This window comes from Bifidobacterium hapali (genome assembly GCF_002259755.1).
GTDB classification, from domain to species: Bacteria; Actinomycetota; Actinomycetes; order Actinomycetales; family Bifidobacteriaceae; genus Bifidobacterium; species Bifidobacterium hapali.
Genome location: NZ_MWWY01000010.1, coordinates 1 through 42,935, shown reverse-complemented (window position 1 = coordinate 42,935; position 42,935 = coordinate 1). Strand labels below are relative to the sequence as shown.

Below are 42,935 nucleotides of genomic sequence, written 5' to 3'. Positions count from 1 at the left end.
GTTCAAGGCCATCGGTGAACAGACCGTTACCGTACCCGGCACCGACATGGCCGAGACCATCATCCCCTCGATCGCCCGCGACATCAAACAGATCAAGGACCGGCGCCGCAACCTCGCCTCGCAGGTCGAGGAGCTCCTCAACGATCACCCTCTTCTCACGGTCCTGACGTCGATGCCCGGGATAGGCGCCAGGACCGCAAGCAACATCCTCCTCGCAATCGGCGGGAACATCTCGAACTTCAAAAACGCGGCCCACCTCGCCGCGTACGCCGGCATCGCGCCCATCACCAGCCAATCCGGCACCAGCATCAAAGGCGAACACCCCGCCCGGGGCGGCAACAAACGCCTCAAGAACGCACTATGGCAGTCTGCGTTTGTCGCCTCCACTAAACACCCGCCATCCATCGCCTACTACAAACGCAAACGAGGACAAGGCAAACACCACAACGCCGCCATCATCTGCCTCGCCCGACGCCGCTGCGACGTGATCTACAGCATGCTCAAGAACGGCACCCTCTACCAGGAACAAACCCTCGCCGCCTGAACAAAACACAAACACCGGCTACGGCAACGAATCGCCAAGGCCAAAGCGAAGCACGCCCACCACAACCAACCAGAATGCGACACGTCAACCCCTCACACGGTTGACAAAAACATAGGAACACCCCCTGAAAACCTCAACTATTCAAGCTGTTCAGACAGCTCCATCCATTCGGCAGTCAGGTCGTCAGATTCGTCGTTCACAGCTTTAAGCTGCTCGTTGAGCGCGTTGAGCCCTGCATAATCGCTTGGATTATGCTGAGCCATTTGCGCTTCGAGATCAGCTTTTTGCTCTTCAAGTTTGGCGAGTTTACGGTCAATAGCAGCCACACGCTTGCTCGCATCATGGAATGCTTTACCAGTGAGCTTGGGCCGACTGATCTCATCGCTCTCACTCTGCGTAGCAGCATCCGCCGTTGCCTCAGCCGTTGAAGACACTCCAGTATCACCCGACGCCGTAGTGTCAGCACCAGCACTCACTCCCTTGCGCTTCTTCCCATACGCCGGTTCGAGCACAGGCAGCGGCTTGCCATTCTTCAAATCTTCGACCATGTCGAGATAATCCTGCACACCACCGGGCAAATGACGCACTTTACCGCCGATCAACGCGAACTGTTCATCAGTCACACGTTCGAGCAGATACCGGTCGTGAGAAACCACGATAAGAGTGCCCGGCCACGTATCGAGCAAGTCCTCCATTACGGCGAGCATGTCCGTATCCAAATCGTTGCCAGGCTCATCCATAATGAGCACATTCGGCTCATCCAGCAAGATCAGCAGCAACTGCATACGACGTTTCTGACCACCGGACAGGTCAGCGATCGGCGTCATCAATTGCGCCGACTCAAAGCCGAGCCGTTCCATAAGCTGACCGGGAGTCACTTCCTTGCCGTCCACGATATAACTTGGCTTATAACGGCTCAATACTTCCTTAATCTTGTATTTGCCGAGCTTCTCCAGCTCATCAAGTCGCTGAGAAAGTACTGCGAAACGAACTGTTTTGCCGATGTTTACATGACCAGCAGTCGGCGTCAACGAACCGTCAAGTAATTTCAACAGCGTGGACTTGCCAGCACCGTTCGCACCAACGATACCAAATCGATCGCCAGGACCGATCAGCCACGTCACATCGTCAAGAATCTTACGGCCTGTAACCGTAACGTGACGCGCAGCCGTCGTCGTATCAACAACGGATTCATCCACGCCAATGGTTTCGCCGCCAGTCAAGCGACGGCGAGTCGCACGTTCCTCGTCACTCATCGCAGCTTCAGCTGCTCGCGCAGCCGCAGCTGCCTCAACCGCCTCAGGCACGCCAGCATCTACCAGTCGCGGATCGTCCATATCTGTCACCGCAACTTCAATCGAACCGTGCACTTGAGGCTCGGCATACATGGGATTGACCACGTCGACACGCGACGCAGAATCAGCCATCGCCGCAACATCAGGGTCAATCGCATCACTCGCCGATACCGTACCAGCTACATGCTCGAAAATCTGAGTCACATCAATCAGATCGACAACCTGCTTGCCGAGGCGCGATGTTGCCATTTGCTTCAATTCCAACGTGTTGCGCATCGGCGGCACATCAGCGATCAGTTCGCGCGCAGCCTTGACATGGAACTTCTGTTTCGTTGAACGCGCACGCGCACCGCGAGACAACCACGCAAGCTCCTTGCGAGCGAGATTGCGCCGTTTTGTCTCTCGCACGTCGGCTTGCCGATCACGTTCGACACGCTGCAGCATGTACGCAGAATAACCACCTTCGAATGGATCAATCACCCCGTCGTGAACTTCCCACATCGATTCGCACACTTCGTCCAAAAACCAGCGATCGTGGGTCACCAGTAGCAGTGCACCTTCACCGCGCGACCAACGATTTTTCAGATGCTCAGCCAGCCAGTGAATCGTGACCACGTCCAGATGGTTGGTCGGCTCGTCCAGCGCGAGAATATCCCAATCATGAAGCAGCAGACGAGCCAAATCAGCACGACGACGCTGACCGCCAGAAAGTGAGCCGATCTTCGCATCCAAACTCATCCCGCCGAGCAACGCTTCGACGATTTCACGCGACCGCGTTTCCGCAGCCCACTCGTAATCCGCGCGTCCTTCCAGCGCAGCTTCACGAATGGTTGCGTTATCATCAAGCGGATCACGCTGATCAAGCATGCCGAACGTCAGACCATTGCGCTTGGTCACACGGCCTGAATCCGGCTCTTGCGTGCCCTTAAACAGGTGAAGCAGCGTGGATTTGCCGTCACCATTGCGACCAACAATACCGATGCGATCGCCCTCAAAAACACCTTGCGTCACATCAGTGAAGATGGTTTTGGTAGCGAAAGCGAGTGAAACGTGTTCCAATCCAATATCGTAAGTCGGCATAATGCACCAATGTAGCCGAAGACGGCAACTTTTTGAGTTGCCGTCTTACATCACGCCAACGTTTGCGCATACGTGTTGCACCGCGCCGCGAATCCAGAAAACACTTGCTCAGCAAGCGGCAAAATCTGCGGATCGTATTGCGCAAAATCTTCCCGCAACTGTGACTTCGACCCACCAGCAGCCTTGAGATCCTTGACCATTGACGGCTCGTCAAGCCACTCTTCAAGCAGCGGAGCACTCACTTCGAGATGGAATTGCAGTCCCAAAGCCGTGCCGAAGCGGAACGCTTGCACTTTAGTAGTCACAGAACGCGCAAGCAGCCGACTATCCGCGGGCAGTCCAACCACGTCGTTGTGCCAGTGCAGCACGTCGACTTGCTTGTCCCACATGGAGAAATAGTCGTCCTTATCCACGCGCTTAAGCGGGCCAAAGCCAATCTCCGGCGCCTCTCCCCGACTCAACTTCGCACCCAACGCGGTGGCAATAATCTGATGGCCGAGACACACGCCGAGCACCGGCTTGCCGACACTAATCGCCGCTTTAGCGAGTTTCGTTTCGACTTTAAGCCCGGGATACTTGTCATAATCGGTCGCGCCCATCGGCCCACCCATAATCACCACGCCAGCGATCTCATCGAAATCAGGAAGATCCGGCTTCTTCTTGTCAACGATGGTCAGCACTTGTGACGGCATACCTAACTCATCGAGATAGGTCTGGATACGTCCCGGCTTTTCCCACGGGACATGCTGCAAAATCAACACTTGCGGTCGAGTCATACTCTCTATTGTGACATCACCTACGTAAACAAAACGTTCACGTTTCGCACACAATCGTCAGTAATTCTCAGTAATCGCTCAGCAATTACCTAGTATTCACCCAGCAATAACCCAATACTCGCCCGCTCTACGGCCAGTAACACTCCCCAAACAACCGATCCCTCGCTCCTCGCACGATGTCGGCCAACGCGAATACGCTCAAGACTATGACTGAAGCTCAAGAACCGCTGAATTCCAACACTTGCGGACAGACCATCGCCAAGTCCGCATCCGCGTTGCGACTTTACGACACCGCAACACACACCGTCTCCCCATTCAAGCCGATCAAACCCGGGCAAGTAGGCATCTACGTGTGTGGCGCAACGGTACAGTCGTCCCCGCACATCGGACACATTCGCGCGGCTGTCGCGTTCGACGTGGTGCGTCGCTGGTTCCTGCGACTCGGCTATCAGGTCACGTTTGTGCGCAACGTAACTGATATCGACGACAAGATTCTCGATAAAGCTGCGGCTGCAGGTCAGCGTTGGTGGGCGCGCGCATATTATTACGAGCGCGAGTTTACGCAGGCATACGATACGCTCGGCGTGTTGCCGCCGACTTACGAGCCGCGCGCGACCGGTCACATGATTGACATGATTGATCTGATCCAGCGCATTATTGACAACGGTCACGGTTACGTTGTACGCGATGCCGACGGCAAGCCGACTGGCAACGTGTATTTTGACGTGGCAAGTTGGCCGCACTACGGCGAGTTGACGCATCAAAAGCAGAGTGCAGACGGCTCGACTGCGGCTGAAGTCGACGAGGCTGCGGCTGTTGCGGACCGTATGGGTCCGAGTGTGGATTCAGCAGGTAACGACAAGTACAATCCGGTTGATCCGGCTGATTTATCACCTGACAAGCATGACCCGCGCGATTTCGCGCTGTGGAAAGCACCTAAAGATACAGATCCGATGGACGCGCGCTGGGCGACGCCGTTCGGCGTGGGCCGACCTGGCTGGCATATCGAATGCTCGGCGATGAGTCACCGTTACTTGGACGGCATGTTTGACATTCACGGCGGCGGACTCGACTTGCGTTTTCCCCATCACGAAAATGAGATGGCGCAGACGCGCGCGGCCGGTTACGATTCTGCAGCTCGTTGGATGCACTCGGCGTGGGTGACTGCGAAGGGCGAGAAGATGTCGAAGTCGCTGGGCACTGGATTGTCGGTGCCGAGCGTGCTTGCTGAGCATTCGGCGTGGGTAGTGCGTTACGCTTTGGGTTCAGTGCAGTATCGGTCGATGCTTGAATGGTCTGATCAGGCGCTGGTTGAGGCGCAGGCTGCGTATGATCGCGTATCGAACTTTATCGAACGCGCAGGCGTAGCGTTGGGCGGTCAGCCTGAGCGTGAAGAGATTGAGTCCGTAGGCGCGGACGCACTGCCGACTGATTTCGTGACTGCGATGAACGACGATGTGAACGTGTCGGGAGCTACTGCGGCGATTTTCACTGCGATTCGTAACGGCAACACGTTGCTCAGTCAGCTGGCTGATCGTGCGGATTCTGACGCTGCTCGCGATGAAATACGTGCTGCATTGGTTGCGGTGCGCGCGATGCTCGATACGCTGGGACTCGATCCGCTAGCCGAACCGTGGGTAGGTGGTACTGCAGCGGCCGGTGCTGACAGTGAGAACCGTGAGCATGAGGTGCTTGATACGTTGATTAACGAACAGCTCACCGCTCGTGCGCAAGCTCGCAAGGCGCGTGATTTTGCTAAGGCTGATCAGATTCGTGACGCGCTCGGCGCAGCCGGCATCGCCATCGAAGATGGCCCGCAAGGGTCCACTTGGAGCCTGAAGTAAGCGTTGTCCAAAGGCCGTAACTGAGCACTATCTCGTGCTTCTCATTGAGTTACGGCCTTTTTCATCCCTCCAAACGACCGTAACTCAGCACTATCACGCACCTAACATTGAGTTACGGCCGTTTGACGGTACAAAAACGGCCGTAACTGAGCACCATCTCGTGCTTCTCATTGAGTTACGGCCTTCTTCATCCCTCCAAACGACCGTAAGTCAGCACTATCACGCACCTAACATTGAGTTACGGCCGTTTGACGGTATAAAAACGGCCGTAACTCAGCAGTAGCGTGTGCTTCTTGCTGAGTTACGGCCGTCCCAATAGCGTCACGTCAGTCGAACACAAAATCGACATCGACAATGTGCAGTCGATGCCTCAACTCCGCTTCCAGCGAGCGCTTGCAGTCAACGAGATTAGCCACGTCGATCGTCTCGCCTGTACCAGCCAAATAAATGTCAACCGTATAATTCATGCCAGTCTTGAAAATCAGCGTCTGTTCATATTCCGTATTCGCCGGCAAATGACGCTGAGCTGTAGCTTCAACAAACGCATTCGTCTCGTCGTCATCGTGCACGCCACCAACCAGCTCAACGAATGCTTCTTTGAGCACGCTAAACGGCTCTTTAATCGTAAACAATACGAGCGCAACGGTAATAAAGAAGTCACCTGTGTAATGCAAGAAGTCAAGACTTCCGCCGGTCGGCAGGAAGAGCAGAATCAGAGCAACCACACCGATGCCAAACGACATCGTGCCATCCACAAGCGTGCTCTTGCATTCAGCGGTCAGCATTGTGCTGGAGTTTCGAATCGTATGGTTTTCGCGGCGATAATATAGATACAAACCGAAACAGATCAGTACCATCGCGATTTCGTAGATCACTACAGGGCCAGTTTCAATACGCTCGCCTTGCCCGAGGACGAAATAATCGTATGCCACTCGCGACACGTCCACGAACGAAAACAGCAACAGCGACATCGTTAGAATGGCTTTGCAGATTGCGTAAATCGGTTCGAGCGCGAACAATCCATTCGGGAAACGCTCAGTAGTGCGCACAGTGCGCGACGATAAATATACTGCAATAACACCGGACAGTACTGAAATCGCAGTAAAAGAAGCATCAAGGAACAGCGCTTTAAGTCCAGTCATGAAAAACACGGCCATACCAGCCGCGACTTGGATCATGTTGACCACGTTGCCGACGATCAGTGCTTTGCGTTCTATGTGTTTATTGGTCATAGGGCGGGCCTTCCATATTGCACGGCATGTCTGCGTTGGCCCGCTACTTCACTGGCCACCCGTTCCGTTACGGGCGCTCGATTCGCGAGGGCGCACGGCAGTCTGCGTATAGGTGGTGTCCGAAGGAATTTGAGAACAGCGTGAGTATTCCAAAAATCCACGGATTTATTTGTCCCTACAAGGATACTGAAGACCCGCGATTTGACTTCTGTTCTGAGCAGAATTTCGACAGTCGTCGTCCGGTTGTGTACGTTGCAAAGAACGAACCTCACAAGCGTCATCCACATCAGGCATCACGCCCGCTCATCAACTCATTCATCAACTCATTCATCAACTCACGCATAAGCGCTCGCCCGATGTCACCTAAGCCGCATAAAATCGCGCGTATGAGCGAAACCATCAACGCAAATTTGACTCCATTGCCCGACAAAGTCGGCGTGGACGGTCTAGAAGATAAGTGGCGTGCCGTCTGGGATGAGCAGGGCACGTATAAGTTCAACGATACTCGCGACCGCAAGGCTGTCTATTCCATCGATACCCCGCCGCCTACGGTATCCGGTCACTTGCACGTCGGTCACGTGTTCTCATACACGCACACTGACGTGATCGCGCGTTACAAGCGCATGAAGGGCTTTGACGTGTTCTACCCGATGGGCTGGGACGACAACGGTCTGCCAACCGAGCGCCGCGTGCAGAACTATTACGGTGTGCGCGTGGACGTGAATCTGCCCTACGACCCGAATTTCAAGCCGCCGTTTGAAGGTACTGACGGCAAGAAAATCGAAGCCAAAGATCAGGTGCCGATTTCGCGTAAGAACTTCATCGAATTGTGCGAGCAGCTCACTGCCCGCGATGAGAAGCAGTTCGAGGCACTGTGGCGCTCGCTGGGCCTGTCGATCGACTGGTCGCAAACGTATCACACAATCGGCGAACATCCGCAGCGCGTGGCACAGAAGGCATTCCTGCGCAATCTCGCGCGCGGCGAAGCGTACCAGCAGGATGCACCCGGTCTGTGGGATGTGACATTCCAGACTGCGGTTGCGCAAGCTGAGCTGGAATCCCGCGAATATCCGGGCTTCTATCATAAGGTCGCGTTCCGTTTTGAGGACGGTACGCCGATTTACATTGAAACCACCCGTCCTGAGCTGCTCGCAGCCTGCACGTCGCTGATTGCGAACCCGGACGATGATCGTTACAAGAAGTACTTCGGTCAGTACGTTTACTCTCCGCTGTTCAAGGTGAAGGTGCCGATTCTGGCTCACCCGGCTGCCGAAATGGACAAGGGTGCCGGTATCGCGATGTGCTGTACGTTCGGTGATGTAACCGACGTCGAGTGGTGGCGTGATTTGAAGCTGCCGACCCGTCCGATTATTCAGCGCAACGGTCGTATTGTTATGACCGTGCCGGATTGGATTACCGACGAGGGCGGCAAGGCAGTCTTCGAGGAGACGGCTGGCAAGACTACGTTCTCCGCACGCAAGATTATCGTCGACAAACTGCGTGAATCCGGTGATCTGGACGGTGAGCCGACGCCGACCAAGCGTATGACGAACTTCTACGAGAAGGGCGACAAGCCACTGGAAATCGTCACGTCTCGTCAGTGGTATCTGAAGAACGGCGGCACCGACACGGCTCTGAACGCGCAGCTGATCGAACGCGGCAAGGAACTCAACTTCCACCCGGACTTTATGCGCGTACGTTACGAAAACTGGGTGCACGGCCTGAACGGCGACTGGCTGATCTCCCGTCAGCGTTTCTTCGGCGTGCCATTCCCGCTGTGGTACCCGGTGAAGGAGGATGGTTCGGCCGATTACGATCATCCGATCACGCCGAGCGAGGATATTCTGCCGATTGACCCGACGATCGACGTGCCGGCTGGCTTTACAGCTGAGCAACGTGATGTGCCGGGCGGTTTCACGGCGGAGAAGGACATCATGGATACGTGGGCGACGTCTTCGCTCACTCCGCAGATCGTGACGCACTGGGCTGAGCCGGGCGAGGAGAACGAGGCGCTGTTCAAGGCGACGTTCCCGATGGATTTGCGCCCGCAGGGTCAGGACATTATTCGTACGTGGCTGTTCTCGACTGTTGATCGCGCGCATCTTGAAAATCACTGCTTGCCGTGGGCACACGCGACCTTGTCGGGTTGGATTCTCGACCCGGATCACAAGAAGATGTCGAAGTCGAAGGGCAACGTTGTCGTACCGAACAAGCCGATCGAACAGTTCGGCGCAGACGCGGTGCGTTACTGGGCTGCTTCCGCTCGCCTCGGTTTGGACGCAACGTATGACGAAGGTCAGATGAAGATCGGCCGCCGTCTGGCGATTAAGCTGCTTAACGCGACGAAGTTTGCGCTGGCGATTGGCCGCGAGGACGAGAATCATCATGTTGGCACTGCTGCGACTGCATCGTGGGACCCGGCTGATGTAACCGAGCCACTCGATCGTGCAGCGATGGCGAAGATGGCGCTCGTGGTGCGTCAGGCCACCGATGCGCTTGAATCGTATGAGCATTCGAAGGCGCTTGAGGTGATCGAAAGCTACTTCTGGCAGTTCTGCGACGATTATATTGAGCTCGTCAAGAACCGCGCGTATGGTACGCCGGATGTTGCTGGTCATGTGCCGAGCGAGGCTGCCGTGAAGTCTGCACGCACGACGTTGGGTCTGGGATTGGACGCGTTCGCACGTCTGCTCGCCCCGTATCTGCCGTATGCGACGGAAGAAGTGTGGAGCTGGATGCACGCGGATGACGGTTCGGTGCATCGTGCAGCATGGCCGACGCCGAACGTGTACGAGCAGGCTGCGTTTAAGGTGTCACCGGAACTGCTTGCTCACGCTGGTGAGGCTCTGGCTGCACTGCGCGGTATTAAGTCGAAGGCTAAGGTCTCGATGAAGACGCCGATTCTGTCCGTCAAGCTCGGTGTGGCTGATGACGTGCGCGAATCGTTGCAGAGTGCGATGGGTGATATTGCTGAGGCTGGTCGCGTGGTCGGTCGCATCTCCTTCGCGAGCGCGGCCGCCGCGATCAAGGCTGCACACGAAACCGCCGAAGCTGCAGTCGATGCTGCTGCTAGGGCAAAGGCCGAAGCCGAAGCCGCGATCGACGTCATCGTCGAAGAAAGCGAGCTCGGAGAGCCGCCTGTTAAGAAGAAGTAAGACTTCTTCTTAACAGGCGGCCTTCGCGGCTGCTTATAGCGCAGCCGCTCACTGAGCCTACGGGCAGTCCACAGGACTGCCCGTAGGCTCAGCCTGTGAAGAAGAAGTAGTAATTCCGGTCTCGGCTCCCCTTGTCAGGACAGCACTGCGAAGCGGTCTGAGGGGTAGCACACCCAAGAACGCAAACCCGTGTATCCGTCTGGCGTGGCGGAAATCTCTCGCTGAGCACCCGCTCAGCGAGAGATTTCCGCCACGCCATACTGATACACGTGATGAGACAATGAGCATTGTTCCATTTTGTATGCCATAACCTTGCGGTACGATGTCGTTAACGATAATCGCAACGAGGTGAACGGCATGAGCAATGTAAATAACACAGATATCAACGATCAAATAGACGATCTGCCCGAAGATGAGCTGATCAACGACAAGCCACTCAAACGTATTGTTCTTATCGGTCTTGCGCTGATTGCTGTATCCATTTTCCTGCCGGGTGCGCAACATACTGCACGTATCCCGGTGCAAGCGACTGTCACCGCAATCGGCGCATGGATGATGACCCTGCCATTGTTGATAGTCTCGTGGCACCAATTCCGTACCAAACGCCACTTCCCTGTGGTTACGCATGTGATTCTACCGATTATCGGTCTTGTCATGGTTGCCGCACGTATCATTCTTGTGCCAATGGGCGCGTCCACGATTTTTCTTAATCTATGGTCGATCGGCGGCACATTTCTCGTATTTCCTCTTGTGCAGCAGTTAATCGAACTGATCTCCGGTAGCGTCGACATGGAAACCGGTGGCCGACAAGTCCACTATCAGTGAGACTACTGTACGGTTTGAGACTACTGTACGGTTTGATAGACCAACAGGAATCGCGACATCGCGTCATTCGTCGCCGGCAATGTCAACGTTGTACGTTGTGACAAATCATTCAACGCACCCGCATCACGCAACGCTGGTACCGCGACAGACAGTATGTCAGCACCGTCACTCAACGTCGTAGTTGCGTTCACCGTAGTAGCATTGCTCGCCGTAAGTAACGTCCCCGGATGCATCCCCTGCATACCAAACGCTACGGATGGCGTGTCGATTACGCTAACCGTACCAGTTTTCGACTTGCCACCACCTTGCGCATCCGTATCACCATCACTATTGCTGTTAGCATTGTCTGAGTTATCCGAGCCAGCCGCACCATCCGATCCGCCGCTCGACTCACCTCCGCTGATCGATCCCACCGCCCCAGCAAAACTCATCACATCATCCTTGCTCATCGCAATCTGATCGTCAACCAAGCTCGCCGATTGACCATCATGTGACGTCTGCTGTTGCGCCCGCGCAGCCGCCTGCTCACGCGCCGCACGCAACTGCTTGAGTCGTGCCGCCTCGACCACAGCCGCGATGCCGTTACCACCAACTCCCAGCGTCGGAGACGACGATTCAGACAGCGAGCGCAACGGATTCGCAACACTCTTGCGTGAGGCAGAAGACGCATCAGACGACGACTCCCCCGCTTCAAACTGGTCTTCAAACCGCAGCAGCAACTGCTCAATCGCCTGTGCACGTCCCGTATGCTCACTGGCAGTAGCGAGCGCGGCCATTGCCGCATCAACTTTCGCTTGATCGGCTTTGAGATCGTCACTCGACTGGAACGATGCGTTCGTCTGCTCAATCGCCTGCGCTTGATATGCCGCCGCACCGGACGATGTGCCGCCAGTCAGCTCACTCAAGTGCTCGGTGTATGTGTCCGTGTACGCCATCGAATATGGGATCATGGCTTGCGACAGTTGCGCTTGCCCAGCACTATATCCCGACGAGCCGAGCTGCGACTCATGACCAGCGGCCTGTTTGAGCTCGTCTATTAAACCGTTTGTTCCCTGCTGTCGGATGCGCCGGATAATCGTATCAACTTCGTCAGCTGCTCCCGTATGCCGGTGCGCGGCACTCACCGCGTTCACTGCATTTGCGAGATCAACTACAGCTTGCGCGAGCGGCGTGTCGCCACTCAATTCGCCGGCCGTACCGATCAGCGCAGACATCTGCGTTTTCGTACTGATCGAACCGCGCAAATGCGTTGTATACGAGCCCACGTATGCGGCCATATACGCGTCGAATGCTCGCTTGTGTGCGGCACTACGTTCGCTGATCGTCGATTCGGCGAGCGCACGTTCACTCTCGCGCAATGCAGTCAGCTGTGCGATGAGATCGTCATACTGATGATTGCCGGCGCCGGACATATCGTTTGCGAGCGAAGTCGCTCCAGCTGTCAGATCGCTGAGCTGCGTATTGAGCGAGTCCGCATCGCTGGCTGGTACTGCAGCGAACACAATCGGACTCATTGAAAAGTGCGTGGCGTTCAGATAAACGCCGAAATCGAGTACCGTTGCTAAGTCCGAGGTAAACGCGTTCGTAGCGTTTGCAACAGCTTTATCGCGCGTAGCATGCGCATTGTCTGTGCTGTCCGCAACGTCCGTGTGTGCAGCACCGCTGCCGTCTACTGTGTCACCCCTAGCGTTGCCGACTGCTGCGATCACCGTATCCGAACCGTGCTGTGTTATCGTGACACCGTCGCTCGCAGTCAGATCACTGCCTGCGTCGGTCGGGATGGTAAACGCGAGTACTGGCACGAGATTATCAGCGATGTTTGCGATATCAGTAGATGTAAGTTCGTCGCGTGTAACAGTAACGTGGACGCCGACTAGCCCGTGGGCGCCGTTGATCGTCGCCGCGTCCGTCTGCGGACCGTCTAACGAATACGTGACTTGTACATGCCACGGTAGTGCTTCCGTATCGGCTGACATGTGACTGATCGCGGCCGACTTGCTGTTATTACCGTCGATGCCGGTCAAGTACACGATCGACTGCGTCGTGTCGTTTGCAATAGTATGAGCGTTCAACGCCGCGTATACATCACGATTGAGGTATCGGCTTGCGGCCCGTGCAGTTCCGCTGTCAGTACCGACGCCGGAACCAGCTGGCGTCAGCAATGTCAGCGTAAGCGCGAGCGATACGGACGCCGCGGCAACCCGCGTCAGAAATACACCGACACAACCCATACCGCCCTCCGCCTATCCGTTACCGTTCGTCAACGTCAGTGCATCTTACCCGCCACTCATCCCATCTATGTTGCCGGCGAACACATCGAGCAGCATCCAATCAGGTGCCTAGTATCTGGCGTCAGAAGTGCGTTAATGATGTTCGCGGCTCTCCCTGGCAAGGGGAGCCGTCCTAGGGTAGTGAATTCATTAACAAATTAATGACGCAGAATACTAGACAGGTTATGCAAATACGTCGAGCACTCCCGGATCTCCACCGGCCGCCGCGATCCGCGCGTGACGTTTTTTCGCTTCGGTCACTACGAACTCACGGTACATTTCGGCGATGTCCGGATCAAGACCAGCGGCCACGGCGATGCGATGTAACCGCTCGATCTGATAGTCCTCGCGCTTGTAGTCAGCCGGCGCGAATCCGGCGCGCGCTTTGAGCACGCCCACTTGCGACGTGTATTTGAACCGCTCGGCGAGCAGCGAGACGATGGCCGTGTCCACGTTATCGATGGACTGACGCAGGGCCTTGATTTTCGCCACAGTTTCAGCGATTTCTGGATGCTCGGCTGCGGCTGCCGAGTCGATCACCGTTTCTGATTCGGGCGTATGCGTTGCGTCGGTTGCCGGCAGCCAGTCACCGCCGTCGGACTGTGATTCTTGCGTTTCGCTCATGATTGAAGCCTATCACTGCCCCCCGCATCCGTCATGCATGTCATCAGCCAATGCGCATGCAAATGCCACATATGAGAGAAAAACGCCACTCCCCCAACCTAGTGGCAGAAAACGCTCGCTCAGACCATCGTCAGTGAGAGAAAACCGCCACGCACCGATGTGAGTGGCAGAAAACGCTCGCTTAAGCATGTCTCAGTGAGAGAAAACCACCACTCGATATGCCGCGTGGCAGAAAACGCTCACTAAGGGGACGCTCAGTGAGAGAAAACCACCACGCTGAACGTGAACCGATCCGCCACGCTGAACGGAGGGGGCTACCTGCCGCCAGCATGAGAGCCGACGAACCAGCCATCGTCGATGATTCCTTTGCAGTTTCCACTCACATGAGCCTATTTACACCGCGTTCGCCCGACGCGCGCGTATTCTTGACTTAGCATATGGCACATTGTATTGCAATACCGCTCGTACGAGGGACGGCATGATGAGAGAACATATTGATACAACACTGAGGGAATGCCGGATGTTGCTGACGATGTTGCGCACTCCAAAACTGAGGCAAATGCTCGTGCGCGTATTGGCCGCGCAGGACGATCAGGATACGCGCAATAACACAGCGAATGCTGCAAATGCTGCGGCAAGTACCATCATCCCAACCACCATCACGGTAGAAGAACCGCTACGTCAACTGAGTTGGCTTCACGATGATGGAACATTGTCTAATGAAGATCTAACTGCAGCCGCAGACGACATCAAGCTACTGCTCGGCGACACGGCGATTCTGGAAATGCCACGCATCACGCAACTGCCTTCAGATAACGCGTCTCGTATCCGTATTCTCACTACCATCATCGAACGAGTCTTCACTAACCTCGGACCACGACCGCAGTTGAGCGAGCCAGAGCTCAACGCGCGACTAGCCATGCTGGTCGATGAAGTAGCCGTCATTCGTCGCTACGCAGTCGATTACGGTATTCTCAAGCGTTCACCAGATGGTTCGGTGTACTGGTATTCCGCCACCGCTAAAAATACGTTTTGAGAATAACAGTACTTTCGGTACTCACTGGCACAGTGCGGTGGATCAAGTTCAGTAATTCCTCAAGTTTGCTAGGCGAGGCGACGCGCACGAGCAGTACGAAACTCGGCGCACCAGCGACTGAATAGCACGAGATAATGCCATCTATATCGTGCAATTTATTCGGAATTTCCGATTCTCGCGTGTAATCGAGCGGCGTTACCGAAACGAACGCACTAATCGGCAGTCCGCTGCGCTCATAATCGATAACCGCCGCATATCCGCGAATAATGCCGCGTTTCTCAAGTTTTTGTACGCGTGACTGTGCAGCCGAAACAGACAGTCCGGTAGCTTTCGCAAGTTGAGACAACGTGGCTCGCCCATCCGCTTCCAGCAGATTGAGAATCGCGACATCCTTGGCATCGATGCCAGCGGACGACGTTACCGGTTCATCCGCGCGGTCTTTATCATCCCGATTATTCTGCACGCTCATGACCAACCATCATAGCCTCGCATCGATTAACCGTCACTTTCGCGCGGCACCATCTCTCACCCAGTCGACTTCGCACATCGACCACGTTATCTCAGTCACGTAATTCATCAGGCACGCACTCACAGCTGCAGCTGACGTCACCAAATATTTTTTACTTATTAACATACTCATTTTCGTAATATTTACTGTTTACGATATTGTTTATAGTAGTTTTAACGAAAGGTGACAGTATGATGACTCCACGACTCGCGCAACAGGCACTCAACATCCCCCGTTCCGGTATTCGCGACGTGTTTGATCGCGTTGAACAAGCTCCCGACGCGATTTCACTGTGCGTCGGCGAGCCGAACGCGACTGCTGCACCGCATATCGTCGAAGCCGCCTGCCGTTCGATTCGTGAAGGTCACACTAAGTACACCAATGTGCTGGGTATCGAATCATTCCGTGCGGCCGTCGCTGAGTATTCACGCAATATCAAAGGACTGGAATACGACCCGAATTGCGAAATTCAGGCGATTGACGGCGCAACGATCGGCTTGTTCCTCGCGTTGAAAGCGGTGATCGACCCCGGCGACGAGGTGATTATTCCCTCCCCGTTCTTCACGTCGTACGATGCGGAAGTCATGATGTGCGGCGGCGTGCCGGTCACGGTCGCGCTCACGCCGGAACATCACATGCAGCTCAATGCTGACGATATTGAGGCTGCGATCACGCCGCGCACGCGCGCAATTATCATCAACTCCCCCGGAAATCCGACTGGCGCGGTGACACCGGCTGACGAGTTGGCACGTATCGCCGACGTGTGCAAGTGGCACGATCTGTGGGCGATTTCCGATGAAGTATATCATCCGTTTGTGTTTGAGGATGGTGCAACGGCGACGGACTCTGCAGCCGATAAAGCTGACAGCGATGACAGCGCTGACTGCGATATCAACGCAGCACCGTTCCCCGCCGCTCCATCGATCGCCGCGGTACCGGGCATGCACGAACGCACTGTCGTCGTCGAAAGCCTGTCGAAAACATTCGCGATGACCGGCTGGCGTATCGGATACCTACTCGGTCCATCCGCGTTGATCGAACAGACCAGCAAAATCGCCGAACTCATGCATTCATCAGTCAATTCAACCGCACAGTATGCAGCCGTCGCTGCGCTCACCGGCCCAATGGACCATGTGATTGCGATGCGCGAAGAATACCGTACGAAACGGCAGATCGTACTTGATAAGCTTGCTGATTGCACTGCCGTGAGACTGATCGAACCGCAAGGTGCATTCTATGCGTTCGTTGATATTCGAGCCACGCGCATGGATGCGGACACGTTCAGTCGACGACTGCTAGATGAGATGCGTGTTGCAGTAGTGCCGGGCGAGGCGTTCGGCGCGGCCGGTGCCGGATTCGTGCGATTGTCGTATGCCGGTGATGCCAACGAATTGCGTGAGGGTGTGCAGCGATTGCGCCGATTCGCCGAAGCGCACGCGGACCCGTTACTCGGACGGCATACACCCGAATTCCATCATTTAACGGTTATGGCGTGAGTTCAAACAGGCCCAAACAGGTCAAACAGACCGTAAGTCAGCACCATGACGATACACATGCTGACTTACGGTCGTTTTGCATGTGTGAAACGACCGTAAGTCAACAGTAGCGACGTCGAACTGCGGACTTACGGCCGGTTTCATCCTGAAAACAGACCGTAAGCCCGCGCAATTCCGTTACTCAGTTGCCGTTAGTGGCCGCTGTCGAACCGGCCTGCTGACTAATCGCGGCGAGAAAATCGCGGTTGGTTGGCGCCTTCTTGAGTCGCGGCACGAGCGTCTGATACGCCTGTTCCGGCTCAAGTCCACCGAGCAAACGACGCAGGCGGTAAATAATCGGCAGCTCGTTCGGAGCCGTGAGCAGCTCCTCGCGACGTGTGCCAGACGCGTTAATATCGATCGCCGGGAACATACGCTTATCCGCCAAATCACGCGACAGACGCAACTCCATATTGCCGGTACCCTTGAATTCCTCGAAGATCACTTCATCCATCTTCGAGCCGGTCTCCACCAGCGCAGAGCTGATAATCGTCAGCGAGCCACCGTTTTCGATGTTACGCGCCGCACCGAAGAACTTCTTCGGCGGATACAGTGCCTGCGCATCCACACCGCCGGAGAGAATACGGCCCGAAGCCGGAGCGGCAATGTTATACGCACGAGCGAGTCGCGTCATCGAATCAAGCAGCACGACCACGTCTTGTCCAAGCTCCACGAGACGCTTCGCACGCTCGATCGCAAGCTCAGCAACGGTAGTGTGATCAGTCGCCGGACGGTCAAAGGTCGACGCAATCACTTCGCCAGCCACCGTACGCTCCATATCGGTGACTTCCTCCGGACGTTCGTCCACAAGCACGACCATCAGGTGGACTTCTGGATTGTTCGTAGCGATTGCGTTGGCAATATTCTGCAACGTGATCGTCTTACCAGCCTTCGGCGGGGAAACGATCAGACCACGCTGACCCTTACCAATCGGCGCAACAATGTCCATAATACGGCCGGTGAGCTTGTTCGGCGTAGTTTCCTGCTTGAGCCGCTCCTGCGGATACAGCGGGGTGAGCTTGGAGAACTGCGGACGATTGGCCGCATCCTCAACGCTCATGCCGTTAATCGAATCAATCGACTGCAGTGGCACGAACTTTTGACGCTGGTTACGACGGTCATTGTCGCGCGGCGCGCGGATTGAACCGTGTACAGCATCGCCCTTGCGCAGACCGTACTTCTTGACTTGTCCCATCGACACGTACACGTCGTTCGGGCCGGGCAGGTATCCGGATGTGCGCACGAACGCATACGATTCGAGCACGTCGACGATGCCAGCAACTGGCACGAGATCTTCCTGTGGCTCCTCACGACGCACTTCGCGGTCGTTCGCGCGCACGTCACCGCGATCTGTGACGCGATCGTTGGCGCGCTCACCTGTACGCTCATCGAAGTCGCGGCCGCGCAGACGACGCTGATGACGGTCTGCAGTACGGTCGGCGTTGCGATCAATACGCGATACTGCCGAACGATCGGCGCCCCGGTCGGTGTTGCGATCGGTGGCACGTTCTGCACGATCGCGATTGCGACGCACAAATTCGCGCTCAGTCGGCTCGTTATCGGACTGCTCGCCGCGGTCCGAACGGTCCGAACGGTCCGATGCAGCAGCGGTCGTAGTCGGCAACGTTGCGAGAATATCGTCGAGATCGCGCACGTCACTGTCTTCAGTTTCCGCAACAGCTGGCTCTTCAACGCGGCGACGACGAGGACGCTCAGCATCCGTCGTGAAGTCACGGCGACGACGATTCTGCTGACGGTCGTCGTTAAACGAGCGACGGTGTTCGGCACGATCGCCAGTCGGTTCGAGTCCGAGATCGTCGAGCAGTAATGCGGACGCTTCTTCTTCACGGCGACGACGGCGCGCAGCGGTCGGCGTGTCGCTCTTCGCAACTTCTGGCAGTTCGATAATCGGCTGTGCTGCTGACTGAGCGGACGATTGGTCTGCGTTATCGTCGTGTGATTCGACAGTTTCAGACGATTCAGCGGTCTTACGAATGCGCGTACGACGTGTCGGCTCGCCGGCCTGACGAGTCACGCGACCGGAATGAGTGGAACGCTTGACTGGTTCCGTTGCAGCAGGTGCAGTGTCGGTTGACGATACTGGACTATCGATGACCGGCGCAGCTGCGGCTGGTTCGTCGACAGATATGGTAGGTGCGACGACCGGCACAGCAGGCTGCACAGTAGGTTCGGAAGGCTCGGTGATCGGCGCAGATTCAGCCGACTGTGCAGGAGCTTGTTCAGATTCCGCAGTCTTGTCAACGTGATTGGCACGTTTTTCAGTCTTGCTGTTCTGCTCGGTACGTGGCGTACGCACGGTGACGCCGGCGGGAGCTTGACCTCCAGAGCGGGCGGCCTGCAATGTGGCCAGTAGTTCGGGCTTACGCATCGTTGACGTGCCTCGAAGTCCCATCTGCTTGGCGAGTTCTTTCAGCTCGGGCAGCTTCATATCTTCAAGATTCTGGCTGGTTGCCACTCGTATTACCTTTCCTTGAGCAACGCCGACATAATGCCGAACTCTGCACTAAGAGAATGATGTGCGGCCAATGCCGCTATCGAATGTTCGCCGCACTCCACGCGTTACGAACTGGTACATACCATACAACTGTGCCCCGACGAATGCAAAAACGGCCCGTCGCACCCGCGACGAGCCGCCCAAAAACTAACTCCCCTTGTCAGACCGTTGTCTACAAACTGCGCGTAGCGCATCCATAATTGCAGGACGAGCTGTCAGCACAGCTGACTGAGGGGTAGTTACATCTTTGGTACGTTCCAAGGGTGTTGACTACCCCTCAGTCGACTTCGTCGACAGCTCCCCTGACAAGGGGAGCCGAGAAAACTCCCTGAGGAAAGGCCGTTAACGCTCCGCCAACTACTTTTCCTCGTGGTAGGACTTTTCGGTGTTGACAGACCACACGTTCTTTTTCGACGTTTTACCGGTTTTAATATTGTTCACGGCTTCAATAGCGGTGGCCATTGAATGGTCCATGTTGTTGTAATGATGCTGACCGTTGCGGCCGACGCAATAGAGGTTGCCGAAGTGGTCGAGATACTCAACGAGCTCATCCATGTGCGAGTAGGTGTCGAAGTAAGCAGGATATGCTTTCTTCACTTTTTCACGATGTGTGTCGAGTACGTCGGCTGGGCTAGCGATGACCTTCATGCGCACCATCTCGTTGATGGCGAACTTGACGCAGTCTTCTTCGCTCATGTTCCAGAACGAGTCACCTTCGTCGCAGAAGTATTCGAGACCGATCCAGACGGTGTCGTCAACATCTTTGACAAGGTATGGGCTCCAGTTGTTGAAGATTTGGATGCGGCCGACGGTGTAGCCGGGGTCCTGCACGTAAATCCAGCAGTCCGGTACGATCGGCGGATTGCCGAGCGTCGGGATAGTGGTCGTGTTCTTGAGTCGCAGTCGCTTGACGAGCAAGCCGACGGTAACGAAATCGCGATATGGCAAGCCGTTCGCAATAGTCGTAATATCCGTAGGCGCAGGCTTGTCGGTACGGTCGATCGCGTTGACGAGATCCTTGATCGGCATTGACGAGATGAACTGATCAGCAGTCAATTCGGTACGGTTACTGTTGGAATCTTCGTAGACGACAGCACTGATATGGCCGCTTTCCTGTCGAATTTCGACGACGTTCGCGTCGGTGATTACCTTGGCACCGTGCGCTTCGCAACGTTTTTCAACGGTTTCCCACAGCTGACCGGGGCCGTACTTGGGGTACCAGAATTCTTCGATCAGGGACGTTTCAACTTCTGAATTGGAACGTTTACGCGGGCTGAGTTTAGCAAACGCGTTTTTGAGCACGCCGAGTACACTCAATCCTTTCACACGCTGCGCGCCCCAATCGGCGGAAATCTGCGAGGGATGACGTCCCCACAGCTTTTCAGTGTAGCCTTCAAAGAACATCGAATACAGTTTGCGACCGAATCGATTGATGTAGAAGTTTTCGAGATTGGTTTCCGGTAGCTTGTGGAACATGGACGCGAGATAGCTGAAACCTGCTTGCATGGTCATGGCAAATCCCATTGCTTTGAACGTGGCTGGTTTCAACGAAATCGGATAGTCAAAGAATCGACCACCGTAGAAAATACGCGACACGCGGTGACGTTTAAGCATCACTTCATCGCTCACTTCAGGATCTGGGCCGCCCGGTTCCATCTCATGCTCACGACCAAGTTTTTTATCATCATAGCTAGGCGCGCCCTGCAACGGCAGCACATCTTTCCACCAGTCCATGATGCGGTTGTCTTTAGAGAAGAATCGATGTCCACCGATATCCATGCGGTTGCCATTGTGTCTGACAGTGCGTGAAATACCGCCGAATACGTGGCTTGCTTCGAGCACAGTCACGTCATACTGTTCAGCGCCGCCGTCCTTGACAAATTCCCAAGCTGCAGTCAAACCTGCAGGGCCGCCGCCGATAATCACCACGGATTGTTTCTGCGTCACGTAAATCTCCTTATAACAAAATCAGCGACAGTTTACCCCACGCCCAAGAAACGCACACCACCCCTGTGCATTTCCTTACATTTCCTCTGAGCTTTCGTACTAGCGGTGACCGGTGAGAGTTGGTACGTATAGTACTGGACACACTCCAGGCCGTTCGGCCAAGTCTTACGGTCCAGTACTATACCTACCAACTCTCACCTCAACTGATATCGAACACTATGCAAGTCATACTACGCACAATGGTACAACTAGCAAGATGGAGGGTGGGATATACGATGCTGGACACACTCAAGGCCGTTCGGCCAAGCCTACGGTCCAGCATCGTATATCCCACCTTCCATCGGCTCACGACTCACGCTGGAACGTAACATTCGCAGCCGTCAGTCAATGTCAATCAGTCAGTGTCAGTGAATGTCGTCAGGAATATCGATGTCAGTTTTCTGTACTTCCTCAACATTGACATCCTTAAACGTTACAATACGTACGTTTTTCACGAATCGGCTAGGACGGTACACATCCCAAACCCACGCGTCAGTAAGCTGCACGTCAAAATACACATCTTGTCCGGCCGAACGTACGTTGAAATCAACTTTGTTTGCCAGATAAAATCGACGTTCAGTTTCGACTACGTACGTGAACAGTTTGATAACGTCGCGGTACTCCTTGTATAACGCAAGTTCCGCATCCGTTTCGTAATTGTCAAGATCTTCCGCACTCATCAGCTCTCCTCAGTATCGCGCTTGCGACTCAATCCGAGATTGCGCCACCACGCGTTTTTTGAAGGCTTACGCTCGGATTGGCCGTAAGGCCAAGTGGAATCCCCGTCGACGGTATCGGACGGCTCGGACGCACGGACAGTTCCGTTCACAGGAGTTTCGTGAGTTGCAGACTCGTGGTTAGTGTCTGTTGCTGGGTCGACATCAGTTCGTGACATATGTTTGTCGTTCGTGCTGACTCGCGTATGATCTTCAGCAGATTCGTTACGACGCTGCTGAATTGCAATGGAATGTTCACGCGCGGCGAGCGCCTCACGCATGCCAGGATTATCTTCGATCACGTGCATGCCGAACGCGTCGAGCGAGCGAATCGGATCGTATTCGTCAGACAGCGTATCAAGTACGATAAGGTCTTGATAGCGGCCGTTTTCCGCATCCCACAATGCATCGCGCGACGAACCAGACTTGACAAAACCGAGCGACTGATACACGGACAGCGATCGTGTGTTCTTTTCAGGCACCGCAACCCAAATACGATGCATGCCCAGCCCGGCTGTTTCCGGCGCGAAACCGTAAGTCATTACGCGCGGCATCATATCGCGCGAGTATCCGCGGCCGCGATAATCCTTGCCAAGCACGACTTGAATACGCGCTGATCGCGCCCAACCGTCAACATCGATCAGGAAGATCATGCCGATCACATTGTCGGTTTCTTGCGCATCAATGTGACCGTCATCATCGTGATCGGAATCGGTGAGCACCGCCCATGCGATCGTGCGGCGAGATTCCGGGTCACCTACGCCGGACTCGGATGCGGCAAGACCTTGCGTCCATGCGACGGAGCGGCGCACCCACGCGTGGACGACAGCGCGTTCAGCTTGCTCATCTTTGCCGGTGATTTTTGAAGCGTTGTAGTAGGCGTCCAGCTCATCCAATCGAGGTAGATCCTCGATGGTCGCCGGGCGCAGGTGCACCATTTCGCCTTTGATCTCGGGAATGGTGATCTGCGGTGGCAATTCGCGCGAGATTTCCTGATACAACGGCGTTTCGGCGGTTTCAGACATTCGTTCTTTCCTCAACATACGCTGGCAGAAGTCGGTACAGAAGATATCCTACCTGCCTGATCGTTTGCTGGGAAGATTGACGTCACATATACACCAACCGCTCATAAACGCACCCATACTAATTGCGGCTCCCCTTGTCAGGGGAGCTGTCGTTGCAGACGACTGAGGGGTAGTCACACTCTTGGAACGTTCCGCAAGTGTGCTACCCCTCAGTCAGCTGCGCTGGCAGCTCCCCTACATGCGCGTATCCGCGCTTACTTGAGCTTGGCGCGCACGATCGCGGTGACAGCCTTCGCGTCAGCCTGACCGCGCGTAGCCTTCATCACCGCGCCGATGATCACGCCCATCGGCTTCATGTTGCCGCTCTTGAGCTTCTCGACAACATCCGGGTTAGCTGCGAACGCCGCGTCCACGGCCGACTCGATAGCGCCCGTATCTTCGACGATCTTATAACCGTGCTTGGCAACAACCTCATCCGGCGTGCCTTCACCAGCAAGTACGCCAGCGATGGTCTGCTTGGCGAGCTTATCGTTGAGCTTGCCGTCAGCGATCAGCTTCTCAACCTCAGCCACGTCAGCCGGCGTCACCGGTAGTTCTTCGAGCGAAACACCCTTAGCATTAGCTTCGCGGCTCAGCTCGCCCAGCCACCACTTGCGAGCGCCAGCCGCAGACGCACCAGCTTTGACCGTGTCTTCGATCAGGTCGAGTGCATCCGCGTTGAGAATGTCGCGCAGCTGTAGATCGGTGAGGTTCCATTCAGCCTTGAGTCGGTTGCGACGTTCGCGCGGCATCTCCGGCATCTGGGCTTCAATCTCAGCGATGTGTTCCTTGGTGATGTGCAGCATCACGAGATCTGGGTCCGGGAAGTAACGGTAATCGTCCGCATCAGACTTGACACGGCCACCAGCTGTGGTCTGCGTTGCCTCATCCCAGTGGCGAGTTTCCTGCAGGATTTCCTTGCCTTCGTCGAGACGCGCGGCCTGACGGCGAATCTCATACTGGATAGTCTTTTCGATGCCGCGGAACGAGTTCACGTTCTTGGTTTCCGAACGCGTGCCGTACGGCGCATCAGTAGACGGTCGCAGCGACACGTTCACATCAGCGCGCATGTTGCCCTGCTCCATACGAGCGTGGGAAATGCCGAGTGCACGCACGATATCGCGGATCGCGCGCATGTACGCGCCGGCGATTTCCGGAGCACGCTCGCCCGCGCCTTCGATCGGCTTGGTGACGATTTCGATCAGCGGTACGCCAGCACGGTTGTAGTCGACGAGCGAGTGATCCGCGCCTTCGATGCGACCGTCAGCACCACCGACGTGCGTGTTCTTACCGGCGTCGTCTTCGATGTGTGCACGTTCGATCGGCACGCGGAAAACAGTACCGTCTTCGAGCTCGACGTCGAGGTAACCGTTGCCGTTGGTCGGCTTGTCATACTGCGAGATCTGATAATCGCGCGGCATGTCCGGATAGAAATAGTTCTTACGAGCGAACTGGCTCCACTCTGCGATTTCGCAGTGCAGTGCAAGACCGAGCTTGATCGCGTAGTCGACAGCCGTCTTGTTGACGACTGGCAGGCTTCCCGGCAGGCCGAGACTTACCGGAGTCAGCTGCGTGTTCGGTTCGCCGCCGAATTCGATGTGTGCTGGGCAGAACAGTTTCGTGTTCGTGCACAGTTCGACGTGGGTTTCGAGGCCGAACACCACATCGTATTTCTTCGTGGCATCGGCGTACTTCATCAGTTTTTCAGCCATAGTGCTTATTCTCTTTCTTCCGATGCCTTATTCGGCGGCGTTCAGCCACGGGGTCTTCATGGACTGCCAGATCGGGCCGCCCCACGCTTCGTCGAGTGCTGCTTCGAGTGCGGCAGCCGGCTTGTACATGACTTCATCACGCTGTTGCGGTGCGATGAACTGGAAACCAACCGGCAGACCATCGTCTGACAGGCCAGCCGGAATCGACATAGCAGGCACGCCGGCAAGGTTTGCCGGGATGGTTGCGATATCGTTCATGTACATGGCAAGCGGGTCGTTCATCTTCTCACCGAACTTGAACGCGGTGGACGGGCTGGTCGGAGAGACGAGCACGTCGGCCTTTTCAAACGCGTTGTGGAAGTCCTGAATGATGAGCGTGCGGACCTTCTGCGCAGAGCCGTACCATGCATCGTAGTAACCGGCGGACAGTGCGTAGGTGCCGAGGATAATACGACGCTTGACCTCGTCGCCGAAACCGGCTTCACGAGTGTAGGCCATCATGTTAGCCGCAGTCTGTGGGACGTCTGCCGGCGGCATAACGCGCAGACCGTAACGCATACCATCGTAACGAGCGAGGTTCGAGCTGACTTCGGACGGCATGATGATGTAATACGCGCCGAGCGAGTACTCAAAGTGCGGGCAGGAAACCTCAACGATTTCGGCGCCCATCTCCTCAAGCTTCTTCACCGCATCGTTAAAGCGTGCTTCAACGCCGGGCTGGTAGCCGTCGCCACCAAGTTCCTTGATAAGGCCGACTTTCATGCCCTTCAAGTCGCGCTTGGCGCCTTCGCGTGCGGCAGCGACCATCGGACGCGGACCTTCAGGAATTGACGTTGAGTCGCGGCGATCATGACCGCCGATGATCTCCTGCAGCAGTGCGGAATCAAGCACAGTACGCGACACCGGACCGATCTGGTCGAGCGAAGAAGCCATAGCGATTGCGCCGAAACGGGAAACGCCACCGTACGTCGGCTTGACGCCGACAGTACCGGTTAATGCGCCAGGCTGACGAATCGAGCCACCAGTATCAGTACCGAGGGCCAGCGGAGCCTCGAATGCGGCGACTGCGGAGGCAGAACCGCCACCGGAACCGCCTGGGACACGCTCAGTATCCCACGGATTATGAGTGGTCTGGTAGGCAGAATGCTCAGTGGACGAGCCTTGTGCAAACTCGTCGAGGTTGGTCTTGCCGAGGATTGGCATGCCAGCTGCCTTGAGCTTTTCAATGACGGTTGCATCGTACGGCGGCACCCAGCCTTCGAGAATCTTCGAGGCTGCGGTTGTTTCAATGCCCTTGGTGACGATCATGTCCTTAATAGCGATCGGCACACCAGCCAGTTCAGGCAGTTGGGCTTTTTCTTCAGCTGTTTTCGCGTCGAACGCGTCAGCCTGCTCGCGTGCCACGTCACCAGACACCTTCAGGAATGCCTTGATGCTTGGCTCAGCGGATTCGATCACTTCAAGATGGGCGTCAACCAGTTCACGGCTGGAGACTTCGCCGGCCTTGATCTTGGCGGCCATATCGGCAGCGGACAGTTTGACAAGTTCGTTAGTTGCTTCGTTGGTCATGTTTGTCACTCCTCGCTTCCTAGAATGCGCGGCGCGACAAACATGCCGACCTCAGTCTTCGGAGCGCCAGACAGGGCTTCAGCCTGCGTGAGCGGCGTTTCAGCCACGTCCGGACGCAGGTAGGCTTCCAGCGGAATCGGATTAGCAGTCGGTGGCACGTCGTCAGAAGCGACTTCCTGTACCTTATTAATAGAGTCAGCGATGACGTTCAGCTCGCCCTGCAGACGGGTGATTTCCTCATCGGTGAGCGCGATTCGGGCGAGATCGCCCAAATGCTCAATTTCTTCACGTGTGAATGTAGGCATGCGCCCCACTATACGAGCCGTTTGTGACACGCCACCCACATTGTCTCACTCCACTGCACACCAGACGTGCCACGCCCGGGTCACATAGTGTCATCGTATGCTGGCACCTTCCGTCTGCCTGATCTCACAGATGCTGAGCGATGTAGCTGTGCATGGCTACGGCAGCTGCGGCTCCTGCATTGATGGAGCGCACGGAACCGAACTGGGAGATGTAGACGACATCATCGGCTAACTCGAGTGCTTTATCACTTAAACCTGGGCCTTCAGCACCGAAGAGCATGAGGCAACGCTTCGGGAACTGGTAGCCTTCAATTGGTACTGCGCCGGGAATGATGTCAAGCGCAATGACTCGTGCTGCTTTGAGAGAGTCGATGCGCGCATCAATGGCAGCAATCTGTTCAAATGAAGCATGATGAGCAACAGCCGCTTGTGCATCCGCTTGAGCTGATGCGATTTCGCCTGCGATACGATGACGCCAGCATGTGACCAGCTCGTCAATAGACGGATGATTTTCGACGTGCTGATACAGCTCGGTCATCAGTGCGCCTTTGCGGTTCCATTTATGTGGGCCGACAATATGAACGCGTCTTGCGGTAAACGCGTTAGCAGTTCGCACCATTGAGCCGATATTGAAGTCGTGTGTCCAGTTCTCGACAGCAACTTCAAAATCATGACGACCACGCGCATCGAGATCGGCTTTGATGGCTGCAATCGACCAGTATCGATACCGATCAAGCACGTTACGTTGATCACCATCATCAAGCAGTTGCGAATCAAACCGTGGGTCAAAGTTAGGAGACGAGGGGTCGTCCGGACGCAGCTCTCCCGGATGCTCGTCAGTCCAAGGACCGACACCAATCTGCCGGAATGTTGGTTCACCTGACATCTTTGCCGCAAGCGATACAGGGTTAGGGGTATGCATACAACTCGTTTCTACGATTACCGTAGGCAGTCATCTCGTTATTACATCTATACAGAAGAGCGGGTGAACTGAGGTATCGTGCTATCGCAACTCGGATTCGTGGTAAACCTCAACGAATGGCAGTTCTCGAGTCTCATCGTCAACTGGGTTGATGACTGTAATGGTTGGCTTTTCCATATCAACGCCACCGATCAGTGATGCCACCGCTACGACTTGAGCGCCTTCATGTTCCACAATGCCGAAGTCAAGGCTCAACTCGTTGCCATTGCGTAAGGTCACCAATGAAGACGTTTGCACATACGACTTCTCAGACAACCATGAATCAGCCAGAATGACACGCTTGCCCTTAATGGACGGCCCTTTAATAGACGGATACACGAAATCCATCACAAAACCATCAAGATCTTCGCCGCGTGAAGCTGCCGCGAGAATCATTGAGGTAACCAACGGCACGGCAGCTGCAGTAAGTGCGCCTACTGCATCAAAATCATCCACCGAATAGCCTTGCTCCTCTAATGTATCGAGCAAAATATGACCAGCGATAGCAGCACCACGATGGTCAAACGTCACTGCTGATAGTTCACAGAACGGTTTACCGTCCAGTTCGGTTTTAAGCAGCGTTTTCAGTTGGTCACGAGGGTCAAGCAGTGCGAACGGCGTCTGATCAGCAGAGGCATCTACCTTCGCTGATGAGGAGGATGCAGTACCGGTTTTGCGGAAAGTATGCTCTTCGGTCATGGTTGTAGCCTATCGTCTCGGGCCGTCAATCAGTGTCGGCGTCAGTTTGTGTTTCAGGTGCGGTAAGTTCACGAATATCAGCTTTACCAGAATCGATAATGTCAACCGGTTCAATAATCCGATTCGCATCAATCTTCTGGAGCTTACGTGCAGTCACCAGCACGCGTGATTCCAACGATGTGGCAAATTGATTGTATGCTCCAACGGTTTTTGTAATAGCAACACCGAGTTTGGTGGCACGCTCACCGAGCACCGCAAACCGCTCATACAATTCGCGAGACAGGTCAAACAGTTTCTTAGCATCGTCCGTCAAACTTTGTTGCTGCCATGCGTACGCCACCGATTTAAGCACTGCCCACAATGTCACCGGCGAGGTCAACGCCACCTTGCGAGCAAACGCATCGTCCATCAGCGTAGGGTCTGCTTCGAGCGCTGCCTGTAACAACGCTTCATTAGGAATGAATGCAACCACAAAATCTGGTGCGACATCGAACGCATTCCAGTACGCCTTATCTCCCAATGTTTTCACATGATCGCGCAATGCCCGTGCATGTGCCCGCAGCAAGTCAGCACGACGGTCAAGCTCTTCAGGAGATGCGGTTTCTGGAATTTCACATGCTCTCTGGTAATCCGCGTACGGAACTTTAGCATCAATCGGAATGGTCTTGCCGCCAGGCAAATGCACGATCATATCTGGCCGCTGAATGCGACCATCTTCGCCCGTAACAACCACCTGCGTATCGAAATCGACATGCTCCAGCAAACCTGCCGATTCCACGATATTGCGCAACTGCGCTTCACCCCAGGCACCACGCACCTTGTTATTACGCAAGGCCGCTGATAGCGAGCTCGTTTCACGATCAAGACGAGCTTGCTGCTCGCCAAGCCCTTTGAGTTGCTCACCAAGCGCACCCATCTCCCGTTTGCGGCCTTCTTCAATCTGAGCAACCTTGGTTTGCAACGCGTCCAGATTCTTCTGCACAGGCGCCAGTGCAGCCAATACCTTACTTTGCTCTTCTAGAGAACCAGCCTGTTCTCGCCGTCGACGCTCAGCCTCAGCCGCAACACGATCACGCTCATGTTGGATACGCACTTGTTCAGCCTGTTGTGCTTGTGCCAGCTGTGACTTCGCAAACGATAATTGCTGGCTTAATCCTTCAATCTGCCCACGCAATTGCGCTGTCTGCTCCGTCAACTGCATGATCTGTGTGCGCGCAGAATCACCCTCAGCTTTCGCAGCCTCAAGCTCACCAACACGCGCATCACGCGCCATCTCCTGCCCACGGGATCGCCCTAACAGGAATCCCGCAGCCATTCCCAGCCCAGCCGCCAGCAACATCGCCACGACCAGTACAACTATCATCACCACATTATCGAACATATGTTCTAGTGAATCGTAGGGGCTGGACGGACATCGTTCCGCGTGTCGCGACGGCAACAAACCACGCCACAGCCACACAAACTACGACTTCACCAAACGTGCGATCGCCGCCGACGCTTCCTTAAGTTTGTCGTCTGCAACTTCGCCACCCTCAGCAGTCGCCTGCCGCACACAATGATTTAAGTGATCATCAAGCAGCAGCAGCGCCACTGACTTGAGCGCAGAATTCGCCGCCGCAATCTGCGTCAGCACGTCAATACAGTAGGTATCATCCTCAACCATCTGCGTCACCGCGCGAATTTGCCCTTCGACACGCCGAAGCCTCGCAATCACTTTCGATTTATCTTCGCCATATCCGTGCACAGCACACCTCCTCAAGCCACGATCTTTGCCGTAAGCGCAATCATCAGCAACATCAGTATATACCCTATAGGGGTATATGGTATATCATAGCTATTAGGAGTAATCAGCACATCAAACACTCCACACAGAAAACAGAGAAGAGACGACGATAGCTTATGGAACCAAACATCTTCTTCATCGCCGCGGCATTAATCGCAGCCGCTGCGCTAACGTGGCTCATCATACGATTCTTCTTCGCGCCACGTCGGGGTACTGCCGGCACGCTAACCAATGGCACACAAACCGCCACAATCAGCGTTCGAGGCGGCTACTCCCCCTCGGTGATCGAGATGAAAGCCGGCACCCCGATCACATTGACCTTCGATCGCCAAGAAACCGGCGAATGCACGTCTCACGTCGTGTTCGCAGACCTTGCTATTGACGCAATGCTACCCGGCAACACACGTACCGACGTGCACTTGCCTGCTCTGCCTGCCGGCGATTACCCGTTCGCGTGCGGTATGAACATGGTGCACGGTTTGCTACGAATCACCGGCGACACCCACGATACCGGCAACAGCGCAACCGTACCAGCGAGCGCAACCGTACCAGCAACCGCAACTACCACAACCGCAAACCCAACAAACACCCTGGACGCAGAACGCCGCGAATCCGAGGAACGCGCCAAGGAAATCCGTCAGCTACTCAAACTAGTCGTCATCGGCACCGTGCTTACACTGCCAGTATTCGTACCAATGATGCTTATGCTCATCCCCGGCGCGCATAATGTCGTGCCGATGTGGCTTATGAATCCGTGGTTGCAAGCGCTTCTCATCACGCCGGTCATGTTTTACTGCGGCGCGCCAATTCATCGCGTCGGCTGGCCTGCGCTTATCCATCGCGATCCCGACATGAATTCGCTGGTGACGCTCGGCACGAGCGCCGCTTACCTGTACAGTCTCGCGCTGTGCGTGGCATCGTCGCTGTTTCCGGAAGGTTCTCGCGAGCCGTACTTCGAGTCGGTTGGCGTCGTGATCACGCTAGTACTCGTCGGTCGTCTTTTGGAAACGAAAGCGCGCGAAGGTACCGGCAAGGCTGTGCAGTCACTGATCAAACTGCGCCCGCGCACCGCGCACCGCCTCGTCGACAGCATCTCCAGCAACATCGTCGATAACAGCAACATCAGCACTAACCCCAGCCTCAACAACGGCACCACCATCGCAAACTGGCGCACTCCAGCCAACGCACACGATATCGATATCGACGACGTACAGACCGGCGATCTGCTCGTCGTGCACGCCGGCGAGCGCATCCCGGTCGACGGCGAGCTGGTTGACGGCGAGGCGCGCGTGGATGAGTCGATGATCACCGGCGAGTCGAAACCGGTCGACAAGAAAGCACAACCCACAGCCCAGCACACGACCCAGCCAAACGAGCGCACGTTAACCGGCGCAACCGTTGTGCTCAAAGGCGATCTGTTGATGCGAGCTACGCAGGTCGGCGGCGACACGGTGTTGTCGCAGATTATTGCGATGGTCTCGCGCGCGCAGGCTACGAAAGCGCCGGTACAGAAACTGGCTGATCGAATTGCGCGTATTTTTGTGCCGGCGGTGATGATTATTGCCGTGTGGACGTTTGCGATTTGGTTTGCGTTTGGCCCCGAACCGAAGCTGGCTCACGCTCTGGTGACGGCGGTGAGCGTGCTGATTATCGCTTGTCCGTGCGCGCTCGGTTTGGCGACACCGCTGTCGGTGACGGCTGCGATGGGCGTGGGCGCGACGAACGGCGTGCTGGTTACGTCAGCAAAAGCGTTGGAGCAGGCACGCGATATTCGCACGGTTGTGTTTGACAAGACGGGTACGATTACGCGCGGCGTGGTCGATACGGATGCTGCCGGCGACTCGCCGAGTTACGAGCATGATCCGGTTAAGGATGGCTCGCGTGAAGCTGTTGCCTCGTTACATGCAGCTGGCGTGCGCACGGTGATGTTGTCCGGCGATCGAGCTGAAGTTGCGGCTCGCGTTGCTCGTGAAGTCGGTATCGACACGGTGATCGCGCAAGTTCGACCAGACGGCAAAGCGTATTGGATTGAGCGTTTGCAAACGGAACGCGGCGATCGTGCGAACGGTTTGATCGCGATGGTCGGCGACGGTATTAACGACGCGCCTGCGTTGGCTCAAGCTGATCTTGGCCTTGCGATCGGTACCGGCACTGACGTGGCGATGCAGTCGGCGGATGTGACGTTGATGAACGGCGACTTGCGCGGCGTTGTGAAGACGATCAATTTATCGAATGTGACGATGCGTAATATTCGTGAGAATCTTGCGTGGGCGTTCGGATACAACGTGATCGGTATTCCGATTGCTGCGGGCGTACTGTATCCGTTTACTGGATGGCTGCTGAGCCCAATGATTGCAGGACTTGCGATGGCGTTGAGCTCGGTGTGCTTAGTGCTGAACGCGAATCGTCTGCACGCTGCGACGATCGATCGACTTAATATCGCAAACATTGGCAGCGGTGAGGCACGCGAGCCGAAGGTCATTATTGACGAACACACTGATTTAACACACTTGGAATCAAACGGGCAAAACCGTGATTCCGTAACTACCATGTCCAATACCAATAACAAGGAGCACCATATGGATATGCATCACATGCACATGAACGCCGAGCCAACCGAGGGCGAAACCGCAACTGATCCAGTATGCGGTATGACCGTTGCGGTGAAGCCGGACGCAATCACGCGCGAATATAACGGTACAACCTACTATTTCTGCGGCGAGCACTGCGCAAAGAACTTCGACAAGGCTCCGCAGATCTTCCTCGAGCAGTAGCCCGAGCATAGATCATATAGGCAGCATAGGCCGATTGCTGGCGGACTCATGACAAGCCACGCCGCATCATCAGCCACCTGCCTGATCGCTTTCTCAGTGCGTGGCGGTTTTTGCTCACTGAACTGTCGTCAGTGAGCAAAACCGCCACGCACTCCCATTAGTGGCAGAAAACACTCACTGACACATCACCCAGCGAGCAAAAACCGCCACGCACTCCCATTACTGGCAGAAAACACTCACTGACACACCACTCAGTGAGCAAAAACCGCCACGCGCTCTCATTACTGGCAGAAAACACTCACTGACACACCACCCAGCGAGCAAAAACCGCCACGCAGAAATGGAAACACCGAGGCAGTGCGAACAAAAAGGGGCTGGAAGGAGAATCTCCTTCCAGCCCTCACCGTATAGCAGCTGATCAGCCCCTCACCATATAGCCCATCAGCCCATCAGCCGAATATCCCGCCAATCAGTCCGCGTCAGCCTTCACGCCGTCGACGTGCACCGATCCATCGTCATCCGGGTCGGTCGGCATGGCGTTGAGCTCAAGGTGGTCGCCACCGGTCTGATCAACGAGTACCGTGTCTCCATCGTGCACCTTGCCAGCGAGCAGCATACGAGCCAACTGATCGCCAACCTCAGTCTGCACCAAACGACGCAACGGACGCGCACCATACGCCGGATCGTAACCAGTGTCAGCAAGCCATTCGCGAGCCGCATCGGTGACGTCGAGACGAATACGACGATCAGTCAAGCGAGACGCAACCTGCGCGACCTGAATGTTCACGATGCCGCCAAGCTCGTCGCGGGTGAGCGGATGGAACATGACGATCTCGTCGAGACGGTTCAGGAACTCCGGCTTGAAGTTCATGTGCACCGCGTCCATCACAGCCTTCTTCTTGGCATCCGCATCCATGTCTTGATTGACAAGGAATTGAGAACCCAAGTTCGAGGTCATGATCAGAATCGTGTTCTTAAAGTCCACGGTCCGGCCTTGACCGTCAGTCAAGCGACCATCGTCAAGCACCTGCAACAGCACGTCGAAGACTTCCGGATTGGCTTTTTCAACCTCATCGAACAGCACCACCGAATATGGACGACGACGCACAGCTTCAGTCAGCTGACCGCCTTCCTCATATCCGACGTAACCCGGCGCCGCACCGATCAGACGAGACACAGAAGCCTTCTCCATGTACTCGCTCATATCGATACGAACCATAGCTTTCTCATCGTCAAACAGGAAGTCAGCGAGCGCCTTAGCCAGCTCGGTCTTGCCGACACCGGTCGGTCCCAAGAACAGGAACGAGCCGGTCGGACGGTTCGGGTCAGAAATACCAGCACGCGAGCGACGAACCGCGTCCGAAACAGCCGCGATAGCTTCCTTCTGGCCGATCACGCGCTTGCCGAGATAGTCTTCCATGTGCAGGAGCTTTTCGTTTTCGCCCTGCATCAGACGACCAACTGGAATACCGGTCCATTCAGAGACAATGCCAGCCACCGAATCAGCGTCAACATGATCAGGCACCATCGGTTCAGGTTTGTTCGCACCATTCGCCCCTGCCGCAGTGTCCTCCGCATCAGCCTTTTCGGCCGCGTCCAACTGCTTTTGGATTGCTGGAATTTCGCCGTACAGGATGCGCGAAGCCTCAGCCAAGTTGCCTTCACGCGTGAACTTGTCAGCCTTCACGCGCAGCGCGTCCAACTTGGCACGCAGATCACCGACCTTGTTGTGACCGGCCTTTTCCGCATCCCAGCGCGCCTTCAGCCCGCTTAACTTCTCGCGAGCATCAGCCATTTCCGCTTGGAGCTTCTCAAGCCGCTCCTTAGAAGCCGGATCTTCCGCCTTCTTAAGCTGCATTTCCTCCATCTCGTAACGCGTTACCTTGCGCTGCAACTCATCGATTTCCTCAGGCGAAGAATCAAGTTCCATACGCAAGTGCGCAGCAGCCTCATCGACCAGATCGATGGCCTTATCGGGCAGCTGACGGCCGGAAATGTAACGATTCGACAGCGTCGCAGCCGCGACCAGCGCGTCGTCGCCGATCGTCACCTTGTGGTGCGCTTCGTAACGCTGCTTCAAGCCACGCAAAATCGCGATCGTATCCTCAACAGACGGCTCGCCGACGTACACTTGCTGGAAACGACGCTCCAGCGCCGGGTCCTTCTCAATATTTTCGCGGTATTCGTCGAGCGTGGTCGCACCGATCAGGCGTAGTTCACCACGCGCCAGCATCGGCTTCAACATATTGCCAGCATCCATCGAGCCTTCAGCAGCACCCGCGCCGACGATCGTGTGAATCTCGTCGATGAACGTGATGATTTCGCCGTTCGCGTTCTTGATTTCGTTGAGAACAGCCTTCAAACGTTCCTCAAACTCGCCACGATACTTCGAGCCTGCCACCATCGAGCCGAGGTCAAGCGAGATCAGCTTCTTGTGTTGCAGCGTGGTCGGCACATCGCCAGCGACGATACGTTGCGCGAGTCCTTCGACGACAGCAGTTTTACCGACGCCAGGCTCGCCGATTAGTACCGGGTTGTTCTTAGTACGACGACTCAAGATTTGGATGACACGACGGATTTCCTGATCGCGGCCGATAACCGGATCGAGTTTACCTTCCTTCGCAGCAGCAGTCAGATCGGTCGAGTACTTTTCGAGCGCCTTATACGAGCCTTCCGCGTCCGGACTCGTGACTTTCGCACCGCCGCGAATGGACGGTACGGCCTTGCGTAACGCCTCTGGCGTGACGCCGTTGGCTTTTAAAATATCAGCCGACTGGTTCGGCGCGCTGGCTGCGATACCTATCAGCAGATGCTCAGTGGAAACGTATTCGTCGCCCATCTGCTGCATTTCTTTTTCAGCTTGCGCGAGCGCGGCAGTCAGTTGACGACTTGCTTGCGGCTGCGACGTAGACGAGCCGGATGCGCTCGGCAGCGCGACCAGCGCGTTTCGTACGGCTGCTCCGATAGCTTGCGGATTACCACCTGCCGCTTGAATAAGTCCTTGGATAACGCCGTTTTCCTGACGCAGGAGTGCGTCCATGACGTGCAAAGTTTCGACTTGCGCGTTGCCCGCAGCAGACGCGCTTTGGATTGCGTCGCCGATTACCTGCTGGGCCATTGTGGTGAACTTCTGTTCCATACCAACCTCCCAAAAAGTCTTGCAACCTGCGGTCTGATGTTGATCTCCAACACCGACCGCAAGTCATTCGTTCGTTGTCTGATACGGTCAACCGATACAGGACTCATTCTATTCCCAAAACTTGAGTCAAACACGCTCAAGTTTTGAAGTCCTTTTCTCGGCTCCCCTTGTCAAGGGAGCCACGCACAGCTTTCAATCCCCGCGATCACCACGCAAACACAAACCCACCTCACGCAACGAGCCACGCCTAAACTATGCGTCAGCACACCAAAGCGCTCCCCACGAGCGAAACCGTAAAACCGCAAAAACCGCACGAAACTACGAGAGAAACCATCCACAACCATGATCTTCCAATCCGGCGCACTACTTATCGCCATCCTCGGCACCTACGCACTCAAACATCTGCACGTCTTCGGCGAGCGCGATTACAAAGTCGCGCAAGGCATCGTATTCAACATGACTCTGCCATGCGCGATCATCCTGTCGTTCGCCACCAACAAACACGACATGCGCATGCTGTGGATCGTACTATTCGGCTTCTTCGCCTGCGCAATCCCGCTGTTCATCGTGTACGCTGGCTCACGCGGCGACGAACGTAACTATCGCGCGTTCCAAATGCTTAACGCGTCCGGCTTAAATCTCGGCGCGTTCTGTTTGCCCGTCGTGCAAACGTTTATGGGCGCGTCGGCCGGTCTGCCGATCATCATGCTCGATATTGGTAACGCAACCGTCGCCACCGCCGGCTCGCTGACGATCACGCGCACACTGCTACACATGGATGACAACTTCCGTTCGCTGCCACTCAGGCTTAGACTGCGCAATATTGCGCGCGATTTTCTCGGCTCGATTTCGTTCGATATTTACATGTTGATGCTGATATTCATGTTCCTGCATATCACGATTCCGCAGCCGATTATCACGCTGATCACCCCGTTTGCGAATGCGAACGCGTTTTGCGCGATGGCCATGATCGGTCTCATGATGGAAATTCCCGACAATCGCAAAGACAAAATCGAACTGATGAAAGTGATCGCATGGCGTGCCGTGTTCGGTGTAATTATCGCGCTCGCCGCATGGTTTTTGCTGCCGTTTGACATGCGAATTCGTGAGATTATTGTGCTCGGCTCGTTCGCTCCGATCACGATTTTCTCAACTAAGTTCACTGACTCGCTCACTGGAAACGCGAAACTCGCCGGTTTCTCACTCACCGTTACCGCAATCCTGAGTCTGATCGTCATGACTATCCTGCACGCGCTACTGCCCGGCGCGTGAGATGCTACTACCGGTATTACTGGTTTTCAAGCAGTCCAACCGTATAAACCGGCGCGTACAGAACCTGACCTTCACGGGAGACATTGCACACGCCAAATACATATCCCATGTTGAGATGATAATCAGATTGTGCCAGTACGTTATCTATCGCATGGTGACGTTTATACGATTTGCCGGATTTGACTTCAATCGGTAGCACATTGTCGTTACGGTCCTGAACAAGAAAATCAAGCTCGCCAAACTTCTTACTGTTGTAATAATAAAGTTTGAAACCGCGAGACGTCAGTTCTTGAGCTACAGCATTCTCATATATGGAGCCATAATTGATGTCGGGATTGCCGTTAAGCACATCAAGCGCAGTTTTGCGCAAAAATGAGCCAGTCAGCAGCCCAACATCATTATAGAAAAGCTTAAATAAATTACGTTCCTTACTCATTTCCAATGGAGTACACGGTTCATCCACGTTATACGCTGCAATCGCAACTCCAGCGCCAACCAGCCAATCAAAATCCGAAGCAAGCGCTTTAAAACGTAGCTTCTTGTCGATCTTGGAAAACGTGAACCGTTTATTTGGATTATTCAACTCGCTTGGAACCAAATCGTAAATGGAGCGGATATGCAATCGATCTTCTTTACGAGCGTATTGGCCAATATCGCGACGATATTCACGCTTAATATTTTCCTGTATAGTACGAGCATCCGCGACACTACCGTTGAGTACAAACGATTCAACTGCCGCAGGCATTCCGCCTATCACCAGATACGTATAATACAGTTCCATCAGCCGTCGATGTATAAACTCATCAATACTTTGCTGACGCGAGATACACTCACGAAGCATGTCAAACACTTCGTCCCCAATGTTTTGAGACCAGCAGAATTCCTCGAAATCCAAAGGATACATGTCCAGCTCACTCATGTATCCAACTGGTACGGATCGAATGTCCTCAAGTTCAACGCCAAGAAGTGATCCAGACAGCGCGTAGTCGAAACGCCCGTCATCCACCAGAAACTTAATGGCTGTTACAACTTCTTTGCACTGTTGCACTTCATCGAAGAAAATCAACGTTTTGCCCGGCACTAACGGCGTATTAGCGACAAGCTCAAGCCTCATCAATATATTTTTTGCATCGCGAGGAGTGCTGAATAATGTTGCCAATTCCGGATTCTCGATAAAATTAAGCTCTGCAACGTGCTCATAATGCTGTGCAGCAAACCGTCGAATACTGTATGTCTTGCCAATCTGTCGAGCGCCAGTAACCAACAATGCCGTGCGACGTGGAGCGTTGTGCCACCGTTCCAGTTCAGCCTCAATTTTCCTTCGCAGCATGCGCGCCACCTTTGTCATGGTTCACGTTTTCAAACCATTTTAGCCTTGTACTATTGCGTTTTCAAACCGTTTTATGCCCGTAGAGTTGCGTTTTCAAACCAAAATTTGACATTTCAGTTGCGTTTTCAAACCACGATCAGCCTCACGCAACCTCACCGAACCTCACGCAACCGGCCGATAAAACGTATCAACCACAACCTTGCGCACCCCATCCTCGTTAAGATGAAATATAGGAAATTTGGTAGACCCCCTCGGTCTCCGGTGTGGTCTCGACGGCCACGCCATATTCACAGAAGCCGACCACATCGTCCCTAGACGGAGCGATGCCGGCCACCACAAGGAGTGTGCGTTCGACTCCATCAAATGTTTTGCACACGTTGATATCCCCAATGTAACGTTGCGCATCCATCGTCCATTCGGGACCGTTCGGCTCACAACACTGAAACTGTCTGAGCGCCATCTGATGGTCACTCAGACACTTGCGCTCAACGACGAGGTTCAGAGCCGTTCCTAGTTTCTCCGTGGGTTTTCGCACGTCGCCCCATGTAATGGCGGGCGCTCAGCGACAGCCTCATCCATTTCTCATCGACGCGGTTGCGAGGGATTCCGTCTTCGGGCGGCGTGTATACCGGGATCGGCTTCACACCAGCATCGGTCATGACCACGTCACCCTCCCCAGTTTTTCGTGTAAGTGAGCATATTACAAGGATTCCACATTCCCAGCAAATCGCAGCGATTCCAGATTATCCCCGACATCGGGGATAGATGTTAAGCACGAGAAGGTGCTCAACTCGGTCAGATTCCGCAGCGAAGGGATTACATACGCTATGACCACAGCCATTGGCATCAGTCTGCTACGTGCCAGCGCCTTGCAGGACACGTATCCGCGCACATCCCACGTGCATCAAACTAGGCGGTATGCCTCGACCTGACTCTACGATAAGGTTTCATGAACGAGACAACAGGGGCAGCATCATCCGCAACAGCAGCGCCAGCCGCAACAACCACGCCAACAACAGTAGCGACTGCAACGCCCACACCAGTATCCGAATCACCATCTTCAGTCTTTCATCCTCAGCACATACTGGTGACTGGAGGCGCTGGGTTTATTGGTGCCAATTTCGTACATTGGGTGGCTCGTAACGAGCCGAGCGTGCATGTCACTGTAATTGACGCACTTACGTATGCCGGTAAGCGCGAAAATCTCGACGGAATTGATGCGGACCGACTCACATTTGTACACGGTGATATTTGTGATGCTGCGTTAGTTGAGTCGTTAATAACTGGCAGTTCGCCTGAAAACACCTTGCCACCAATTGATGCGATTATCCATTTCGCCGCAGAATCACATAACGACAATTCGATTCTCGACGCAGCACCGTTCCTACGTACGAATATTGACGGCACGTACGTACTTCTCGAGGTGGCGCGCCGTCATAATCTTCGATTTCATCACATTAGTACTGACGAAGTGTACGGGGATCTCGCACTTGATGAGCCACGCAAGTTCACCGAACTCAGCCCATATAAACCGTCTAGCCCGTACTCGGCGTCAAAAGCCGCGAGCGATCACCTTGTGCGCGCATGGCATCGCACGTACGGTGTACGCGCAACGATCTCGAACTGCAGTAATAATTACGGTCCGTATCAGCATGTGGAAAAGTTTATTCCACGACAGATTACGAATATTCTCGCTGGCATCCGTCCGAAATTGTATGGGCAAGGTTTGGCTGTGCGTGACTGGATTAGCGTGGAAGATCATTGCAGTGCGATCTGGACGATTCTCACGCGTGGTCGAATCGGAGAGACGTATTTGGTTGGCTCGAATGGCGAGCACAGTAATATCGATGTGTTACGTATGATTTTGGAACGTATGGGTCAACCTGCGGATGCGTTTGATCATGTGAACGATCGACCGGGCGGTGACAAACGGTATGCGATTGATGCTACGAAGCTCATGACCGAACTCGGTTGGCAACCACGGTACACAGATTTCGCGCAAGGGCTGGACGATACAATCGCTTGGTATGCTGCTCATCGCGACTGGTGGGAGCCTGACAAAAACGCTACCGAAGAAAAGTACCGGCTGCAAGGCCACTGATCGAGGGTCACCGGTTTTGATGAAATCCATCTCGACTCCCCTTATCAGGGGAGCTGTCAGGGGAGCCGAGGGCTCAACAGAGCGAAAATTCAAAATAGAAGCATGCTCAGCAAAATCACCGCTTTAAGTAAACACTTGGTGAACTTAACCTAAACAATAAGTCCTGAACATGTTATTAGAATGTGTCCGTTACGTTGTAATGGAAGTGAATGGACACATGGCACAGCAGCAGGACGACTACGAATCGAACACCGCATACGGCACGAACGAGAGCGCGATCGCACAAGATACAGTAGCAGCGATCGTAGCAAACACAGTCGTTGCAGATACCACGGATAAAGTAGCAGCAAAGCACTCTAGTTCAACGAGCATCAGTGCAAGAAATAGTTTGCGGATACTGTTTGCGACAATCCTCAACTCTCCTGCAGGCCAAGCAGTAAGCCGAGCAGTATGCACCGTATGGTCACGAATTACACCACTTCTACGCACACTGTGGAGTTCCCGTATTTGCTTCTCGTACGCGTTTTACACGATTGTATTCACACTCATTACTGCAGCTGCAACGGTATTCCTGCAGTGGAGCGTGTACAGCGAGCCAACATATGATGATCCGAATGCAGTGGACGACTATACGAAAGCGTGGAACAGTATCGCTGGTCAGATTACGAAATTCGTGGCGCAAGTTTGGCTGCAAAAGATTAATAATGCGTTGCTGAATTTTCTGATTCTAGGCTTGATGTACCTTGTGCTGGTATTTCTGATCAACCGGTTCTGGATAGCAACAGCCGTGTTTTCAGTTGTGATGACTGCGTTCGCAGTGGCAAATCATATTAAAGTTGAGTTACGTAATGAGCCGATTATTCCGTCTGATTTAAGTTTTGTGTCGGGCGGTAACGGCGGCGAAATTTGGTCGTTTATTCCGCAAGACGATCTTGCGTTAGTGCATGGTTCAATTCGTATGCTGTTCTGGCTGGTGCTGATTTGTGCTGGATTGCAGTTACTTGATCGTCGTCGTTGTGTAATTCCATTCCATTGGCGTCGTCCGTTGCGCAGTCGCATGGTGATTGCTGGCAATATTACGCGATTAATTGCCGTGGTGGTGAGCGCAGCAACACTGTTTTCGTTCACATGGAATTTAGGAATTCCGGGATCATGGTCATATGAGTGGGCAAAAAGTATGGGCGATTCGCCACAGTTATGGGATGCGCTCAGCGATTCTCGTAATAATGGTCCAGCAATGAATTTCCTACGTCTCGCGCATGCAAAGACAATGGAAAAGCCAGAAAATTACAGTAAGAAAGTAATGCAAACGCTGGCCGGTAGATACAAAGCTATCTCAACTACAATAAATCAAACTCGTTCGAATGACATCACAGCCAGTACAGTTATCATGCTTTTATCTGAGACATTCTCTGATCCCATGCGCGTTCCAGGTATTACATTAACCGAAGATCCGATGCCAAATATTCGATCTTTGAAAAATACAACTACGTCTGGTCTAATGCTTTCTCCCGGATATGGTGGTGGAACCGCAAATATTGAATATCAGTCGTTAACTGGATTGAGTCTTGCCCTATTTGATGATTCAATGCAGTCCCCATATCAGGAACTTGTACCACATCAAAAGCACCCATATACTTTTAACCAGATATGGAATGATACGTACGGAGATAACGCGTCAATTGCATTCCATCCTTACTACAAAAACATGTACCTTCGGGATTCTAATTATAAGAAGTTTGGTTTTAGTAGTTTTAGTACGACGTGACTCACGTTTTTTGAGCGCGTAATGGCTAGTGGTGCCTCATCGGAAATGAGCGCGAACGGTACCGGTCCTGTTTGGCTTGTCGTATGGAAGGCAAGATCAGCATGGCGACGAAGCGGCAGGTCACCCTGAGGTTCAGGGACGAGTACATGAAGGCATCGAAGAAGGACAAGGGGCGCATCCTCGACGAGATGTGCTCCGTGCTGAAGATCGGCAGAAGCACCGCGAGGCGCAGGCTCACCGAGGCCGGCACGCAGCCGCGCGAGCTGCCGGCGGCCAGGAAGACACGGCCGAAACGGTATTCGGAGCAGTCGCGCGAGCTGCTGGTGCGGGTGTGGCTGATGATGGATCTGCCGTGCGCGAAGTACCTCAAGCAGATGCTGCCCCTGTGGCTGCCCACGCTGAGAGCCCGTGGCGAGCTTGCCGAGTACGACGGGTTCGCGTTCAACGAATTGATGGCGATGAGCCCGGCCACGATGGACCGGTACCTCAGGAAGACGAGGGACGCGGCGCGTCCGAA

The 42,935-nt window shown here is 54.7% G+C and carries 29 protein-coding genes and 2 pseudogenes; 11 read left to right on the top strand and 20 right to left on the bottom strand.

The genetic code is table 11. The features are described 5' to 3' along the window. Positions 1–544, top strand: a 544-nt coding sequence (locus BHAP_RS02585) for a transposase (protein WP_143248715.1), incomplete at its 5' end; no start/stop codon positions are given. A 137-nt stretch (positions 545–681) separates the two neighbouring features. Here the strand turns inward: BHAP_RS02585 and BHAP_RS11980 are convergent. Together BHAP_RS11980 and BHAP_RS02575 are read right to left on the bottom strand one after the other, a co-directional pair. Next, on the bottom strand, positions 682–2,919 hold the full coding sequence (locus BHAP_RS11980) for an ABC-F family ATP-binding cassette domain-containing protein (RefSeq protein WP_094729253.1): 2,238 nt from the start codon (positions 2,917–2,919) through the stop codon (positions 682–684). Positions 2,920–2,969: 50 nt separating this feature from the next. Next, positions 2,970–3,695 carry a type 1 glutamine amidotransferase gene (locus BHAP_RS02575; protein WP_094729252.1) on the bottom strand — a complete coding sequence of 242 codons (726 nt, stop codon included), beginning with the start codon at positions 3,693–3,695 and terminating at the stop codon, positions 2,970–2,972. Positions 3,696–3,901: 206 nt separating this feature from the next. Between BHAP_RS02575 and cysS the strand changes: the two genes are divergently transcribed. Continuing rightward, positions 3,902–5,539, top strand: a complete 1,638-nt coding sequence (cysS, locus tag BHAP_RS02570; RefSeq protein ID WP_094729256.1) for a cysteine--tRNA ligase — start codon at positions 3,902–3,904, stop codon at positions 5,537–5,539. A 326-nt stretch (positions 5,540–5,865) separates the two neighbouring features. Here the strand turns inward: cysS and BHAP_RS02565 are convergent, their stop codons facing one another. Beyond that, positions 5,866–6,771 carry a cation transporter gene (locus tag BHAP_RS02565; protein ID WP_094729251.1) on the bottom strand — a complete coding sequence of 302 codons (906 nt, stop codon included), beginning with the start codon at positions 6,769–6,771 and terminating at the stop codon, positions 5,866–5,868. 386 nt (positions 6,772–7,157) lie between these two features. On the opposite strand from BHAP_RS02565, the gene valS reads away from it, so the two are divergent. Continuing rightward, complete coding sequence (gene valS, locus BHAP_RS02560) at positions 7,158–9,926, top strand: valine--tRNA ligase (RefSeq protein WP_169713151.1); 2,769 nt, start codon at positions 7,158–7,160, stop codon at positions 9,924–9,926. 357 nt (positions 9,927–10,283) lie between these two features. Then, the gene (locus tag BHAP_RS02555; protein ID WP_143248714.1) at positions 10,284–10,751 is read left to right on the top strand and encodes a hypothetical protein; all 468 of its coding nucleotides are present in this window, start codon (positions 10,284–10,286) and stop codon (positions 10,749–10,751) included. A gap of 20 nt (positions 10,752–10,771) precedes the next feature. Here the strand turns inward: BHAP_RS02555 and BHAP_RS02550 are convergent, their stop codons facing one another. Further along, positions 10,772–12,982: a hypothetical protein gene (locus BHAP_RS02550; protein WP_094729249.1), complete on the bottom strand. Its 2,211-nt coding sequence runs from the start codon at positions 12,980–12,982 to the stop codon at positions 10,772–10,774. 222 nt (positions 12,983–13,204) lie between these two features. Continuing rightward, complete coding sequence (locus BHAP_RS02545) at positions 13,205–13,645, bottom strand: chorismate mutase (RefSeq protein WP_094729248.1); 441 nt, start codon at positions 13,643–13,645, stop codon at positions 13,205–13,207. A 520-nt stretch (positions 13,646–14,165) separates the two neighbouring features. On the opposite strand from BHAP_RS02545, the gene BHAP_RS02540 reads away from it, so the two are divergent. Then, positions 14,166–14,681 carry a DUF2087 domain-containing protein gene (locus BHAP_RS02540; RefSeq protein ID WP_158216412.1) on the top strand — a complete coding sequence of 172 codons (516 nt, stop codon included), beginning with the start codon at positions 14,166–14,168 and terminating at the stop codon, positions 14,679–14,681. Here the strand turns inward: BHAP_RS02540 and BHAP_RS02535 are convergent. Continuing rightward, a complete protein-coding gene (locus tag BHAP_RS02535; RefSeq protein WP_094729246.1) occupies positions 14,665–15,150 on the bottom strand; it encodes an Lrp/AsnC family transcriptional regulator in 486 nt (161 codons plus the stop codon). The genes BHAP_RS02540 and BHAP_RS02535 overlap by 17 nt on opposite strands. A gap of 230 nt (positions 15,151–15,380) precedes the next feature. Here BHAP_RS02535 and BHAP_RS02530 point away from each other — a divergent pair, with 230 nt between their 5' ends. After that, the gene (locus BHAP_RS02530; protein WP_094729245.1) at positions 15,381–16,685 is read left to right on the top strand and encodes a pyridoxal phosphate-dependent aminotransferase; all 1,305 of its coding nucleotides are present in this window, start codon (positions 15,381–15,383) and stop codon (positions 16,683–16,685) included. Positions 16,686–16,866: 181 nt separating this feature from the next. On the opposite strand, the gene rho is transcribed toward BHAP_RS02530, so the two are convergent. From rho to BHAP_RS02475, 11 genes are all read right to left on the bottom strand, one after another. Next, positions 16,867–19,173 carry a transcription termination factor Rho gene (rho, locus tag BHAP_RS02525; RefSeq protein WP_420807703.1) on the bottom strand — a complete coding sequence of 769 codons (2,307 nt, stop codon included), beginning with the start codon at positions 19,171–19,173 and terminating at the stop codon, positions 16,867–16,869. 423 nt (positions 19,174–19,596) lie between these two features. Then, positions 19,597–21,186 carry an NAD(P)/FAD-dependent oxidoreductase gene (locus tag BHAP_RS02520; RefSeq protein WP_094729243.1) on the bottom strand — a complete coding sequence of 530 codons (1,590 nt, stop codon included), beginning with the start codon at positions 21,184–21,186 and terminating at the stop codon, positions 19,597–19,599. Between the two features lie 404 nt (positions 21,187–21,590). Beyond that, the gene (locus BHAP_RS02515; RefSeq protein WP_033494454.1) at positions 21,591–21,905 is read right to left on the bottom strand and encodes a DUF2469 domain-containing protein; all 315 of its coding nucleotides are present in this window, start codon (positions 21,903–21,905) and stop codon (positions 21,591–21,593) included. Continuing rightward, the gene (locus BHAP_RS02510; protein WP_094729242.1) at positions 21,905–22,966 is read right to left on the bottom strand and encodes a GNAT family N-acetyltransferase; all 1,062 of its coding nucleotides are present in this window, start codon (positions 22,964–22,966) and stop codon (positions 21,905–21,907) included. The genes BHAP_RS02515 and BHAP_RS02510 overlap by 1 nt, the downstream gene beginning before the upstream one ends. A 254-nt stretch (positions 22,967–23,220) precedes the next feature. Continuing rightward, on the bottom strand, positions 23,221–24,717 hold the full coding sequence (gene gatB / locus BHAP_RS02505; RefSeq protein WP_094729241.1) for an Asp-tRNA(Asn)/Glu-tRNA(Gln) amidotransferase subunit GatB: 1,497 nt from the start codon (positions 24,715–24,717) through the stop codon (positions 23,221–23,223). A gap of 27 nt (positions 24,718–24,744) precedes the next feature. Next, the gene (gene gatA, locus BHAP_RS02500) at positions 24,745–26,286 is read right to left on the bottom strand and encodes an Asp-tRNA(Asn)/Glu-tRNA(Gln) amidotransferase subunit GatA (protein ID WP_094729240.1); all 1,542 of its coding nucleotides are present in this window, start codon (positions 26,284–26,286) and stop codon (positions 24,745–24,747) included. 5 nt (positions 26,287–26,291) lie between these two features. Continuing rightward, positions 26,292–26,591 (bottom strand): Asp-tRNA(Asn)/Glu-tRNA(Gln) amidotransferase subunit GatC, encoded by a 300-nt coding sequence (gatC, locus tag BHAP_RS02495; protein ID WP_094729239.1) that lies wholly within the window; start codon positions 26,589–26,591, stop codon positions 26,292–26,294. Between the two features lie 124 nt (positions 26,592–26,715). Further along, positions 26,716–27,513, bottom strand: a complete 798-nt coding sequence (locus tag BHAP_RS02490; RefSeq protein ID WP_094729238.1) for a TrmH family RNA methyltransferase — start codon at positions 27,511–27,513, stop codon at positions 26,716–26,718. 81 nt (positions 27,514–27,594) lie between these two features. Further along, a complete protein-coding gene (locus BHAP_RS02485) occupies positions 27,595–28,251 on the bottom strand; it encodes a type I phosphoribosyltransferase (protein WP_094729237.1) in 657 nt (218 codons plus the stop codon). A 25-nt stretch (positions 28,252–28,276) separates the two neighbouring features. Beyond that, positions 28,277–29,632, bottom strand: a complete 1,356-nt coding sequence (locus BHAP_RS02480; RefSeq protein ID WP_094729236.1) for a DNA recombination protein RmuC — start codon at positions 29,630–29,632, stop codon at positions 28,277–28,279. Between the two features lie 81 nt (positions 29,633–29,713). After that, on the bottom strand, positions 29,714–29,995 hold the full coding sequence (locus BHAP_RS02475) for a metal-sensitive transcriptional regulator (protein WP_094729235.1): 282 nt from the start codon (positions 29,993–29,995) through the stop codon (positions 29,714–29,716). 155 nt (positions 29,996–30,150) lie between these two features. On the opposite strand from BHAP_RS02475, the gene BHAP_RS02470 reads away from it, so the two are divergent. After that, a complete protein-coding gene (locus BHAP_RS02470; RefSeq protein ID WP_094729234.1) occupies positions 30,151–32,808 on the top strand; it encodes an HAD-IC family P-type ATPase in 2,658 nt (885 codons plus the stop codon). Between the two features lie 469 nt (positions 32,809–33,277). Here BHAP_RS02470 and clpB read toward each other — a convergent pair whose 3' ends face one another. After that, positions 33,278–35,947: an ATP-dependent chaperone ClpB gene (gene clpB / locus BHAP_RS02465; protein WP_094729233.1), complete on the bottom strand. Its 2,670-nt coding sequence runs from the start codon at positions 35,945–35,947 to the stop codon at positions 33,278–33,280. A 342-nt stretch (positions 35,948–36,289) separates the two neighbouring features. Between clpB and BHAP_RS02460 the strand changes: the two genes are divergently transcribed. Beyond that, positions 36,290–37,219, top strand: a complete 930-nt coding sequence (locus BHAP_RS02460; RefSeq protein WP_094729232.1) for an AEC family transporter — start codon at positions 36,290–36,292, stop codon at positions 37,217–37,219. Positions 37,220–37,235: 16 nt separating this feature from the next. On the opposite strand, the gene BHAP_RS02455 is transcribed toward BHAP_RS02460, so the two are convergent. Both BHAP_RS02455 and BHAP_RS02450 read right to left on the bottom strand, forming a co-directional pair. Further along, positions 37,236–38,549, bottom strand: a complete 1,314-nt coding sequence (locus BHAP_RS02455) for an ATP-binding protein (RefSeq protein WP_094729231.1) — start codon at positions 38,547–38,549, stop codon at positions 37,236–37,238. Positions 38,550–38,766: 217 nt separating this feature from the next. Further along, the gene (locus tag BHAP_RS02450) at positions 38,767–39,009 is read right to left on the bottom strand and encodes a hypothetical protein (protein WP_244569266.1); all 243 of its coding nucleotides are present in this window, start codon (positions 39,007–39,009) and stop codon (positions 38,767–38,769) included. Between the two features lie 489 nt (positions 39,010–39,498). On the opposite strand from BHAP_RS02450, the gene rfbB reads away from it, so the two are divergent. From rfbB to BHAP_RS02430, 3 genes and pseudogenes are all read left to right on the top strand, one after another. After that, on the top strand, positions 39,499–40,650 hold the full coding sequence (gene rfbB, locus BHAP_RS02440; protein WP_094729229.1) for a dTDP-glucose 4,6-dehydratase: 1,152 nt from the start codon (positions 39,499–39,501) through the stop codon (positions 40,648–40,650). Positions 40,651–40,927: 277 nt separating this feature from the next. Continuing rightward, positions 40,928–42,400, top strand: a pseudogene (locus BHAP_RS02435) (sulfatase-like hydrolase/transferase); the annotation flags it as partial. Between the two features lie 101 nt (positions 42,401–42,501). Further along, positions 42,502–42,935, top strand: a pseudogene (locus BHAP_RS02430) (integrase catalytic domain-containing protein); the annotation flags it as partial.

Excerpts from the sequence above, each read along its gene's own strand:
- valS (WP_169713151.1), top strand. The coding sequence starts at position 7,158 with ATGAGCGAAACCATCAACGCAAATTTGACTCCATTGCCCGACAAAGTC.
- gatC (WP_094729239.1), bottom strand. The coding sequence starts at position 26,591 with ATGCCTACATTCACACGTGAAGAAATTGAGCATTTGGGCGATCTCGCC.
- BHAP_RS02460 (WP_094729232.1), top strand. The coding sequence starts at position 36,290 with ATGATCTTCCAATCCGGCGCACTACTTATCGCCATCCTCGGCACCTAC.
- BHAP_RS02540 (WP_158216412.1), top strand. The coding sequence starts at position 14,166 with ATGTTGCTGACGATGTTGCGCACTCCAAAACTGAGGCAAATGCTCGTG.
- BHAP_RS02480 (WP_094729236.1), bottom strand. The coding sequence starts at position 29,632 with ATGTTCGATAATGTGGTGATGATAGTTGTACTGGTCGTGGCGATGTTG.
- rfbB (WP_094729229.1), top strand. The coding sequence starts at position 39,499 with ATGAACGAGACAACAGGGGCAGCATCATCCGCAACAGCAGCGCCAGCC.
- BHAP_RS02530 (WP_094729245.1), top strand. The coding sequence starts at position 15,381 with ATGATGACTCCACGACTCGCGCAACAGGCACTCAACATCCCCCGTTCC.
- gatB (WP_094729241.1), bottom strand. The coding sequence starts at position 24,717 with ATGGCTGAAAAACTGATGAAGTACGCCGATGCCACGAAGAAATACGAT.
- BHAP_RS02515 (WP_033494454.1), bottom strand. The coding sequence starts at position 21,905 with ATGAGTGCGGAAGATCTTGACAATTACGAAACGGATGCGGAACTTGCG.
- BHAP_RS02450 (WP_244569266.1), bottom strand. The coding sequence starts at position 39,009 with ATGGCGCTCAGACAGTTTCAGTGTTGTGAGCCGAACGGTCCCGAATGG.
- BHAP_RS02490 (WP_094729238.1), bottom strand. The coding sequence starts at position 27,513 with ATGCATACCCCTAACCCTGTATCGCTTGCGGCAAAGATGTCAGGTGAA.
- BHAP_RS02485 (WP_094729237.1), bottom strand. The coding sequence starts at position 28,251 with ATGACCGAAGAGCATACTTTCCGCAAAACCGGTACTGCATCCTCCTCA.
- BHAP_RS11980 (WP_094729253.1), bottom strand. The coding sequence starts at position 2,919 with ATGCCGACTTACGATATTGGATTGGAACACGTTTCACTCGCTTTCGCT.
- BHAP_RS02510 (WP_094729242.1), bottom strand. The coding sequence starts at position 22,966 with ATGTCTGAAACCGCCGAAACGCCGTTGTATCAGGAAATCTCGCGCGAA.
- BHAP_RS02550 (WP_094729249.1), bottom strand. The coding sequence starts at position 12,982 with ATGGGTTGTGTCGGTGTATTTCTGACGCGGGTTGCCGCGGCGTCCGTA.
- BHAP_RS02470 (WP_094729234.1), top strand. The coding sequence starts at position 30,151 with ATGGAACCAAACATCTTCTTCATCGCCGCGGCATTAATCGCAGCCGCT.
- BHAP_RS02455 (WP_094729231.1), bottom strand. The coding sequence starts at position 38,549 with ATGCTGCGAAGGAAAATTGAGGCTGAACTGGAACGGTGGCACAACGCT.
- BHAP_RS02555 (WP_143248714.1), top strand. The coding sequence starts at position 10,284 with ATGAGCAATGTAAATAACACAGATATCAACGATCAAATAGACGATCTG.
- BHAP_RS02575 (WP_094729252.1), bottom strand. The coding sequence starts at position 3,695 with ATGACTCGACCGCAAGTGTTGATTTTGCAGCATGTCCCGTGGGAAAAG.
- cysS (WP_094729256.1), top strand. The coding sequence starts at position 3,902 with ATGACTGAAGCTCAAGAACCGCTGAATTCCAACACTTGCGGACAGACC.
- gatA (WP_094729240.1), bottom strand. The coding sequence starts at position 26,286 with ATGACCAACGAAGCAACTAACGAACTTGTCAAACTGTCCGCTGCCGAT.
- BHAP_RS02545 (WP_094729248.1), bottom strand. The coding sequence starts at position 13,645 with ATGAGCGAAACGCAAGAATCACAGTCCGACGGCGGTGACTGGCTGCCG.
- BHAP_RS02565 (WP_094729251.1), bottom strand. The coding sequence starts at position 6,771 with ATGACCAATAAACACATAGAACGCAAAGCACTGATCGTCGGCAACGTG.
- clpB (WP_094729233.1), bottom strand. The coding sequence starts at position 35,947 with ATGGAACAGAAGTTCACCACAATGGCCCAGCAGGTAATCGGCGACGCA.
- rho (WP_420807703.1), bottom strand. The coding sequence starts at position 19,173 with ATGAAGCTGCCCGAGCTGAAAGAACTCGCCAAGCAGATGGGACTTCGA.
- BHAP_RS02535 (WP_094729246.1), bottom strand. The coding sequence starts at position 15,150 with ATGAGCGTGCAGAATAATCGGGATGATAAAGACCGCGCGGATGAACCG.